The organism is Streptomyces curacoi, assembly GCF_001513975.1.
GTDB lineage: Bacteria > Actinomycetota > Actinomycetes > Streptomycetales > Streptomycetaceae > Streptomyces > Streptomyces curacoi.
On record NZ_KQ947991.1, the window covers coordinates 301,662 to 358,476 of the forward strand.

A 56,815-nucleotide genomic window follows, 5' to 3' on the forward strand; every position below is an offset into this window, starting at 1 on the left:
TCGAGGTGTGTCCGATCTTCACCCTTGCGCTCTCCCTCACGCCAGCTGAATACCCACCGAACATGATTGGAAAGCAGCCACAGGTAGGCTCAAGGCGTTCAACACCCGTCAGAGCTGGCCGGATTCCCGTGCGGGCTCGACGTAGGAAACGGCAGGAGAGATGAGCGTGGAGCAGACGGCCGGGGTCGATGGTGAGGCGCTGGAGGTCTGGATCGACCAGGATCTCTGCACCGGGGACGGTATCTGTGCCCAGTACGCGCCCGAGGTGTTCGAGCTGGACATCGATGGCCTGGCCTATGTGAAGAGCGGCGAGGACGAGCTTCTGCAGGCCAAGGGGGCCACAACGCCCGTGCCCCTGCCGCTTCTCACCGATGTGGTGGACTCGGCGAAGGAGTGCCCGGGCGAGTGCATCCATGTGCGTCGCGTTTCGGACAAGGTCGAAATCTTCGGTCCGGACGCCGAGTGACCTTGCGCTTACGGGGTGTTACGACTGTCTGATTTCTCACAGCCCTCGGTGGCGGCGGTCAGACGCTGTGGGCGCCGGCGGGAGTCGAGCGCACGAACGCGCCGTTCTTCCACTGCCACTTCGCGCTGTCCTTCACGTCCGGGCAGCACCGCGGTACGGCGTCCGACGAGTAGCCGAGCAGGTCGGCGTGGACGGCTCCGTCGCGGACGGTGAGGTCACTGACGGTGATGCTGTCCTTGGGGTCGACGAGGGTCGCGACGACGCGGGGCGCGGCCGTTGCCGTGTTCCGCGTGAGGACGTAGACGCCGTCGGGCGGGGTGCCCATGGGGGCGTCGCAGTGGACGACGGCCACTGTTTCGGGCCTGCCGTCGCCGTCCAGGTCTCCGGTGGCCTTTCTCACCACGACGGCTTTCACCGGGCCGCATTCGAGCGGGAAGTCGACGCCCGCGGGGTCGGGGGGTGCGAGGGCCACGGGGGCGTTCTTCGTCTCGGGGCCGGCCGCCTGGGCCGCCGTCGCCGAGTTGGGCTGCAGTACTGAGGAGAGGGCCACGACACCGGCGACCGCTGTGGCGGTGGCGAGCCAGTGGATCGGGCGGGTGTGCGTGTGTGCCAGTTCCGGGACGGCGGTTTGCTGCACTAGGAGCGTCTCCTGTGAGGACTGTGCCGGTGGGGGTGGCCAGCATGGTGCCATACGTCACAGTGCGGGGGAACGGCGGGGGTGTGGAGTTCCGGTGCCGGATGTCTGGCGGTTGGGGTGCGAGGGGGGCGTGCGGCGGTAGGACTTGCCGCTGGTGGGCGCCGTGCCAACGGAAAGGCGCTGTGGCCGAGTTCCGGAGGGTTTCCGGGAACTCGGCCACAGCGCTGATGCGTTGGACGCGGCACGGGGCCGCCTCAGCGGCGGGAGGCTCCGTCGGCGTTCGGGCCTTCGTAGTCCTCGCCGTAGGCGCCCTTGGCGGGGCGGCGGCGGCGCATGGGCGGCTCGACTCCGTCGGCGAGGCGACGGGCGGTGAGCAGGAAGCCGGTGTGGCCGATCATCCGGTGGTCCGGGCGGACGGCGAGGCCCTCGATGTGCCAGTTGCGGATCATCGTCTCCCAGGCGGTCGGCTCGTTGAAGCAGCCGATCTCGCGGATGGACTCGACGGTCCGGGCGAGCTGGGTGGTGGTGGCGACGTAGCAGCACACGATGCCGCCGGGGACGAGTGCCTTGGAGACGGCCTCCAGGCACTCCCAGGGGGCGAGCATGTCGAGGATGACGCGGTCGACGTCGGTGTCGCTCAGGTTGTCCTGGAGGTCGCCGACGGTGAGCTGCCAGGCGGGGTGCGGGCCGCCGAAGTAGCGCTCCACGTTCTGCTTGGCGATCTCGGCGAAGTCCTCGCGGCGCTCGTAGGAGTGCAGCATGCCCTGGTCGCCGATGGCGCGCAGCAGGAAGCTGCTGAGCGAGCCGGAGCCGACGCCGGCCTCGACGACGCGGGCGCCGGGGAAGATGTCGGCGAAGGCGAGGATCTGCCCCGCGTCCTTCGGGTAGACGACGGCTGCCCCGCGGGGCATGGACAGGACGTAGTCGGGGAGCAGGGGGCGCAGCGCGAGGTAGGCGACGTTCCCGGTGGTGCGGACAACGCTGCCCTCGGGAGCGCCGATCAGTTCGTCGTGCGGGAAGGAACCCTTGTGGGTGTGGAAGTTCTTCCCGGCCTCGAGCGTGAACGTGTAGTGGCGGCCCTTGGGGTCGGTCAGCTGAACCTGGTCCCCGACCTTGAAGGGCCCGCGCCTGCGGGCGGCACCGGTCGGTTCGGACATGTGAACAGCCTACCGGCGTTTTCGGGGGTCGCCGACCACGGGAATGTGCGCCGGGCACCGCGTGAGGAGAGCGGTGCTCAGCTGGGCCGGGCCATGGCCTTCACGAAGGCGCGTTCGACGTCGGCCGCGGACAGGACGCCGTAGATCTCGCCGGTCTCCTCGACCACGAGGTACTCGGTCGCGGGGGTGGCGCGGAGCGCGTCGAGGAGTTCCTCTCCGGCCAGTTCGGCGGAGACGCGCATGCCCTCGGTCAGTTCCTGGGCGAGGCTGCTGACGGCGACCCAGGGGCGGCGGTGTTCCGGTACACCGACGATGGCGGCCTCGCGGACCAGGGAGAGGGGGTTGCCGTCGGCGTCGACGACGACCAGGGCGCGGGCACCGGCGGTGTTGGCGCGGCGCAGGGCCTCGGAGAGGGGGGTGTCGCTCTCCACGGGGACGGCGCGGCGGGTGAGGGCACGGGCGCGCAGGTCGGGGAGGTGTTCGCGCAGCCGGGCCATGCGCAGGCTGTTGCCGGCGCCGGTCCAGATGATCGCGGCGAGGATCGCGGCGAGCAGGGCGTCCATGACGGTGTCCATGCCGATGTCGTCGACGGCCTCGGAGCCGAGCGCGCCGGACTGGGTGAGCCACGGGAGGCCGACGAGGACGGAGACGGCGAGGGCGCGGCCGACCCAGGCGGCGGCGATGGTGCCGCTCATGGGCTTGCCGGTGATCTTCCAGACGACCGCGCGGAGCATCCGGCCGCCGTCGAGGGGCAGGCCGGGGAGCAGGTTGAAGGCGGCCACGATGAGGTTGGAGATCATCAGGCCGGCCAGCAGGACGCCGGGGACGGTGCCGGGTTCGACGGTCTGCATGGCGGCGTAGAAGACGCCGGCGAGGACGAGGGAGAGCAGCGGTCCGACGAAGGCGAGGACGAATTCCCGTCCCGGTGTCTCGGTCTCCTTCTCGATCTCGGAGACACCACCGAAGAACTGCAGCTGGATGCGGCGTACGGGCAGCTTGAACCGGAGGGCGGCGACGGTGTGGGCGAGCTCGTGGACGAGGACGGAGGCGTAGAAGGCGACCGCGAAGAACAGGGAGACGAGGTAGCGGGCGGCGCCGAGCTCGGGCAGCACACGGTCGAGCTGTCCGCCGAACACCCAGGTGATGAGGGCGGCGACGAGGAACCAGCTGGGGGCGACGTACACGGGGACGCCGAAGGGCCGTCCCATGAGCAGGCCGCCACGTGGCTCCGGCGGCCGGGGCGGCTGTCCCCTGGTGCCGGAGTGCGCGAGGGTGCGGTGGGCTTCGGCGGTGTGCTGCGGGAGCGGACCGGGCAGGGGGGCGGGTCCGTGGACGTCCTGCGGCCTGCCCTCCGGCGTCGGTGCGGGGCGGTCGGAGTGGGGCGGGGCGGGGGCCGGAGTGGCCGCAGTGGGGCCGTCGGCATCGGGCCGGGGAGCGTCCGTCCGCCCGGTCGCCGCCCGGCTGTCGGGGGCGGGGTCCCGCGTGTCCTTCGCCGGGGCCGCGCGGTCCGCTGCGTCCGCTGTGCCGGCCTGTCGGCCGTCGGTCCGGGACGGGCGGGGCTGCTCCCCCTTCGCCTCCTGCCCATCCGCTCCGCGCTTCTCGGCGGTGTCCCCGGCCGGGCCCTCGTCGGGAAGGTGCAAGCGCCGTACCACCATGGTCGGTTCGTCGACCGGGGGCGTCGAGGGCTCGTCGCTGCCCGTGGCCTGTCGGGGTGGGCGTGCGGGACCGGTGGCCGGGGTCGCAGGTGTTGCGTGGCGCTCGGCCTTGTCCTCGTCGCCGGACCGCGGCTGCCCGCTCCCGCCGCTCTCGTCCACGGTGTCCCCTCGTTCTAAGCGTCTTCCGCGCCTGCCGGGCGGAAGGGTCTCGGGTCGATGGTATGCGGCCGTCGGGATGCGTTCCGCCCGGCACCCCCTCTGTTTCCCCCGTGGTCGCGGCTGTAACGGCCGCGGGCTGGGTCACTGTCAGTGGCGGGCCGTAAGGTCTGTGGGCATGGAGACGAGCACGGAGGGTACCGCGGCGGACTGCGGCAGTGACGTCGCGCCGGTGAGCGGGCCGGCGACGGACGAGTACCCGGCGGGGGCGGACAGTACGGTGGCGACGGCCGAGGCGGGTGAGGGCGCGGCCATGGCGGTCGACGGCGTCGCCCTCCCGGCCATACCGCCGGCCTCGCTGTCCCCCTCGCGTGCCAGTGACTTCATGCAGTGCCCGCTGCTCTACCGGTTCCGGGTGATCGACCGGCTGCCCGAGAAGCCGAGCGCGGCGGCGACCAAGGGCACGCTGGTGCACGCGGTGCTGGAGCGGCTCTTCGACGCCCCGGCGGCCGAGCGGACCGCGCCGCGGGCAAAGTCCCTCGTCCCCGGCCAGTGGGACCGGCTGCGGGAGAGCAGGCCGGAGGTCGTGGAGCTGTTCGAGGACGATCCCGACGGCCGGCGGCTGGCGACCTGGCTCGGGGAGGCGGAGCGGCTTGTCGAGCGGTGGTTCACGCTGGAGGATCCGACCCGGCTGGAGCCCGCCGAGCGGGAGCTGTTCGTCGAGGCGGAGCTGGAGTCGGGGCTGCGGCTGCGCGGGATCATCGACCGAGTCGACGTGGCGGCCACGGGTGAGGTGCGGATCGTCGACTACAAGACGGGCAAGGCGCCGCGGCCCGAGTACTCGGAGGGCGCGCTGTTCCAGATGAAGTTCTACGCGCTCGTCGTGTGGCGGCTGAAGAAGGTGATCCCGCGCCGGCTCCAGCTGGTCTACCTCGGCAGCGGTGATGTGCTGACGTACGACCCCGTCCTCGCGGACCTGGAGCGGGTCGAGCGCAAGCTGCTCGCGCTGTGGGAGGCGATCCGGCTGGCGACGGAGACGGGCGAGTGGCGTCCCCGGCCGACGAAGCTGTGCGGATGGTGCGACCACCAGGCCCACTGCCCGGAATTCGGCGGCACTCCCCCGCCGTATCCCCTGCCGGTGACGGTGGCCGACGCGGGTTCGGCCGGGGCGCCGGCTCCGGGCGCGGCCACTGGATGACAGCGGTCTCCGGAACATGTGGTCGTCGCCGGTGAGGGCGGCCGAGTCCGGTGGCGGCCCGCAGGGCAGAATGGGGCCGGACTAGCGAAGGAGACTTACGTGGCCATCCGCGTCCTACTGGTCGACGACCAGCCACTGCTGCGTACCGGCTTCCGGATGATCCTGGAGGCGGAGCAGGACATCGCGGTCGTGGGCGAGGCCGGTGACGGCCTACAGGCCCTCGACCAGGTGCGGGCCCTGCAGCCCGATGTGGTTCTGATGGACATCCGCATGCCGCGTATGGACGGCGTGGAGGCGACCCGGCAGATCACCGGGCCCGGGCGGGACGGCCCGGCGAAGGTGCTGGTGCTGACCACCTTCGATCTCGACGAGTATGTGGTGGAGGCACTGAAGGCGGGCGCCAGCGGCTTCCTGCTGAAGGACGCCCCGGCCAATGAGCTGGTGCAGGCGATCCGCGTGGTGGCGGCCGGTGAGGCGATGCTCGCGCCGAGCATCACACGCCGGCTGCTCGACAAGTACGCCACGCATCTGCCCTCCGGCGAGGAGCCGGTTCCGGACACCCTGCACACCCTGACCGACCGTGAGGTGGAGGTGCTGAAGCTGGTGGCGCGGGGCCTGTCCAACGCGGAGATCGCCGCGGATCTGTTCGTCAGCGAGACCACCGTGAAGACGCATGTCGGCCATGTGCTCACCAAGCTGGGGCTGCGCGACCGGGTGCAGGCCGCGGTGTACGCGTACGAGAGCGGTCTGGTGCGTCCCGGCGCACAGTGACGGCCCGCGTCGCGGAGCAGGACCTGCGGCGCGGAGCAGGACCTGCGTCACGGCACAGGAGCCGCGTCATCCGGCGTCACGACGAAGAGGGCGCCCCTTCCGAGAAGGGGCGCCCTTTGCGCATGTACGACGCGTGCGACCGTCCGTCAGCCCTTGCTGAGCTCCCAGAAGCGGAACACGGTGGAGGCGTCGAGGCAGTACTCCAGGCCGTAGACGTTGTCGTGGACGACCGCGTACTGCTTGGCCTGCCAGACAGGGAGGACGGGGAGCTCCTTGGCCACGATGTCCTGGAGCTGGCCGAAGTCGTCGTCCGTCGCGGAGCGGTCGCTCTCGGCGGCGGTGCGCGGGATGAGCGTGCCGGTGATCGCCCTGTTGCTGTAGTTGTTGCTCAGCACGTTGCCCTCGCCGAAGAAGGGGGCCGTGAAGTTGTCGGCGTCCGGGTAGTCCGGGATCCAGCCCTTCACGTACACGCCGTACTTCCCGGCGGCGATGTCCTTCTCGTACTGGTCGAACGCGACGGACTGCACGTCGGCGTCGAACAGGCCGCTGGCGTTGAGCTGCTGCGCGATCGCCTTCAGCTCCTGGTCGGTGGCGGGGCCGTAGCGCGACGGCGTGGACCACAGGGTCAGCTTGACCTTGCCGGTGATGCCCTCGCCCCGCAGCGCAGCGGCGGCCCTGGCCTTGGAGGGGCGGGCGCCGTAGGTGTCGAAGAAGGCCGTGTTGTGGCCGGCGATACCGGCCGGGATGATCGAGTACAGCGGGGTGGCCGTGCCCTGGTAGACGTCCTTGATGAGGGCGTCACGGTCGATGAGGTAGGCGATGGCCTTACGGACGCCGAGCTTGCCGGTGACCGGGTCGTCCATGTTGAAGACCAGGTGCTGGACCTCGGCGCTGGTGCCCTCGACGACCTCGACGCCCGAGTCGCCGCCGGACTTCTCGACGTCGGCGATGGCGCCCGCGGTGAGGCCTCGGTAGGCGATGTCGACCTCGCCCGCGAGCAGCGCCTTCTTCAGGGCCTCCTGGTCGCCGTGGAAGAACTTCAGCGTCACGCCGGAGTTCTGCACGTCGGCGCTGCCCTTGTAGTACTCGTTGACCGAGAAGACGGCCTCGTCGTCGCCGAACTCCTCCAGCTTGTAGGGGCCGGAGCCGACCGCCTCGCCGTCCTTGCGCAGGCCGTCCGCGTCGTACTGCTCCTCGTCGACGATGGAGCCGGCACCGGAGGCGATCTTGCTCGGGAAGGTGGCGTCGGGTGTGTTGAGCCGGAAGACGACCGTCTTCTCGTTCGGTGTCTCCACCTTGTCGAGGGTGGGGAACATGACCGCGGGGCCGTCGGGGTCGTTGATCTTCAGCATGCGGTCGAAGGAGAACTTGACGTCCTCGGAGGTGAGCGCGTCACCGTTGCTGAACTTCAGGCCGTCCCTGAGCGTGCACTTGTAGACCGTGGCCTCGGTGTCGGAGAAGGCGCATTGTTCGGCGGCCTCCGGCTGTGGTTCCGTGGCGCCCTTGGGGAAGCTGAGCAGCGACTGGAAGACGTTGTTGAACAACAGCCAGGAGCCGGGGTCGTAGCCGGAGGCGGGGTCGGTGGCCAGGACGTCGTCCGACATCCCCATGACCACCGAGGTGCCGGTTCCCCCGGCGTCCCCCGTCTCTGTTCCGCAGCCGGTCAGCAGGCCGGAGGCCAGCCCTGCCACGACGGGCAGAACTGGCCACTGGTTGCGCATGTTCACGTACGAGTGCCTTGTCGTCGGTTGTGAGAAGCCCGGGCCGCGTCCTGGATCCCGGGCGGCCCGGCGCCCTGGTCCTGGGCGCCGGGCGCGGAGAGACGTCAGCCGCTCACGCCGCGGCCGAGCTCCCACAGCTGAAGGGTCGAGGAGGAGTTGACGGCGTACGCCGTGCCCGTGACGTCGTCGTTGGCCGCGACGTACTGCTTGCCCTGCCACAGCGGCAGCACGGGCACGTCATTGGCGACGATGTCCTGAATGTCCATCAGGCTGTTGGACGCGGACAGCCGGTCGGCCGCGCGGCGGGACTCCGGGATGAGGGTGTTGCGGATGGTGCTGTTGGCGTACGGCGAGCCGAGGAAGTTGTCCTTGTCGAGGAACGGCGCGAGGTAGTTGTCGGCGTCCGGGAAGTCCGGGAACCAGCCCATGCCGTAGACCTCGTACTCGCCCTTCTGCTCGGCGGGGCGGAACGTCGCCCACGGGGTGCCCTGGATGTCGACGTCGAACAGGCCGCTGTCGTTGAGCTGCTTGCGCAGCAGCTCGAACTCCTTCTTGGTGGCCGGGCCGTAGTGGTCGGTGGTGTAGTGCAGCGTCAGCTTCACCGGGGTGGTGATGCCCGCCTTCTCCAGCAGCGCCTTGGCCTTGGGGACGCTGGGGTCGCCGTACTTGTTGAAGAACGCGTTGGAGTGGCCCGTGATGCTGGCCGGGACCAGCGAGTACAGCGGCTCGGCCTGGGAGCCGTAGACCTTGGAGACGAGTTCGCCGCGGTCGATGACCTGGGCCATGGCCTGGCGGACGGCCTTGGCGCGCACGGTCGGGTCGTTGGTGTTGAAGGCCAGGTAGCGGATCTCCAGGCCGGACATGTCGACGAGGTCGACGTTGTCGTCGGAGTCGGCCGAGATCTTCAGGATCTGCTCCGGCGACATGGTGCGGGTCATCAGGTCGATGTCGCCCTTGTCGAGGGCGGCGCCCATGGCGTCGGCGTCCGCGAAGCCGCGCAGTTCGACCTTGTCGTTGTTCACCTCCAGGCTCCCCTGGTAGTCGGGGTTCTTGGTGAACACGGCGGAGACCAGCTGGTCGTTCTTGACCTCGGCCTTGAGGGTGTACGGGCCGGAGCCGTCGACCTCGAAGCCGTCGCGCAGCTTGCCCTTGGCGTAGAGGTCCGGGTCGACGATGCCCGCGACCGGGGTGGACAGCTTGAACGGGAAGGTGGCGTCGGCGGTCTTGAGGTGGAAGATGACCTCGCGGTCGCCCTGGGTCTCGACGGTGTCGATGGTGGACAGCAGGGCGAAGACGCCGCTGTCGGCCTTGAGGGCGCGGGCGCGGTCGATGGAGTACTTCACGTCGGCCGCGGTGACGGGGTCGCCGTTCGCGAACTTCAGGCCCTCGCGCAGGGTGCAGGCGTAGCGCTCGTTGCCGCTGTCGGTGAAGCCGCAGCTCTGGGCGGCCTCGGGGACGGGGTCGCCCTCGCCGCGCGGCTGGATCATCAGGGTCTGCACGGTCTGGCGCAGGATGTTCCAGGTGCCGACGTCGTAGGCGTAGGCGGGGTCGAGCGGCGCGGGAGCGTCGTTCGAGGCAGTGAACGCGTCCGTGGTGCCGACGACGATCGCGTCGCCGCTGTCACTGCCGCTGTCGGTTCCGCCACAGGCGGCCAGAACCGGCGCGAGCAGACCGATGACGGCCGGCAGCACCAAAGTCTTGCGGTTCATGCTCGGGTTTCTCCAGCTGTCGACTCCGTGTACCCGGCATGCAGGGGTGGTGCGGCGGATCACGGGGGTAAGTGCGATGTTCTCGCGACGAGGTTAGTCCGCGTCCGCAGGAGGGTTCGAAGCCACCGGAGTTGAGCCCCCATCACGGAGCGGAACCGGCTGCGGACACAACGAAAACCTGACAGTGGAAGGATTCGTGCACCGTTCCATCAATCGGGACACAAGGGTGCCCCGCAAGCCCTCCGTCGGGGGCGGGCGGCACAGGGCGGGGTGCCTGTCGACCCGCCGCCGCGTGGTGAACGTCACAAACTGAACGGTCTTGCCAGGTGTCCGAATTCAGCCATCCGGCGCGGGGGAAATTCCCCGGTGGAATTCGCGCGCTATCGGCCTGGCACGCTGCGTGAACGTCAGGCGTATTTCGGTTGTCATGCCGCCATCAGCCCGCGCAGAAATGCCAGATCGACCTCTTCGAGAGAGGTCACCACGGTGCGCCGGGCGGCGGGGGTGATCGGTGCCACCGACGGCACGGCCACCACATGACAGCCCGCGGCCTCGGCCGCCGCGACCCCGGTCGCCGTGTCCTCGACGACCGCGCATCTGGCCGGGTCCGCGCCGAGGCCGGCCGCGGCGAACAGGTACGGGTCCGGGTGCGGCTTGGTGCGCGGCACCTCGTCGCCGGCCACGGTCAGCGCGAAGTGCTGGGGGCCGAGCGAGGTGAGCACCCGGTCGATGATGCGCCGGTGCGAGGCGGAGACCAGGGCCGTCGGGATCTCGTACTCGGCCAGCTCGGCCAGCAGCCGGGCGGCCCCCGGCATCAGCGGCAGGGTGCGGTCGATGCGGTCCTCGAAGCCCTGGTTGAGCAGCACCGTGAGCTCGGCGAGGGTGATGTCGGCGCCGGTGGCCTCGATGAGGAAGCCCGCGCTGCGGGTCATGGGGCCGCCGACCACGACATGGCGCCAGGAGTCGTCGAGGGTGTGGCCGAGGCCGGCGAAGATCTCGACCTCGACGTCCCACCAGAAGCCCTCGGTGTCCACCAGGGTGCCGTCCATGTCGAGGAGTACGGCCTGCAGGGCCGAGCCCTCTGCCGTACGGGTTACTGGCGCGGGGACCGTGCTGGTCATCCACGTACCTCCTTGAAGGGACGATCAGGCCGGTTCCCATGGAGGAACCGGCCTGCGGTGGACCGACCAGTGTACGACTCCCGCGACGGAAACGCCTGGTTTTGATCGGCGGCGCGCGGGCAACCTGGTTTTACCCCCTGACCTGGGCCAGGAGGCTCTCAGGGGTGTGCTCAAGCCCACATGGCCGACTGTCCCGGCGGGCGCCTCAGCGGGCGTTGAAGTACTTCGCCTCCGGGTGGTGGATCACGATCGCGTCCGTGGACTGCTCGGGGTGCAGCTGGAACTCCTCGGACAGGTGGACGCCGATGCGCTCCGGCCGGAGCAGGTCGGCGATCTTGGACCGGTCCTCCAGGTTCGGGCAGGCGCCGTAGCCCAGCGAGAAGCGGGCACCCCGGTACTTCAGCGCGAACATGTCCTCGATGTCGGCCGGGTCCTCACCGGCGAAGCCCAGCTCGGAACGCACGCGCGCGTGCCAGTACTCGGCGAGCGCCTCGGCCAACTGCACGGACAGTCCGTGCAGTTCGAGGTAGTCGCGGTAGGAGTTCGACTCGAACAGCCGCGCGGTCTCCTCGCCGATCCGCGAACCGACGGTGACCACCTGGAGGCCCACGACGTCCGTCTCGCCCGACTCCTGCGGACGGAAGAAGTCCGCGAGGCACAGACGGCGGCCGCGGCGCTGGCGCGGGAAGGTGAAGCGGGTGCGTTCGTTGCCGTGCTCGTCCAGGAGGATCAGGTCGTCGTCCTTGGAGACACAGGGGAAGTAGCCGTAGACCACGGCCGCTTCGAGGAGGTTCTCGGTCTGGAGCCGGTCGAGCAGACCGCGCAGCCGCGGCCGGCCCTCGGTCTCGACGAGTTCCTGGTACGACGGACCGTCTCCGGTGCGGGCCTCCTTCAGACCCCACTGGCCCTTGAAGAGGGCGCCCTCGTCGAGCCAGGACGCGTACTCCTTCAACTGGATGCCCTTGATGACCCGCGTGCCCCAGAACGGCGGCTCGGGCACCGGGTTGTCGGTGGCGACGTCGGAGCGGACGTGGCCTTCCTCGGGGCGCTCTTCGAGTACGGCCGTGGCGGCGGCGGTCCTGACCCGGCGCTGCTTGAGCTCGGGCAGCTTCGCGCCGGGCACTCCACGCTTGACGCCGATCAGGGCGTCCATCAGGCGCAGGCCCTCGAACGCGTCCCGGGCGTAGCGGACCTCGCCCTCGTAGAGCTCGTACAGGTCCTGCTCGACGTAGGCGCGGGTGAGGGCGGCGCCGCCGAGGATGACCGGGTAATTCGCCGCCAGGCCGCGCTGGTTGAGCTCTTCCAGGTTCTCCTTCATGATCACCGTGGACTTCACCAGCAGCCCGGACATGCCGATGACGTCGGCCCGGTGCTCCTCGGCGGCCTCCAGGATCGCCGAGACGGGCTGCTTGATGCCCAGGTTGACGACGTTGTAGCCGTTGTTGGACAGGATGATGTCCACCAGGTTCTTGCCGATGTCGTGCACGTCGCCGCGCACGGTCGCCAGCACGATGGTGCCCTTGCCCTCGGCGTCCGACTTCTCCATGTGCGGCTCGAGGTAGGCCACCGCGGCCTTCATCACCTCGGCGGACTGGAGCACGAACGGCAGCTGCATCTGGCCGGAGCCGAACAGCTCGCCGACGACCTTCATGCCGTCCAGCAGGGTCTCGTTGACGATGTCGAGGGCGGGGCGCTCCTGGAGGGCCTCGGCGAGGTCGGCCTCCAGGCCGTTGCGCTCGCCGTCGATGATGCGGCGCTTGAGGCGCTCCTCCAGCGGGAGGGCGGCCAGTTCCTCGGCCTTGCCCGCCTTCAGCGACTTGGCGGTGGCGCCCTCGAACAGGGCCATCAGCTTCTGCAGCGGGTCGTAGCCCTCGGCGCGGCGGTCGTAGATGAGGTCGAGGGCGGTCTGCACCTCTTCCTCGCTGAAGCGCGCGATCGGCAGGATCTTCGACGCGTGGACGATCGCCGAGTCCAGGCCCGCCTTGACGCACTCGTCGAGGAAGACAGAGTTCAGCAGAATGCGGGCGGCCGGGTTGAGGCCGAAGGAGATGTTGGACAGGCCGAGGGTGGTCTGCACGTCCGGGTGGCGGCGCTTGAGCTCGCGGATCGCCTCGATGGTGGCGATGCCGTCCTTCCGGGACTCCTCCTGGCCGGTGCAGATGGTGAAGGTCAGGCAGTCGACGAGGATGTCCGACTCGTGGATGCCCCAGTTCGTCGTCAGGTCCTCGATCAGCCGCTCGGCGATCTCGACCTTCTTCTCGGGGGTGCGAGCCTGGCCCTCCTCGTCGATGGTCAGCGCGATCAGCGCGGCGCCGTGCTCCTGGGCCAGCTTGGTGACCTTGGCGAAGCGGGACTCGGGGCCGTCGCCGTCCTCGTAGTTGACGGAGTTGATGACCGCGCGGCCGCCGAGCTTCTCCAGGCCCGCCCGGATGACGTCGACCTCCGTGGAGTCCAGCACGATGGGCAGCGTGGAGGCGGTGGCGAAGCGGCCGGCCAGTTCCTCCATGTCGGCGACGCCGTCGCGGCCGACGTAGTCCACACACAGGTCGAGCATGTGGGCGCCCTCGCGGATCTGCTCGCGGGCCATCTCCACACAGTCGTCCCAGCGGCCCTCCAGCATGGCCTCGCGGAACTTCTTCGAGCCGTTGGCGTTGGTGCGCTCGCCGATGGCCAGGTAGGAGGTGTCCTGGCGGAACGGGACCGTCTGGTAGAGGGAGGCGGCGCCCGGCTCGGGGCGCGGGGAGCGCTCGGCCGGGGTGAGGTCGCGGACGCGGTCGACGACCTGGCGCAGGTGCTCGGGGGTGGTGCCGCAGCAGCCGCCGATCAGGGAGAGGCCGTAGTCGAGGACGAAGTTCTCCTGCGCGTCGGCCAGGCCCTCGGGGCCGAGCGGGAAGTGCGCGCCGTCCTTCGTGAGGATGGGCAGGCCCGCGTTCGGCATGCACAGCAGCGGGATGCGGGAGTGCCGGGTGAGGTAGCGCAGGTGCTCGCTCATCTCGGCCGGGCCGGTGGAGCAGTTCAGGCCGATCATGTCGATGCCGAGCGGCTCCAGGGCCGTGAGGGCGGCGCCGATCTCGGAGCCCAGGAGCATGGTGCCGGTGGTCTCGAAGGCCATCGACACCAGCAGCGGCACCTCGGCACCGGTCGCCTCCATGGCGCGGCGGGCGCCCAGCACGGAGGCCTTGGTCTGGAGGAGGTCCTGGGTGGTCTCGACGATCAGGGCGTCGGCGCCGCCGGCGAGCAGGCCCTCGGCGTTGGCCTGGTAGCCGTCGCGGATCGTGCCGTAGCCGATGTGGCCGAGGGTGGGCAGCTTGGTGCCGGGGCCGACGGAGCCCAGGACCCAGCGCGGGCGGCCGTCGCGGCCGGCGTACTCGTCGGCCACCTCGCGGGCGATGCGGGCGCCGGCCTCGGACAGCTCGTGCACGCGGTCGGCGATCTCGTACTCCGCCATGGCCGTGTGGTTGGCCCCGAAGGTGTTGGTCTCGACGCAGTCGACGCCCACCGCGAAGTACGCGTCGTGGACGGAGCGGACGATGTCGGGGCGGGTCAGGTTCAGGATCTCGTTGCAGCCCTCTAGGTTCTCGAAGTCCTCAAGGGTGGGGTCCTGGTCCTGAAGCATGGTGCCCATGGCTCCGTCGGCGACCACCACACGGGTGGCGAGCGCCTCACGGAGAGCGGACACGCGGGTCCGGCTGTCGGCGGAAGGGGTCAGCGGCAACGAGGCCATGAAGGGGCTCCCTGGAATGCGACGGCTGTCGGCTTTGCGCCCTCCGTGGGAACTTCCACAGGGGGCGCACGCCGCCAGAGTAGCCGGGACGGCGGCCGAATGGTCAGGGCGTCCACGGGGCGGACGGGCAACGAGGGTGAACTCGCGCACCGGAAAGGTGTGACACAACAGAGGCGACCGGATGACGACCGACCATTAGCGGGAGGTCGGCATCGACTAGTAGTGTTCGACATTGCCGAACGGCGGCAGCGACGTCGCGAGGTCGACGCTCGAAGGGGACGGAGGCAGTACGGCGATGGCACGGAACATCCAGTCGCTCGAACGGGCGGCCGCGATGCTGCGGCTCCTCGCGGGCGGCGAGCGGCGGCTCGGCCTGTCGGACATCGCCTCCTCACTGGGCCTCGCCAAGGGCACCGCGCACGGGATCCTGCGCACGCTCCAGCAGGAGGGTTTCGTCGAGCAGGACGACGCCTCGGGGCGTTACCAGCTGGGCGCCGAGCTGCTGCGCCTGGGCACCACCTATCTGGACGTGCACGAACTGCGGGCGCGGGCTCTGGTGTGGACGGACGACCTGGCCCGGGCCAGCGGGGAGAGTGTCTACCTGGGCGTTCTGCACCAGCAGGGGGTGCTGATCGTGCACCACGTCTTCCGGCCCGACGACAGCCGGCAAGTGCTGGAGATAGGGGCCATGCAGCCGCTGCACTCCACCGCCCTGGGCAAGGTGCTGTCGGCGTACGACCCGGTCGCGCACAGCGAGGCCATCGAGGCCGACCGCAAGGCGTTCACGGACCGGACCGTGTGCGAGCTGGACGACTTCGAGCACGTCCTCGACATGACACGCGCGCGGGGCTACGCGGCGGACGTGGAGGAGACCTGGGAGGGCGTCGCCGCCATCGCCGCCCCCATCCACGACCGGCGGCGCATGCCGGTGGGCGCGGTCGGCATCACCGGCGCCGTGGAGCGGCTGTGCCGGGACGGCGAGCTGCGGTCCGAGCTGATCGCGGCGGTACGTGACTGCGCCCGCGCGGTGTCGCGGGATCTGGGCGCGGGCCGGTTCTGAGGGCCTGCGCACGACAGGAGTGACCGCCGGGACGTCGTAGGACGTTCCGGCCTTCGGCGTGCCCCGGCGCAGTGGCCGCCATGTCGATAAATCAACACAACCAATAACGATCGCGCATTCAACGACAGAGCTCTTGACGCATGTGTCACGCCGCAGCAAGACTCCCGTCCATCGGTCGGCATTGTCGAACACCTACCGGCAATACGCGCTAGAGTGTGACAACGCCAAGGGCCGCCACCGCTCTCACCCCCGAGGGCAACGCGAACCACCGGAGGGACCCGGGGTTCGGCTTCCCCTGGACGAAGGACAAAGGAGTCGCGGGTGTCCAGCTCCGACATCTTCATCGGCGAGACCATCGGTACCGCCATACTCATCCTGCTCGGCGGCGGCGTCTGCGCGGCCGTCACGCTGAAGGCCTCCAAGGCCCGCAACGCCGGCTGGCTCGCCATCACCTTCGGGTGGGGCTTCGCAGTGCTCACGGCGGTCTACACCTCGGCGCCGCTGTCCGGCGCCCACCTGAACCCGGCCGTGACGGTCGCCCTCGCGATCAAGGACAACGACTGGAGCAACGTTCCGACGTACTTCGCCGGACAGCTGCTCGGCGCCATGATCGGTGCGGCTCTGGTCTGGGTCGCCTACTACGGCCAGTTCCAGGCCCACCTGACGGACAAGGAGATCGTCGGCGGTCCGGGCGCGCAGGCCACGGCGGCCAAGGCCGTCGAGGCCCAGGAGAAGGGCGCCGGCCCGGTCCTGGGCATCTTCTCCACCGGCCCCGAGATCCGGAACGCGGTGCAGAACCTCCTCACGGAGATCATCGGCACCATCGTGCTGGTGCTCGCCGTGCTCACGCAGGGTCTGAACGACAGCGGCAAGGGCCTGGGCACCCTGGGCGCCCTGGTCACCGCGCTCGTCGTCGTCTCGATCGGTCTGTCCCTCGGTGGCCCGACCGGCTACGCGATCAACCCGGCCCGTGACCTCGGTCCGCGTATCGTGCACGCCCTTCTGCCCCTGCCCAACAAGGGCGGCTCCGACTGGGGCTACGCCTGGATCCCGGTGGTCGGCCCGCTGATCGGCGGCGCGATCGCGGCAGGCATCTACAACGTCGCATTCGCTTAGAGGCGTGGATCTCACCCGTTCGAGTGCAAAGCACCGAAACTCTCAGCACGCGCCGTACGTAAAGCCCCATAACCACGGAACTTCCAGGAGCACACAGTGACCGACGCCCACACCGCCGGCCCCTTCATCGCCGCCATCGACCAGGGCACCACCTCGTCCCGCTGCATCGTCTTCGACCGCGACGGCCGTATCGTCTCCGTCGACCAGAAGGAGCACGAGCAGATCTTCCCGAAGCCGGGCTGGGTCGAGCACAACGCCACCGAGATCTGGACCAACGTCCAGGAGGTCGTCGCCGGAGCCATCGAGAAGGCCGGCATCACCCGCGACGACATCAAGGCCATCGGCATCACCAACCAGCGCGAGACCACCGTGCTGTGGGACAGGAACACCGGTGAGCCCGTCCACAACGCCATCGTCTGGCAGGACACCCGCACCGACGCGCTCTGCCGGGAGCTGGGGCGCAATGTCGGCCAGGACCGCTTCCGCCGCGAGACCGGCCTTCCCCTCGCCTCCTACTTCGCCGGTCCCAAGGCCCGCTGGCTGCTGGACAACGTCGAGGGTCTCAAGGAGCGCGCCGAGGCCGGCGACATCCTCTTCGGCACCATGGACACCTGGGTCATCTGGAACCTGACCGGCGGTGTCGACGGCGGCAAGCACGTCACGGACGTCACCAACGCCTCCCGCACCATGCTGATGAACCTCCACACCACGGAGTGGGACGAGAAGATCTGCGAGTCCATCGGCGTGCCGATGCAGATCCTCCCCGAGATCCGCTCCTCCGCCGAGGTCTACGGCGAGATCACCGGCGGCAAGCTGGGCGACCTGCTCGGCGGCATCCCGGTCGCCTCCGCGCTGGGTGACCAGCAGGCGGCCCTGTTCGGCCAGACCTGCTTCGCCGAGGGCGAGACCAAGTCGACGTACGGCACCGGCACCTTCATGGTGATGAACACCGGCGACAAGATCATCAACTCCTACGCCGGTCTGCTGACCACCGTCGGCTACAAGATCGGCGAGCAGGACACGGTCTACGCCCTGGAGGGCTCGATCGCCGTCACCGGCTCGCTGGTGCAGTGGATGCGCGACCAGATGGGCCTCATCTCCACCGCCGCCGAGATCGAGACGCTGGCGCTCTCGGTCGAGGACAACGGCGGCGCCTACTTCGTGCCGGCCTTCTCCGGCCTGTTCGCCCCGCACTGGCGCTCCGACGCCCGCGGTGTGATCGCCGGCCTGACCCGGTACGTCACCAAGGCGCACCTCGCGCGTGCCGTCCTGGAGGCCACCGCCTGGCAGACGCGGGAGATCGCCGACGCCATGGTCAAGGACTCCGGCGTCGAGCTGGTGACCCTCAAGGTCGACGGTGGCATGACCGCCAACAATCTGCTGATGCAGACGCTCTCGGATGTCCTGGACGCCCCAGTGGTGCGCCCGATGGTCGCCGAGACCACCTGCCTCGGCGCCGCCTACGCCGCCGGTCTCGCCGTCGGCTTCTGGAACAGCACCGACGACCTGCGTGCCAACTGGCGCCGGGCCGCCGAGTGGACCCCCCGCATGGACGCGGAGACCCGCGACCGTGAGTACAAGAACTGGCTCAAGGCCGTCGACCGGACCATGGGCTGGCTCGAGGATGACGAGAGCTGACGAGAGCCGACCGAAGCTCTCCGACGCGAGCTCTGATGAGGAGTAAGAACCCGACATGACCAGTCAGTCCACCCTGCAGTCCGTGCCTGCCCTCGGCACCCGCCCGGCCTCCGGCTCCAACCCGAGCCGCGCCGAGACCCGGGAGCAGCTCGCCAAGGCGTCGTACGACCTCCTCGTGATCGGCGGCGGCATCCTGGGCATCTCCACCGCCTGGCACGCCGCGCAGTCCGGCCTCAGGGTGGCTCTGGTCGACGCCGGCGACTTCGCCGGCGCCACCTCCTCCGCCTCCTCCAAGCTGCTCCACGGCGGTCTGCGCTATCTGCAGACCGGCGCGGTGAAGCTGGTGGCGGAGAACCACTTCGAGCGCCGTGCGGTCTCCCGCCAGGTGGCCCCCCACCTGGCGAACCCGCTCACGTTCTACCTCCCCGTGTACAAGGGCGGGCCGCACGGCGCCGCGAAGCTCGGGGCGGGCGTCTTCGCCTACTCCGCGCTCTCCGCGTTCGGTGACGGCGTCGGCCACCTCCTGTCCCCCGCCAAGGCGGCGCAGGACGTGCCCGAGCTGCGCACCGAGAACCTCAAGGCCGTGGCCGTGTACGGCGACGACCAGATGAACGACGCGCGCATGGCGCTGATGACGGTCCGCGCGGCCGTCGAGGCGGGCGCGGTCGTGCTCAACCACGCCGAGGTCACCGGCCTGCGCTTCACCAAGGGCCGGGTGACGGGCGCGGACCTGAAGGACCGCCTGTCCGGTGACGAGTTCGGCGTCAGCGCCCGCCTCGTGCTGAACGCGACGGGCCCGTGGGTCGACCACCTGCGCAAGATGGAGGACCCCGATGCGGCGCCGTCGATCCGTCTGTCGAAGGGCGCGCATCTGGTCCTGAAGCGGACCTCGCCGTGGAAGGCGGCGCTGGCTACGCCGATCGACAAGTACCGCATCACCTTCGCCCTGCCCTGGGAGGACATGCTCCTGCTGGGCACCACGGACGAGGAGTTCGAGGGCGACCCGGCGGACGTCTCGGTCAACGACAAGGACATAGCCCAGATCCTGGACGAGGCCGCGTTCTCCATCCGGGACCAGCAGCTCGACCGGGACCTCATCACGTACGCCTTCGCGGGTCTGCGGGTGCTGCCGGGCGGCCCCGGTGACACCGCGAAGGCCAAGCGCGAGACGGTCGTGACCGAGGGCAAGGGCGGCATGCTGTCCGTGGCGGGCGGCAAGTGGACCACCTTCCGGCACATCGGCCGCACCATCATGAAGAAGCTGGAGTCCCTGCCGGGCGCCCCGCTGGGCGACGACTTCGAGCCGATCGCCTCGCTGCCGAAGAAGCTGCCGCTGCCGGGCATCGCCAACCCGCGCGCGGTCGCCCACCGCCTGCTGACCGACCGCCCGGCGCCGGGCCCGCGCATGGCGGCGGACACGGCGAAGCACCTGGCGACCCACTACGGCTCCCTGGCCTTCGACATCGCCCGTATCGCCAACGAGAACCCGGAGCTGGGCGAGCGCGTCCACCCGGACGCCCCGGAGATCTGGGCGCAGGTCGTCTACGCCCGGGACAACGAGTGGGCCGAGACGCCGGACGACGTGCTGCGCCGTCGTACGACGCTGACGATCCGGGGTCTGGCCACGGACGACGTCCGGGCGAAGGTCCAGGACCTGCTCGACAAGAAGTGACCTCGCACGGCGCCGAGGGAGGATTTCGCCGGATGAGCCTCCCCCGGTGCCAGGTCCGGCCACTCCCCTGACCAGGCCGGACCGCACGAGGGCGGCCCCTTCCGCACCGGGGCCGGCCACTACCGGAAGGGGCGGCTCCGCGCCGATTGGAGCCGCCCCTTTCGCGTGCCCTCGTTGCCGGTGCCGGGTGATGTCCATGGCCGCATGAACAACGATCACGCGAGCCCCGGTGAAGTCGAGGCGCTGCGACAGGCCTTCGGCGTCGGCGTCCGCCAACTCCCCTCGCGCCGCACGATCAGCTCCCGTCCCGACTGACGCAGCCCTGACGGGATGTACAGGCCCCATAATGTGGGCCTGAGACATCGGATGTCTCGCGCGACATCCTGAAACGACAGGGAGGGCGGCCATGGCAGTCACCGACGAGGCGATCGAGAAGATCAAGGGCATGATCGTCTCCGGCGCGCTGCGGCCCGGCGACCGGCTCCCCAGGGAGAGCGAGCTCGCCGCCGAGCTCGGGCTGTCCCGCAACTCGCTGCGGGAGGCCGTGCGTGCCCTGTCGCTGATCCGGATCCTGGACGTACGGCAGGGCGACGGCACGTACGTGACGAGCCTCGACCCGCAGCTGTTGCTGGAGGCGCTGAGCTTCGTCGTCGACTTCCACCGCGACGACACCGTGCTGGAGTTCCTCGCCGTACGCCGCATCCTGGAGCCCGCCGCCACGGCGATGGCCGCGTCGCGGATCAGCGAGCAGCAACTGGACGCGCTGGCCAAGCAGTTGGACAAGCTCGGCACCGATCCGTCGGTGGAGGAGCTCGTCGCCTGCGACCTGGAGTTCCACCGGGGCATCGTGCAGAGCTCGGGGAACTCGGTGCTGTGCTCGCTGCTCGACGGGCTGTCGGGGCCGACGACGCGGGCGCGGATCTGGCGCGGGCTGACGCAGGAGGACGCGGTGAGCCGCACCCTGCACGAGCACCGGGCGATCCTCGCGGCACTGCGGGACCGGGACGCGGAGGCGGCGCGGTCGTGGGCGACGGTGCACATCGCGAGTGTGGAGCAGTGGCTCAGGTCCAGCCTGTGAAGGCGGAGGCCGGCGTTGCTCCTGGACGGCAACGCCTCGGCGATCCGGTGGCACGCCATGCGCCCACGGTGGCCGGGAGTTGGCCGAAGCCGTCCAGCGACGGCAGCACCAGCCGCCGGTCCCGGCGGCTTTCCGACGGCGTTCCGGCGGCCTTCCGGCGGCCTTCCGGCGCGGGTGATACGCCCGTCCTGCCCCGCTGCTGGGCATTCGTCGGACATCGGATCTCTGGGGTGGGTGTTCCGGGGTGGCGAACGGGGCAGTGATCCGTTCACTCCCCCGTGCAAGGGGGCTGCGGGCGCCCCCGCCGCACGCCGTAAGGTTGGTTCGTCAAGCGAGGGCACGTCGGAAGGAGGCACTGGGTGATCGAGCTCGAGGGGGTTCCCGAGCTGATCGACCCGGTCATGGTGGCCGCGTTCGAGGGCTGGAACGATGCCGGCGACGCCGCCTCCACCGCGGTCGCGCATCTGGACAGGGAGTGGAAGGGCGAGGTGTTCGCGGCGCTGGACGCCGAGGACTACTACGACTTCCAGGTGAACCGCCCCACGGTGTGGATGGACGCGGGAGTAAGGAAGATCACTTGGCCGACGACAAGGTTGTCCGTCGTCCGCGTCGGCGGCGACAAGCCGCGTGATCTCGTCCTCGTCCGAGGTATCGAGCCGTCCATGCGGTGGCGCTCGTTCTGCAACGAGCTCCTCGGCTTCGCACACGAGCTGGGCGTGGAGCTGGTGGTCATCCTGGGCGCCCTGCTCGGCGACACCCCGCACACGCGTCCGGTCCCGATCAGCGGGACCACGTCCGACCCGGACCTGGCCCGCCGGATGGATCTGGAGGAGACCAAGTACGAGGGCCCGACGGGCATCGTCGGCGTTCTCCAGGAGGCCTGCACGCACGCCGGCGTACCGGCGGTGTCGCTGTGGGCGGCCGTACCGCACTACGTCTCGCAGCCGCCCAACCCGAAGGCGACGCTGGCCCTCCTCAACCGCCTTGAGGACCTGATCGACGTGCGCATCCCGCTGGGCGAGCTGCCCGAGGACGCGCGTGCCTGGCAGGTGGGCGTGGACCAGCTGGCCGCCGAGGACAGCGAGGTCGCGGAGTATGTGCAGACGCTGGAGGAGGCCCGGGACACCGCGGAGCTGCCGGAGGCGTCGGGCGAGGCGATCGCCCGCGAGTTCGAGCGGTATCTGCGCAGACGGGACGGCTCCGGCCCGTCGGCCGGCGGGCACGCCACGGCGGACGGCGGGGAGGCCGGGCCCTTCCTGCGGGACAACCCGAGCGGCGGCCGTACGAAGCCGCCCAAGCCCCCGAAGCCGGGCAGTACGGACGACGACGAGTCGTCGGAGGACTGAGCAGAGACTGAGCGGAGGGCGGTGCGCGAGCTGCGCACCGCCCTCCGTCGTCCCACGTCCGTCGTCCCACGTCCGTCGCCCCGCCTCCGTCGTCCCGCGCGCAGGGGTGGTCAGGCCGGCACGGAGATCACGTCGTACGTCGTCTGAGGCGTCGGTGTCGTGGTGAAGCGCGCGTTGGGCAGGTAGAGCCGGCCCCGGTACGCGGCCACCGTGGTCGGCACGTCGAACCGCGGGTCGGTGACACGGCGCCGGAAGACGCCGCTGCGGCCGTCGGCGGCCAGCTCGAACACGTCGATCGCGTTCTGTCGGTTCTGGACGACGTACAGGGTCCGCCCGAGCAGCAGCAAGCCGTCGCCGTTGGTGAGCGGGGCCGCGTCGCCGAGGTCGACGAGCCGGGTGACGCCGGTGCGCGGGTTCACCCGGTGCAGGCCACCGACCCCGGACTGTACGACGAGAAGGGCCGAGCCGTCGGGGGTGCGGGTGATGCCGTTGGCGTTCACGACCTCGCCGCTGACCTGGCTCCAGTCGCCGCTCAGGGTGATCTTCACGACCTCGTCCGCGTCCGGCAGCTCGCCGTTCCGGCCGAGGGGCAGGGCGTACAGCACGGGCTGGAAGGAGTCGGTGAACCAGGCCGTGCGCGGCGTCAGGAACACGTCGTTGGCGAAGGTCGGGGTCGCCGTGGTGAGGACGTAGGAGGCGAGGATCCTGCCGGTGCGGGCGTCCACGACACGGGCGCCCTGGCCGCGTCCGGCGACGAACAGGCGCCCCCGGTGGTCGAGTTTGAGGCCGACCGAGGGCGTGCCGGGCCCGGGCGAGAGGATGCCGCCCTCGCCGGTGCGCAGGTCGGCGCGGTAGATCGAGCCGTCGCCGAGCGAGCCGAGGTAGGCGTACGGTCCGCCGCCGATGGTGATGCCCTCCGGGCGGAAGCCGTCCGGGAGGTGGATCACGGTGGGCGGCGTCTTCGCGGTCCTTTCGGCCGCCGCGGCGGAGGTGCCGGCGGACCCGGCGAGTACGGCTCCGGCGGTGGCGGCGCCGGCCGCGAGGAATCTCCGGCGGTTGAGGTGAGGTGCGAAGGAGCGGTGTTCGGGGGCCACGGTGCGTCCTTCCGCGGACAGGACCAGGCCGGCAGATCCGGCCGACGGCTGGTCCAACGGTCAACTGACTCTTCCACCCCACCACACACCGACCACCTCCGCAGCAGGAGGCAGCCCCTCGACAGCGCCTGGACAGCATCTGGCCCGATTGTGGCGTGACAGCTGTTTCAGGCCGGATTGCACATGGTTGTACACGTTGCCCAATTCAACTTGTTCCAAACCGACTTGGCGAAATAAGTCTGGACGGACCGGGCCTGGCGTGCTTGGTTGTTCCCCCGAAGGCGCGCCGCACCACCCGCACTTGGTACCCGCAGGACCGAAGGGAGCGGCAGACGATGACCGAGCAGGCACAGCCGGCTCAGGGTCCGGGAGCGTCCGGGCCGGGGCCCGACGGAGCGGGATTCACCTATCGAGGAGCCGAGCAGGAACTGATCGTCGTCGCCCGTCCCGAGGCCCGGCTGCGCGCCAGGGCCGAGGGTGTCCGGTCGGCGGCGGGCGCCGACGTGTCGGCCCTGAACATGTTCCTCAGTGACGAACAACTCACGCTGGAGCCGCTGTTCGGCAGCGAGGAGCGCCTCCAGCAGGCCACCGGCGCCCAGGACGTGCCCGACCTCGCGCTGTTCTACCGGGTACGCGGCGGGGAGAGCCGTGCCGAGGAGCTGCGTGCGCGCATCGCCGCGTTGCCGGGGGTCGACACGGCGTATGTGAAGCCGGGCGCGGTGCCGGCCTCGTTCGGGCGGGTCGGGGAGGGCGGACGGCTGAAGGAGGGCGCCCCGGTCACCCCCGACTACAGCGGCCGGCAGGGCTATCTGCGCCCGGCGCCCGAGGGCGTGGACGCGCACTGGGCCTGGCAGCGGCCCGGCGGCACCGGTCAGGGCGTGACCGTGATCGACGTGGAGGGCTCCTGGCAGCTGGGCCATGAGGCCCTGGCCGCCAAGCTGGCCGGCGTCGTCGTCGGCACCCCGCTGACCGACCTCGCCTGGCGCAACCACGGCACCGCCGTGATCGGTGTGCTCGGTGGCGACCGGGGCGAGTACGGCGTCACCGGCATCGTCCCGGACACGGTGACCGCGGCCGCGTCCTTCCAGGGTGTCGGCACGGCGGCCGCGATCCACGCGGCGGCGGACCGGCTGGGCCCCGGCGACATCGTGCTGATCGAACTCCACCGCCCGGGGCCCCGGTTCGAGTACGCCGAGCGCGACGACCAGCGCGGCTGCATCCCGCTCGAATGGTGGCCGGACGACTTCGCCGCCGTCCGCCACGCCACCGCCAAGGGCGTCCTCGTGGTGGCCGCGGCGGGCAACGGCGCCGAGTCGCTCGACGACGCGGTCTACGAGCGCCGCCCGGACGGGTTCCCCGAGTGGTGGCGCAACCCGTTCAACCCGTCCAACCAGTCCTCCGGTGCCGTACTGGTCGGCGCGGGCGCCCCGCCGCCCGGCACGCACGGCCGCGACCATGGCCCGGACCGCTCACGCCTCGCGTTCTCCAACTACGGCGCCCGCGTGGACGCACAGGGCTGGGGGCGCGAGGTGACGACCACCGGCGGCTTCTGGGACCGGCCCGGCGATCTGCAGGGCGGGCCCGAGGAGATCGCCTGGTACACCGACACGTTCTCGGGGACGTCGTCCGCCGCCCCGATGGTGGTCGGCGCGCTGGCCGCGCTGCAGGGCATGCTCAAGGCGGCCGGCCAGCAGCCGATGTCCCCGGACCGGGCCCGCGCGGTGCTGCGCGCGACGGGTTCCCCGCAGCAGGACGCGCCGGGCCGGCCCGCCTCCCAGCGGATCGGCAACCGGCCCGACATCAAGGCGGCGGTCACCTCTTTGGTGCCGCAGGCGGTCGGCTCCGGCCGGGCCGAGCGGTACTGGGACGAGCTGCTGCCGTATCCACGCGAACTTCCGCCCAGGCTCCGGCTGTTCGTGGCCGGCGAGTGGCGCAACCTCGATCACCCGTCCCCGGAGATCCGCCAGGCGGTCCACGCCGCCTTCGCGGCGGGGCGGCCCGATGTCCGAGTGTGGTTCTCGGACGACGAGATCGTCGGCCTGGTGATCACCGGCTGACGCAGCCCATCACATCAAGGGAAGGTGACACCCGTATGAGCACCACCCCGCAGATGAGTCACATGGGACAACAACAGGGCCAGCAGTACCCCAGCACATCGCCCTACCAGCAGCAGCCGCACGGTCAGCAGTCGTTCGGACAGGAGCCGTTCGGGCAACAGCCGTTCGGGCAGGAGTCGTTCGGGCAGCAGCAGGGCTACGCCCAACAGGGCCTCGGCCAGCAGCAGCCGTACGGTATGAGCGGCTCGCTGGAGCAGCTCCAGCAGCTCGGCCGGCAGCAGCCGTTCCAGCAGCTGCTACAGCAGCTGGGCCAGCCTTTCGGCGGGCAGCGGCAGGACCCGCAGGCGCAGCAGGCCGAGCAGCAGATGCAGCAGCAGTTGCAGCAGGTCGCGCTGGCGGCGGTTCAGCAGGCCGTCCAGCACGTGCAGGCCCAGGCCCTCGCCTCCGGTGTGGCGAACGGCTTCGTCGACATCGTCCACCCGCTCCAGGGCCAGCCGCACCAGATCTTCCTGCGCATCAACAACCAGTTCCGGGTCCTCAACAACCCGAACCCACAGGTCCACCAGCAGATCCAGCAGGCCTTCGCGTTCGGCCACCAGGTGATCGGCGTCTGGGACACGCAGTCGCCCAGCGTGCTGCGCAGCGTACGGATCCAGCGGATCTGACCGGCATCTGAACCAAAGGGGCGCTTCCCACCGCGGGGAGGAAGCGCCCCTCTCTCATGTTCAGGTCGCGGTCGCTAGAGGGCGACACCCAGCAGGGCGTCCACGGCCCGCGACACGACACCGGGGGCGCCCGTGTCCGTACCGCCCGTCTGCTCCTGCGATGCGACCCAGCGGTCGACCGCGGCGAGCGCGGCCGGGGCGTCCAGGTCGTTAGCGAGGGCGTCGCGGATCTCCTCGACGAGCGTCTCGGCGGGCGGCCCGTCAGGCCGGGACACGGCGGCGCGCCAGCGGCCGAGGCGGGCGACGGCGTCCTGGAGCACCTGGTCGGTCCACTCCCAGTCGGCCCGGTAGTGGTGGGAGAGGAGGGCGAGCCGGATGGCGGCGGGGTCGACGCCCTCGCGCCGCAGCTGCGACACGAAGACCAGATTGCCCTTGGACTTGGACATCTTCTCGCCGTGCAGGGCGACCATGCCGGCGTGGACGTATGCCTTGGCCATGGGGAACTCGCCGGTCAGCACCTGGGCGTGCGAGGCGCCCATCTCGTGGTGCGGGAAGGCGAGGTCGGAGCCGCCGCCCTGGACGTCGAAGCCCATGCCGAGGTGGTCGAGGGCGATGGCGACGCACTCGATGTGCCAGCCGGGCCGGCCGCGCCCGAGCGAACCGCCGTCCCAGCTGGGTTCCCCGGGACGCGCGGCCATCCAGAGCATCGGGTCGAGAGGGTTCTTCTTGCCGGGCCGGTCGGGGTCGCCGCCGCGCTCCGCGGACAGCAGCCGCATGGCGGCGGCGTCGAGGTTGGAGACCTTGCCGAAGTTCGGGTCGGACTCGACGGAGAAGTAGATGTCCCCGTCGAGTTCGTACGCCGCGCCGGCGTCCCGCAGCCGCTCGACGAGCGGCACGATCCCGGGTATCGCCTCCACCGCGCCGATGTAGTGCTGCGGGGGCAGCATGCGCAGGGCGGTCATGTCCTCGCGGAAGAGGGCGGTCTCCTTCTCGGCGAGGGCGACCCAGTCGATGTCGTCCCGCGCCGCCCGCTCCAGCAGCGGATCGTCGACGTCGGTGACGTTCTGGACGTAGTGAACCTGCCGCTTGGTGTCGAGCCACACGCGCTGCACGAGGTCGAACGCGTTGTAGGTCGCCGCGTGCCCCAGGTGGGTGGCGTCGTACGGGGTGATGCCGCAGACGTAGATACGGGCGACGGGACCGGGGTCCAGGGTGACCAGACCCCCGGTCGCGGTGTCGTGGATCCTCAGGTCGCGGCCCTGACCGGGCAGGGCGGGGACCTCAGAAGCGGGCCAGGCATACATGTCATGAGCCTAACCGGACGGATGTTCCGGATACGAACCGGAGCGGGGTGGATGGCTGGGAAGGCGGTCTTGCGCAGCACCTGCCTTTGTGCCCGGCACCCCGCCGGCGCCGGCCCCCACGCGCCGGCACTCTCACACGGGCGGCCACGGAATCGCCGGCCACTCCCCGCTCGGTTCCGGATGCTTCCCGGACGCCAGTAGCGCCTCGACACGCGCGCGTGTGGCCTCCACCTCCGCTGCGGTGATCAGCCCGGCCAGCCGTACGGCCAGCGCACCGCCCTCCTTCAGCCCTTCCTTCAGGGTGCCGAGCACCTCGACGGCTTCCGTGGTGAGGGGCTCCCCCGCCCAGCCCCACAGCAGCGTCCGCAGCTTGTTCTCGACGTTGAAGGTGACCCCGTGGTCGATGCCGTACAGCCGGCCGCCCTCGGTGGGCAGCAGGTGCCCGCCCTTGCGGTCGGCGTTGTTGATCACGGCGTCCAGGACGGCGAGCCGCCGCAGCCGCTCGTCGTCGGCGTGCACCAGCAGCGCGGTGCGGCCCTCGCCGACCTCGGCGAAGCCGATGGCCTTCCAGCCGGGCTCGGGCTCCTCACCGTCGACCAGGGCGAGCAGCTCGGCCTCCGGTGCCACGTCGATCCACAGCTGGACCATGCCCTCGCCGTACGGCCCGTCCCGCAGCACGGTCGGCGGCACGAGCCCCCAGCCGGTCGCCTCGGAGACCTCGTAGGCGGCGACCTCGCGCTGGGCGAGCGTCCCGTCCGGGAAGTCCCACAGGGGCCGCTCACCGGCGACCGGTTTGTAGACGCAGGACGCCTCCTGCCCCTCGTACGCGACCGTGCAGAACAGCGCCGCGTTGGACGCCTCGCGGATGCGCCCGCGCACGGTCAGCTCGCCCTCGGTGAGCAGCTCCACCGAGGTCACGCTCCGCGGCGATATCCGTTCTGGCGCGGACATACATGTCCTTCCGGGTCGAGCGGGAGGCTGCACAGCGGGCACGGCGGCCGTCCGGCGTTGACGACGTCCAGGGCGCGCTTGGCGAAGGCTCTCGCCTGCGCGCCGGTGAGCCGGACCCGCAGCATCGGGGGTCCGTTCTCCTCGTCCTGGAGCAACCGCTCCTCGGCCTCGGCGAGGTCCTCCTCGGAGTCGGCGTCGAGCTCCACGAGGGCCTGCGCCTCGACGATCATGCGCTGCTCCTCGCCGTCCCAGGCAAGGGCCATGGTGCCGACGCGGAACTCCTCCTCGACGGGGGTCTCCAGCGGGGCGGTGTCGGCGATCTCGGCGGGCGCCACGGCGGGGACGGCGGCGCTGCCGCCACTACGCCGTACGACCTCGTCGAGCAGTTCGTCCATGCGCTCGGCGAGGGCGGCGACCTGGGTCTTCTCCAGGGCCACGCTGGTCACCCGGGAGCCGGCGGAGGCCTGGAGGAAGAACGTACGGCGTCCGGGCAGTCCGACCGTACCGGCCACGAAACGGTCCGGGGGGTCGTAGAGGAACACCTGACGGGACACGTCCTGTCTCCATTGGAATCGTGAGTGAGGCGAATCGTGAGTACGGCGAATGGTGACTACGGCGAAATCGTGAGTACGGCGCTACTTCGACCGCTTCACCCTACTGCGCCGGACGATCACGGTGCGCCCGCGCCGCCCCCGACCGTCGCGTCACCGGCCGGCGGTTCCTCGCGCGGGACGAGGGACGCGAAATCACCGGTGTCGCCGAGGCGTACGAGGAACGGCCTCAGACGGGTGTAACGGATCGCGGTGATGGAACACGGTTCGACGGAGATCCTCTGGAAGAGGTCGAGATGAAGACCGAGTGCGTCCGCTACAAGGGACTTGATGATGTCGCCGTGCGAGCACATCAGATACACGGCGTCGGCGCCGTGATCGCGCTCCACGCGCGCGTTCCACTCACGTACGGCCTCGGCGGCCCGGGTCTGCATGGCCCGCATCGACTCGCCGCCGGGGAACGCGGCCGCCGACGGATGGGCCTGCACCACCTCCATCAGCGGCTCGTCCTTGAGCTCGGCGAGCTTGCGGCCGGACCAGTCGCCGTAGTGGCACTCCCCGATCCGCTCGTCGGTGTGCGCGGTGAGTCCGGGCCGGGCGGCGAGCAGCGGCCGGACCGTCTCCTGACAGCGTTGCAGGGGGCTCGTGACGACCTCGGAGATCGGCAGCTCGGCGAGCCGCCCGGGCAGGGCGGCGGCCTGCTCGGCCCCGCGCTCGTCGAGTGCGACACCGGGCGTCCACCCGGCGAGCAGTCCCTCGGTGTTGGCGGTGGAACGTCCGTGCCGGACCAGGATCAGCGTGGGCATGCGGCCCAGCGTAGGCGTACGAAGGGGTGCGCCTGCGCGCGGACGGCGGGAGAATACGCTCCGTGATCGTCGACTGCGCCATATATCGCGACGGGCGCCGGACGGAAGGGCCGGCGGATCTCTCCGACGCCCTGGACCAGTGCCGCCTGCAGGACGACGCGTTCGTCTGGATCGGCCTGTACGAGCCCACGGAGAAGGAGTTCGACCAGGTCACGCAGGAGTTCGCGCTGCACCCGCTGGCCGTCGAGGACGCCCTGAAGGCACATCAGCGGCCCAAGCTCGAGGTGTACGACGACTCGCTGTTCATGGTGCTCAAGCCGGTCGGCTACGAGCCGAAGAGCGACATCGTCTCCTCCGGTGAGGTCATGGTCTTCATCGGCGACTCGTTCGTGGTGACCGTCCGGCACGGCGAGGAGGCGCCGCTGGGCATCGTCCGGCGCCGACTCGAACACGAGCCGGAGATGCTGCGGCACGGTCCCACGGCGGTGCTGTACACGATCGCCGACGCCGTGGTCGACCACTACGTGGACGTGGCGGGCGAGTTGGGCACGGATCTGGAGGAGCTGGAGACGGAGGTGTTCTCGCCGACCAGCGGGGGCTCACGGCACACGGCGTCCCGCATCTACGCCTTCAAGCGGCAGATCCTGGAGTTCCGCCGGGCCACCGGCCCGCTGGCCCAGCCCCTGGCCCGGCTCGCCGGCACGGGCATGATCGGCGCGCGCGTGCCCTTCGTGCACGACGAGGCGCAGCCCTTCTTCCGGGACGTGAGCGACCACCTCACGCGCGTGAACGAGTCCGTGGAGGGCCTGGACCGGCTGGTGTCCGACATCCTCTCGGCGCATCTGGCGCAGATGAGCGTCCGGCAGAACGACGACATGCGGAAGATCTCGGCGTGGGCGGCCATGGCCGCGGTCCCCACGATGATCGCGGGGATCTACGGCATGAACTTCGAGCACATGCCCGAGCTGCAGTGGGTCGGGTCGTATCCGGTGCTGATCGTGGTCATGGCCGCCCTGGAGGTGCTGCTGTACCGGCTGTTCAAGAGCCGGGGCTGGTTGTAGGGACCGTGCGTCAGGCGAACTCGGGGGCGGAGGCCGCCGGCCCGCCCAGCGCGTCGCGCCGCTCGGGCATCCGCAGGCTCACCATCCGCCGCCAGCCCGCGAGACGCTCCCAGGCGTACACGGCGTGGATGCCCGCGGCGAGCACGGCCGCCTTCGCCCTGGGCCAGCCGAGGACGCGCCCCATGTGGTCCATGACCGCGAGGCTGACGTCCCGGTAGATCCGGATCTCGGCGAGCGCGCACTCGCGCAGGGTCCGCTGGATGGCCCGGCCGTGTCCCTGGGCTGCGAAGCGCAGGAGTTCCTCGTGGCAGTAGGCGAGGTGGTTGTCCTCGTCGCCCGAGATCATCTTGACCGCGCGGCCGATGTCGGGGTGGTCGGCGAAGTGCCTGCGCAGCAGTTCCATCTGCTCGGAGGCCCGCTGTTCGGTGACCCGGCTGTGCGCGAGATACGTGACGATGTCCTGGACCGTCAGCGGTTCGTCGCTCTTGAGCTTCTCGTGGGCGAGGCCGATGCCGCGCTTCTCCAGCAGCATCGTGTAGTTGGTCTCGGGCGGGACGGGGAGGGGTTCGAGGCCGCGCTTCTTCAGCAGGGCGTTGAAGATCCGCCCGTGCTTGTCCTCGTCGGCCCCGTGCCGGGTGATCTTGGGTGCGAGAGCGCGCTCGCTCTCCGGGACGAGCGCGGCGATACGGGCGTTCTCCCAGCCTCCCTGGGACTCGCCGCCGGCCGCGATGGAGCAGAACAGGCGGAAGGACTCGTCGTTGTCGAGGATCTCCTGGAACAGACTCTTGGCCGAAAGCATCGTGGGCACCTCTCTGCCGGACGCAGGACTCCGCAGGATTCCGAAAAGAACGAGTCAAATGCGGCGCGAGGGGTGCTGCAACAGTTGTGTCGGACAACTCCGCCAAAAGGATGACCACCAGGTTCCGCCGAGGGCGTAACCGCCGGGGCACGCGCGCGTTGTTCTGCGTGACGGCCGTGGCGGGGAAGACCCCCGAGCCCCCACCACGGCCGCAGAAATTCCGCCCCCGCGCCGCCGTGTCACGCCAGTCCGGCGCGCTCCAGGGCCTCGGTGCCGGCGCGGAGCGAGGCGATCCGCTCGTCGAGCGTGAAGCCCGCGGGGGCGAGGCTGAGGGTGGTGACTCCGGCCGCAGCGTACTCCTTCATCCGGTCCGCGATGCGGTCCACCGAACCCAGCAGCGTCGTCTTGTCGATCAGCTCGTGCGGGATGGCGGCCGCGGCGCCCTGCTTGTCGCCGGACAGGTACTTCTCCTGCACCTCGGCGGCCGCGGCCTCGAACCCCATGCGCTGCGCGAGCTGGTTGTAGAAGTTCTGCTTGGCACTGCCCATGCCTCCGACGTACAGGGCGGTGTAGGGGCGGAAGGTGTCTGCGAGCGTGGTCACGTCCTTGTCCTCGCCGACGGCGAGGGGAAGGGTCGGGCAGACGTCGAACCCGTCCATGGTCTTGCCGGCCTTCTCACGGCCCGCGCGCAGGTGGCGGATCGTGGTGTCCTCCAGGTGCTCGGCGGAGGGGAAGATCACGAGGGCGCCGTCGGCGATCTCACCGGTCTGCTCCAGGTTCTTGGGGCCGATGGCGGCGATGTACAGCGGGATGTGCTCGCGCTGCGGGTGCACCGTCAGCTTGATGGGCTTGCCGGGGCCGCCGGGCAGGGGCAGCGTCCAGTGCTGTCCCTCGTACGTCAGCCGCTCGCGCGTCATGGCCTTGCGCACGATCTCGACGTACTCACGCGTGCGGGCCAGCGGCTTGTCGAACTTGACGCCGTACCAGCCCTCGGAGACCTGTGGACCGGAGACGCCGAGGCCGAGCCGGAAGCGCCCGCCGGAGAGCGAGTCCAGGGTCGCGGCCGTCATCGCGGTCATCGCCGGCTGGCGGGCCGGGATCTGGAAGATGGCGGAGCCGACGTCGATGCGCTCGGTCTGGGCGGCGACCCAGGAGAGCACGGTGGCCGCGTCCGAGCCGTACGCCTCGGCGGCCCAGCACACGGCGTATCCCAGCCGGTCGGCCTCCTGGGCGACGGCGAGATTGTCCGCGTCCATTCCGGCACCCCAGTAGCCGAGGTTGATCCCGAGCTGCATGGCGGATTCCCCTTACCGATCAGTAACGTCCCTTGTGGGCCCGACCATAGCGCGGGGGGCCTCCCGCCGGGAGGCCGGTGTGGCGGGCGTCGCCCGGGCGGCCCCCGGTATCCCCGGTGACCGTCCCGGAAACTGGTTATCCACAGGCCCCCACATGGCAGGTTCTGGCCAGTAATCTCGGCGTTCATGGAGCAGAGGCATCTCGGCCGCACCGGCCTGCGCGTGTCCCGCATCGGACTGGGCACCCTCACCTGGGGCAGGGACACCGACGAGCACGACGCCGCGGACCTCTTGAAGACCTTCTGGGAAGCGGGCGGCAGCCTCGTCGACACAGCGGACGTGTACGGCGACGGAGAGGCCGAGTACCTGCTCGGCCGGCTCATAGAAGGGCTGGTGCCGCGCCGCGACCTGGTCATCTCGACGAAGGCCGGCAGCGTCCCGGATCCCGACCGCCGCTTCGACGGCTCGCGCGGCCATCTGCTCTCCGCGCTGGACGCCTCGCTGGGCCGGCTCGGCACGGACTACGTCGACGTGTGGCACATCCACGCCTTCGACCCGTACACCCCGCTGGAGGAGACCCTCCAGGCCCTCGACCTCGCGGTCAGCAGTGGCCGGGCCCGCTATGCCGGCGTCTCCAACTTCTGCGGCTGGCAGCTCGCCAAGGCGGCGACCTGGCAGCTCGCGGCGCCCGGCACACGGACCCGGCTGGCGAGCACACAGCTGGAGTACTCACTGCTCCAGCGCGGCGTGGAACGCGAGGTGCTGCCGGCCGCGCTGGATCTGGGCGTCGGCCTGCTGCCGTCCTCGCCGCTGGGCCGTGGCGTGCTCACCGGCAAGTACCGCAACGCGACCCCGCCGGACTCCCGGGGCGCCTCCGAGCATCTGGCCCCCTTCGTCGCCCCGTACCTGGACGACACGGCGACCCGGATCGTGGACGCCGTGCAGACGGCGGCCGACGGGCTGGCCGTCACCCCGCTCCAGGTCGCCCTCGCCTGGGTCCGCGACCGGCCCGGCGTGACCGCGCCCGTCATCGGCCCGCGCAACGCACAGCAGCTCACGGCGGCGTTGTCAGTGGAGGCCCTTAGTCTTCCTGACGAGATCTGCCGGGCGCTCGACGACGTGTCGGCGCCTGTGCACCGCTATCCCGATCACGACTGGAGCACGCTGTGAGCACGGAGCCGCCCGAGACCACGGAGAACACCGAGCCGGGGACGCCGGGGGCCATGACGGAGGGCGGGGCGCCGACAGTCGGTACCAGGGGTGCCGGGGGTGCCGCGGGTGCCGGGAGTACCGGGGGTGCCGGGGTGGAGCCCACCGGGGGCGCGGGGGCCGACGGGGGCGATGCGGTGGCGCAGGGGGCCGACGCGGAGGGCGATGTGGTGGCGCAGGGGGCCGACGCGGAGGGCGATGTGGTGGCGCGGGCTGCCGGAGCCGGGGGCGGCGAAGGCCGGGAGGGCTCGGGCGTCGAGGTCGGTGGGGGCGAGAGCGCGGCTTCGGGAGCGGAGGGCGGCGTCGGGGACGGCGCGTCCCAGCCGTCCGAAGCCGGCGGCGGGGAAAGCGCGGCTCAGGACTCCCCGACCGATGACGACGACACCGCTTCCCAGCCGTCCCAAGCCGGCGGCGGCGAAAGCGCGGCTCAGGACTCCCCGACCGATGACGACGACACCGCGTCCCAGCCGTCCGAAGCCGGCGGCGGGCAAAGCGCGGCTCAGGACTCCGTGGCCGATGACAACGACACCGCGTCCCAGTTGTCCGAGGCCGAGGCGGAGCTTGTCGCTCAGCGGATCGAGCGGGAGCGGATCGCGCGGCGGAAGGCGGAGAAGAAGGCGCGCGTCGAGAGCGGGGCCAAGCTGAGCGGCAAGGCCGCGGATCTGCTCGCCGCCGTGCGGGCCGTGGAGAGCGGCGCCAAGCCCGCGGCCACCGTCTTCAGCGAGCCGGAGCCGCCACGCCGCCCCACCCCTGAGCCGGTACGCCGACCGCAGCCCGTGGCGGCCGAGGCACCCGTGGCCCCCGCGCCCGAGACCGTCGAGGCCGTGCGGCGGGTACTGACCGACGGCGGCGCCCCGGAGGCGCTCGCCCCGCAGGTCGCCGCGGCCCTCGGGGAGGGAGCGGGCGACCGGCTGCGGGCGGATCCCTGGCAGTTGCTGCGCGTCGGCGGCGTACGGCCGGAGCAGGCCGACGGGTTCGCGCGGGCGCTGCTCGGCGCGGAGTGCGGACCGGACGACGAGAGACGCGGCCGGGCGGTCACCGTCTGGCTGCTGGAGCAGGCGGCCCTGGCCGGGCACACGGCCCTGGAGATGCCGACGCTCACCGCCGCGCTGGCCCGGCGTGCTGTGCCGGACGCCGATACGGCCGTACAGAACGCCCTGGCCGAGGGCGATGCCCTGGCCTTCCAGGACGCTCTGGACGAGCCCGGCGCCCCGGCCCGGCGGGACGACGAGGCGGCGGAGGACGAGGAGCGGCCCGTGCGGGTCCTCGTCGGCCTGGAGCGGTACGCCCTCGCGGAGGAGAGCCTCGCCGACGGGCTGGCCCGTCTGATCAACTCCGTGCCCAAGCAGGACGGTTCGGCCGAGGACTGGGAGGGTGCCGCGGCCGGCGCGGGCTCCGCCGCCGAACTGATCCGCGCGGTCGCGAGCCACGGCCTGGTCCTCCACACGGGCGGGGAGGCGTCCCTGGCCGAGCCGGCGGCGCTGCTGCAGGCGGCGCGGACTCTCGGTCTGCGGGCCTGGGCCGCCACCCACAGTCCGCTCGGCCGTGGGCGCTTCTCGGCGCTGCTGGGCGGTTCCGGGGGACCGGGCAGCCCCACGCCGGGTGACTCGGGAGCCACTCCCGTCGTCACGCTGGCCGGTCTGATCTCCGGCGCCGAAGGGCCCGGGCGGGACACGGACGGGGCGCTCGACCTCGATCTGCTCGTGGTCCTCGACGCGCCGCAGCTGGACGTGGAGGCGGCGGCCCTGGTCACGGAGTCGCTGCCGGACGGGGCCCGGCTGGTGCTGGCCGGGGATCCGGCGGTGCTGTGGTCGGTGGGGCCCGGGCGGGTGTTCGCCGATCTGCTGGCGGCGCGGGTCTGCCCGCAGATCGCCTCGCGGCGCCCGGATCCCGGCCCGCTGGGCGAGTTGGTCTCCGGTGTCGGCGTCGGGGAGCTGAACCAGGTCGCGGCGCCCGGCAAGGAGGTCGTGATCGTGCCGGTGCGGGACGCGGGCGAGGCCGTGCACCGCACCGTGCAGCTGGTCGCGGACTCGGTGCCGCGGGCGATCGGCGTGCCGGCGGAGGAGACCCAGGTGATCACGACGGGCCACGGCGGGGCGGCCGGCACGCGCGCGCTCAACGCCGCGCTCAAGGAGCGGCTCAACCCCGGTCCCGGCCGCTTCGGCGGCTTCGACCCCGGTGACCGCATCGCCTACTCCCCCGCGCCGGGCCGTACGGTGCCGGGCCGGGTGGTGAAGGCCGACGCCGAGGGGCTGCATCTGTCCTGCGCGGGCGAGGCTGTCGTCGTACCGAAGGAACGGGTGGAGCAGTCCGTACGGCACGGCTGGGCCCTGACCGCACACCAGGCGGTGGGCGCCCGCTGGCCCGCGGTGGTCGTGGTGCTCCCCGGCGACGCGGCCAAGGCCCTGAGCCGCCCCTGGGTCTACACGGCCTTCAGCCGCGCCGACCGCCATCTCTCCGTGGTCCATGGCGCGGAACAGGCTCTCCCCCGCGCGGTCGCCGAAGTCCCGGCCAAGCCCCGGACGACCCGTCTGCCGGCGTTGCTGGCACCGCAGCTGACGACGACCGGCTGACCCCGGTCGGTCCAGAGGTGACCGCACCCGCAGTCGGGCCCGCACCCGCCGACGAACCGCAGGCCCCGTGAAGAACGGCGGCGGTCACGGAGGCATCTGCCCCCGTGACCGCCGCCCTCCGACAGCCGTCGCCTCCGCTCAGCGGTCCGAGTCGAGCGGCTCCAGGTCCTCGTCCTCGTCCAGCTCCGTGTCCAGGTCGTCCTCGACGTCGTCGTCCACGTCCTCGTCCACGTCGTCGACCACGTCCTCGTCCGCCTCGTCGGTGTCGTCCACGTCCTCGTCGAAGACCGCGCTGACGTCGAAGCGGCAGATCACCCGCTGGGGGTCGATCCCCTCGAAGGGCGCCTCCAGCCACTCGCCGGGGTCGGCCTGGTCGTCGGAGGCGGTCACCCAGAGCGTGGAGTCGCCCTCCTCCAGGCCGAACTCCTTGTGCCGGGAGGCGATCTCGTCCGGCTCGAACTCGCCGAACAGGATGCCCAGCGCCCCGTGCACCGTGCCGGAGGCCTCCGCGTCGCCCGTGCCGTCGTCGGGGTCCGCCGCCTCGACCCGCTGTGCCTGCGCCATCAGCCGCTGCGGCTCCACCACGGCGTAGTCGCGGCGGATCAGCACGCTCAGCGCGCTCGGTTCCTCGGGGCCCGTGTACGGCGGCAACGTGTCCTCCGCACCGGGGATCTCGAAGGGCGTGACCTCGTCGTAGCGGTCGTAGAGCAGCTCGTCGTAGATCTCGGCGGCCGCGGCCAGCTGGTTGAACGCCTCGTAGACGGCCGGGTCGTCCTCCCCCGACCGGCCTTCGACCGCGGCCAGGTGGCGGTCGAGCGCGGTCTTGACCGCCTCGGCGGCGGCGCGTACCTCGGCAGCGGTGGGCTGCACAGCATCAGACATAGTGCAGACGCTATCCGTACCTGGCCCCAGCCCGCACAATAGATGCGATGCCGGAATACGAATTTGTCGACGTGTACGTACCTCGCGGGGTCTCCCGCAAGGACGCCACACGTCTGCTGACGGACCATGCCGAGTACGGACACTGGGAGTTGGACCGCCTCAGCCTGCTGCGCGACGGCAGTCGCAAGGTGCGGCTGCGCCGCCGGATCATCCGCCAGGTGCGGGCCACGTGGTGAGCTGAGGCGACGGGAAGAGACGGAGAGGGCCCCGCGGAAGCGGGGCCCTCTCCGTTCCTGCGGAGTCCCTGCGGAATGTCTGCTACGCCGACGCCCGTGCCTTGCGGTAGAGCACCGCGCCGGCCAGCAGCGCGCCCGCGCCGACCGGCAGGACGAGGCCCATCGGCAGGTCGCTGCCGGTCTCGGCGAGCTGTGCGTCGCCCTGGGGCTGGGTGACGCCCTGGGCACCCGGGTGGTTCACGTGCGAGGAGCCGCCCGGCGTCTCGCCGCCCGTGCTGGGCGGCGTGCTCGGGGAGCCGGGGTGGGTGGGCTCGTCCGGGTTCTCCGGGCTGCCCGGGTTACCGGGGTTGTCCGGGTTTCCAGGATTGCCCGGGTTCCCCGGGTTCCCGGGGTTGCCCGGCTGCTCCGGAGACTCGGGCGGGGTCTCGTTGCCGGGCGGGTTGTGGCTCCCGCCACCGCCGCCGTTGGAGCAGTCGTTGCCCTCGGCGGAGTTGCCGATGCCGATGGCGTTGACGCTGTTGCCGCAGACGTTGACCGGCACGTGGACCGGCGCCTCGACGTGGTTGCCGGAGCCGACGCCGGGCGAGTCACTGGTGTGCCCGCCGGACGACGCCCCCGAGCCGCCCTGGGAGTCGTCGTGGTCGCCGGCGACGGCGCCGCCCTGGTTGGTGCAGCTGTTGCCGCTCGCCGGGTTGAGCACGCCGACGACGTCGACCGTGTTGCCGCAGACGTTGACCGGCATATGCACCGGCGCCTGCACCGTGTTGCCCGACAGCACGCCGGGTGAGTTCGAGGTGGAGCCGTCCGCACCCGAGCCGGTTGCGTGGGCGGCGCCGGTGGCGGCGGCGAGGACGCCGGTGGCGGCCGCCACGGTCATCAGGCCCTTGCGGGTGACCTGTCGCATTGCTGATTTACCTGCCTTCGACCTTGTTCCGAAAAGACGACGCCGGAATGACGCCGGAATGCCGAGGTCCGGACATTCCGGCGTTCCGAAAGGCCGGTCGGCCCCGGAGCGCGTGGCACGCGCGTCCGGGGCCGACGGGCTCAGCCCTTTTCACGGGGCGAGGCACAACGTCACTTGTTCATGCAGGTGTTGCCGAAGGCGGGGTTCAGCAGCCCGATCACGGAGACCGTGTTGCCGCAGATGTTCACGGGGGCGTGAACCGGAGCCTGAACGACGTTGCCCGACAGGACACCCGGGGAGTGCACCGCGGCACCCTGGGCACCAGAGTCGGCAACGGCCAGGCCCGCGCCCGCGAGAACCAGCCCACCGGTGGCAGCCGCAGCAGCGACGACCTTCTTGATCATTATTCCTCCTTGTTGGCAATGCGATCACAAGTAGCTGATCGCATCACCTGTAACGAGGAGGAACTAATAGGGCTACGACCTTATGAGCGCGTTCACTCTCCCCGGTCACGGACCGTACGTCTGCCCTAATGCTGAAGTGTCGTTTCAGTGGGCTTTTTCAGGACGCTTCGATGAACCGGTCGAGCACCCGCACGCCGAATTTCAGCCCGTCCACCGGTACCCGCTCGTCGACGCCGTGGAACATGCCCGCGAAGTCCAGCTCCGGCGGCAGCTTCAGCGGGGCGAAGCCGAAGCCCCGGATGCCCAGGTCGTCGAAGGACTTGGCGTCGGTGCCGCCGGAGAGCATGTACGGGATCGCCTTCGCCGCCGGGTCCTCGGCCACCAGCGCGGACTGCATCGCCGCCACCAGCGACCCGTCGAAGTCGGTCTCCACGGCCTTGTCGGCGTGCACGTCCTCGCGCCGCACGTTCGGCCCGAGGATCTTGTCGAGGTCGGCGAGGAACTCCTCCTCGTACCCGGGCAGGAAGCGGCCGTCGACGTGCGCGGTGGCCTCGCCCGGGATGACGTTGACCTTGTAACCGGCGTTCAGCTGGGTGGGGTTGGCCGTGTTGCTCAGGGTCGCGCCGATGAGCTTGGCGATGCCGCCGAGCTTGGCGAGGGTGCCCTCCATGTTCTCCGGGTCGAGCTCGGTGCCGAGGGCGTCGCCGAGCTCGTCGAGGAAGGCCCGGGTGGTCTTGGTGACCCGCACCGGGAACTTGTGCCGGCCGAGCCGCGCGACCGCCTCCGACAGCTCGGTGATCGCGTTGTCGCGATGGATCATCGACCCGTGCCCCGCCGTGCCGGCCACGGTCAGCTTCATCCAGTGCATGCCCTTCTCGGCCGTCTGGATCAGATAGAGCCGCCGCTGCTCGCTCACGGTGAACGAGAACCCGCCCACCTCGCTGATCGCCTCGGTGACCCCCTCGAAGAGGTCCGGGTGCTTGTCGACGAGGAACCGGGCGCCGAACTTGCCGCCGGCCTCCTCGTCGGCGAGGAACGCCAGCACGATGTCCCGCGGCGGCCTGCGCCCGCTGCGCAGCCGGTCGCGTACGACCGCCAGGGTCATCGCGTCCATGTCCTTCATGTCGACGGCCCCGCGCCCCCACACGCACCCGTCCGCGACCTCGCCGGAGAAGGGGTGGTGGGTCCAGTCGTCGGCGTTGGCCGGCACGACGTCGGTGTGGCCGTGGATCAGCAGCGCGGGCCGGGACGGGTCCTCCCCCGCGATCCGCGCCACCGTGGAGGCGCGCCCCGGGTGCGACTCGAAGATCTTCGGTTCGAGGCCCACCTCGGCGAGCTTCTCGGCCACGTACTCGGCCGCCTTGCGCTCACCGGGACCCGAGTGGTCGCCGTAGTTGCTGGTGTCGATCTGGATCAGCTCGCGGCAGAGGTCCACGACCTCGTCCTCGCCGGTGACGCCCCTGGCCGTGTCCGTCTCGCTCACGCTGCTTCCTCCCGCACTGTCGCTGCTGGTGGTCCCCCTCATCCTCCCCCTCCCCCCGGTCCCGCCCAAGACCGGCCGCGACCCGTCACACGCCGTTCACGCCACGAGGGGGGTGATCGGGCACCCCTCGAAAGCCTGGTAATGTTTCCTCTGTCGCCGCGGGGGAAACCCCGCACGACAGACACCTTGTCCGGGTGGCGGAATGGCAGACGCGCTAGCTTGAGGTGCTAGTGCCCTTTATCGGGCGTGGGGGTTCAAGTCCCCCCTCGGACACAGATCGAAGAGCCCCTCCTCGTGAGGGGCTCTTCGTCGTTCCGGGGTGGTCCTCAGTCGTCCGGGGTGTCGGCCGTCCACCTGCTCAGGTACTCCGCCTCGTGCGGGAGCAGCGAGTGCCGAGTGCGGCCGTCCATCATGTCGAGCAGTCGTGGGGCGTACTCGTACTCCTCACACCACTCACGCCGATCGAGAGCGACAGCCAGTTTCAGCAGCCTCGTCCTTCAGTTCCGTCAGCCGCTTGTCCCAGTAGGAAAGCTGAGCGTCTTCGCCGCAGGCGCTCACGATCGTGCGGACCACGTCCCGACTCGGAGCCGTGGCCCGCAGCCCGTTCAGCAGTTCGGACAGGCCGGAGGCGCCGAGCCCCAACTGCCTGGCGAGTGCCTTCCGGTTGACGTCTTGGGCCTCGACCATCTTCTTCAGCGGGCGCCAGATGGCGACCATCAGGTCGCTGCGGGACACGTCGTGCTCCCTAGGTCATACGGCTCATCGGAGTCGCTCTCCCGCCGCGAGTATTGAGCCTGGGTGGGCACGTTCGGCGCCGTTCGCCGAAACCTCGTTGAAGAACCCCTGTGACCTGGCCCTTTGTGTTCGTCTTCGGTTGTCTTCGGCATTCGGCCGGGGTGGTGGGCGACCGGGCGAAGGTGGTGTCAGCCGGCTGACAAGCACGAGTTCGAAAAGCCAGGAGGACACCATGCGGAAGGGCATCGGGCTGCGGAGCGCGGTGATCATGGGGGCCGCGATCACGGCCGGTACCGCGGCGGGGGGCGCGGTGGAGGCGCTCGGGCAGCCGGTGGGCGTGGGGCCGGTGATCACCGGGGCGGTGACGCTGTGGTTCGCGGAGAAGCTGGACCGGCTGATCGGGGAGGAGGGGGACGAGGGCCAGGGCCTGTCCGGAGGAGTGCGCGGAGCGGCATCCGTCGAGGGTGCCGCTCCGGGACAAGTAGCCGCACCGGCACAATGGGGGCCATGCCCAAGCGCGCCTCCCGTTCCACCCGTGCCACCCGTTCCACCGGCTCCGCCCCCGCGCCGAAGCCCGCGGTGGCCTGTCCCTGCGGGCTGCCCGAGGCGTACGCCGCGTGCTGCGGCCGGTATCACTCGGGCGCGGTCGCCGCGCCGACCGCCGAGGCGCTCATGCGGTCGCGGTACAGCGCGTTCGTCAAGGGGGATGTGGCGTACCTGCTGCGGACCTGGCATCCGCGGACGCGGCCGGCGCGGCTCGACCTCGATCCGGGGATGCGGTGGACCGGGCTGGAGGTCCTGGAGACGACGGACGGTTCGGGGTTCCACTCCACGGGGACGGTGACCTTCCGGGCCTCGTTCCGAGGTGGGTCGCTGCATGAGCGGAGCCGGTTCGAGCGGGTGGACGGGGCGTGGGTGTACGTCGACGGGGAGTTCCTGGACTGACGGAGTCGCCCGGCGCTCCAGCCTCTGCGCGCTCTCTCCGCGGCCCGGAGAAGACTCCTTCAGCGGCTCGGTGATCCGGTCGGCGTCCGTCCGCCCGTCCGCCGCGGTCATGGCGCCAGGATGTCCAGCTCCTGGAGGGCGCCGACCGTGATCTCGCGGGTCAGGTGTTCGGCTCGGGCCGCGTCGCCGGCGCGGACCGCCTCCGCGACCTGGACGTGCAGCGTCACCGCGGCCGGGTCGGGGTCCTCGAACATGACCTCGTGGTGGGTGCGGCCCGCGAGGACCTCGGCGACGACGTCGCCCAGGCGGGCGAACATCTCGTTGCCGGAGGCGGTGAGGACGACGCGGTGGAAGGCGATGTCGTGGACGAGGTAGCCCTCCAGTTGGTGGCCGCGTGAGTGGGCGACCATGCCGAGGGCGCACTCGGTGAGTTCGGCGCACTGGTCGGCGGTGGCGTTCTTGGCGGCCAGCCCTGCCGCCACCGGCTCGATCGCCGAGCGCAGCACGGTGAGTGAGCGCAGCTGTCCTGGGCGGTCGGCGCCGGCCAGGCGCCAGCGGATGACCTGCGGGTCGTAGACGTTCCACTCGGACTTGGGGCGGACCGTCACGCCCACGCGGCGGCGGGACTCGACCAGGTGCATGGACTCCAGAACCCGGACCGCCTCGCGCATCACCGAGCGCGAGACGTCGAAGCGCTGGGCCAGCTCGTCCGTGCGCAGGACGCTGCCCGGCGGGTACTCGCCCGCGGCGATCGCGGGGCCGAGGGATTCCAGTACATGGCCGTGCAGCCCCCGGCCCGTTGTGCTCATGCACTCAGCGTACGGGGCACGTCACGCCAACAAAAAGTCAGACTTATTCATCACAGGGTCTTGAATTCGTCGTACCTAATGGGTTTCAGTTGCGTCGACATCAGGTGTCGACGAGGACAGCAGTCAGTGAGGCAGCGATGAGTACCCCCCATGTCGTCGTGGTCATGGGCGTCGCGGGCACCGGGAAGACCACCATCGGTCCCCTGCTCGCGGCCCGGCTCGGCGTTCCGTACGCCGAGGGCGACGACTTCCACCCGCAGGCCAACATCACCAAGATGTCGGCCGGCACCCCGCTCGACGACGACGACAGGTGGCCCTGGCTCGACGCCATCGGCGCCTGGGCGCACGGGCGGGCCGGGCTGGGCGGGGTGGTCAGCTGCTCCGCGCTGAAGCGGTCGTACCGTGACCGGCTCCGGGCCGCCGCGCCCGGCGTCGTCTTCGTGCACCTCACGGGCGACCGCGCGCTCATCGAGAACCGGATGTCGCACCGGCAGGGGCACTTCATGCCCACGGCACTGCTCGACTCCCAGTTCGCCACGCTCCAGCCGCTGCAGCCGGACGAGGCGGGCGTCGCCGTGGACGTCGCGGGCAGCCCGGAGGAGATCACCGAACGGGCCGTCACGGCCCTGACCGGCCTTCCCGACTCGGCCTGACGACACCCCCGCACCCCCCCACCACCCGGGTAACGCCACCCCCCGCCGCAGCACCCCTCTCCCCGACCCCCGTACTGCAAGGGAACCCCCGTGACCAGACTCAGCGTCGAGATGCTGGCAGCGGACACCGTCGAGCCCATCACCTCGGCCGGCCACGCTCAGCTGGGCATCGCCGTCCTGGCGGGCATCGCCGTCATCGTCCTGCTGATCACCAAGTTCAAGCTCCACGCGTTCCTGTCGCTGACCCTCGGAACGCTCGTACTCGGCGCGATCGCCGGGGCACCGCTCGACAAGGCCATCGCCAGCTTCACCACCGGACTCGGCACCACGGTCGCCGGCGTGGGCGTGCTGATCGCGCTCGGCGCGATCCTCGGCAAGATGCTCGCCGACTCCGGCGGCGCGGACCAGATCGTCGACACGATCCTCGCGAAGGCGGGCGGGCGTTCGATGCCGTGGGCGATGGTGCTGATCGCCTCCGTCATCGGCCTGCCGCTGTTCTTCGAGGTCGGCGTCGTACTGCTGATCCCGGTCGTGCTGATGGTCGCCAAGCGCGGCAACTACTCCCTGATGCGCATCGGCATCCCGGCCCTGGCCGGTCTGTCCGTGATGCACGGCCTGGTCCCCCCGCACCCCGGCCCGCTGGTCGCGATCGACGCGGTCGGCGCCGACCTGGGTGTCACGCTGGCGCTCGGCGTCCTCGTCGCCATACCGACGGTGATCATCGCCGGTCCGCTGTTCTCGCGGTACGCGGCCCGGTGGGTGGACGTCCCGGCTCCGGAGCGCATGATCCCCCAGCGCGCCTCCGAGGAACTGAAGCAGCGGCTGCCCGGCTTCGGGCCCACGCTGGTGACGATCCTCCTGCCCGTCGTCCTGATGCTCTCCAAGGCGCTGGTCGACATCGTGATCGACGACCCCGAGAACACCGTCCAGCGCGTCTTCGACGTCATCGGCTCCCCGATGATCGCCCTGCTCGCCGCCGTGCTGCTCGGCATCTTCACGCTGCTCGGGCCCGCCGGGTTCGGCAAGGAGCGCATCTCGCCGCTCGTCGAGAAGGGGCTCGCGCCCATCGCGGGCATCCTGCTGATCGTCGGCGCGGGCGGTGGCTTCAAGCAGACCCTGATCGACACCGGCGTGGGCCAGATGGTCCTCGACATCTCCGAGGACTGGTCGATCCCCGCGCTGCTGCTGGCCTGGCTGATCGCGGTGGCGATCCGGCTGGCGACCGGTTCGGCGACGGTGGCGACGGTCTCGGCCGCCGGCCTCGTGGCCCCGCTGGCCGCCGACATGTCGACGACCCACGCCGCGCTCCTGGTCCTCGCGATCGGCGCCGGCTCGCTCTTCTTCAGCCATGTCAACGACGCCGGTTTCTGGCTGGTGAAGGAGTACTTCGGGCTGAACGTCGGCCAGACCATCAAGACCTGGTCCGTCATGGAGACGATCATCTCGGTCGTCGCGGGTGCCGTGGTCCTGTTGCTCTCGCTGATCATCTAGGAGTACGACGATGACGGCTCACCCTCTCTTCGACATCAGCGGCCGCACGGCCCTGGTCACCGGCTCCAGCCGGGGCATCGGCCTGGCACTCGCCCGAGGTCTGGCCGAGGCCGGCTGCACGGTGGTCCTCAACGGACGCGACGGCGGACGCCTCGCGAAGGCGGCCGGGGAACTGCCCGGCGACGTCCACACGGCCGTGTTCGACGTGACCGACGGTCCGTCGGTGGCCGCCGGGATCGCGGATGTCGAGGAGCGGGTGGGCCCGCTCGACATCCTGGTCAACAACGCGGGCATGCAACTGCGCGCGCCCCTGCTGGAGTTCACGGACTCCGACTGGCACCGGATCCTGGACACCAACCTCACCAGCGCGTTCCTGGTCGGCCGGGAGGCCGCCCGGCGGATGACGCGGCGTGGCCACGGAAAGATCGTCAACATCTGCTCGCTGCAGAGCGAGGTGGTCCGCCCGGGCATCGCGCCCTACGCGGCCACCAAGGGCGCGCTGAAGATGCTCACCAAGGGCATGTGCGCCGACTGGGGACCGTACGGCGTCCAGGTCAACGGCCTGGGCCCCGGCTACATCGACACCGAGCTCACCCGACCGCTCGTCGAGGACGAGGAGTTCAGCGCCTGGGTGCGGCGGCGCACCCCGGCCGGGCGCTGGGGGCGTACCGGGGACCTGGTGGGCGGGGTGCTGTTCCTCGCCTCGCCGGCCGCGGACTTCGTCAGCGGGCAGGTGCTGTACGTCGACGGCGGCATGACGAGCGTGCTCTGAGGAGGTCCGGCGAATGCTGGGTTGTGTGATCCACGGTCAGGGCGACCTACGGGTCGACGAGTTGCCGACGCCGGTGCCGGGCCCCGGGCAGGCGCTGGTGGCCGTGCGGTACGGCGGGATCTGCGGCTCCGACCTGCACTACTGGCGGCACGGCGGGGTCGGGGACTTCCGGCTCAGGGAGCCGATGGTGCTCGGGCACGAGGTGGTCGGGACGGTCGTCGCGTACGGTGCCGGCGGGGCGGGTCCCGCTCCCGGTACGGCCGTCGCGGTGCACCCCGCCACCCCCTGCGGGGTCTGCCCGGAGTGCGCGGACGGGCGGCGCAACGTCTGCCGGGACACCCGCTACCTCGGCAGTGCGGCCCGCTTTCCGCATGTGCAGGGCGGGTTCGCCGCCCGCGTGGCCGTCCCCGCGGAACAGCTGAGGCCGCTCCCGGCCGGGCTGGACCTGCGGCGGGCGGCCCTCGCCGAGCCGCTGTCCGTCGCGCTGCACGCGGTGCGGCGGGCCGGTGAGGTGGCCGGGAGGCACCTCCTCGTCGCCGGTGCCGGGCCCATCGGGTGTCTGGTGGTCGCGGCGGCGAAGGCGGCAGGCGCGGCACACGTCACCGTGACCGACCTGCTGCCGGCGGCGCTGGAGTACGCGCGGACCGCCGGCGCCGACACCCTCGTACGGGCCGATGACCCGGACGATGCCGGGTGGCCCCCGGAGGTGGACGTGGCGATCGAGGCTTCGGGGGTCGCCGCCGGGCTGGACACGTGTCTGCGGCTGGTGCGGCGCGGCGGCGTCGTGGTGCAGTTGGGAATGCTGCCGCCGGGGCCAAGTCCGTTCGCGGGGAACCTCGTCGTGAGCCGGGAGATCGAGCTGCGGGGGGCGTTCCGGTTCGACACGGAGTTCGACGCAGCGCTGGAACTGCTCGCGGCTGAGGCGTCGTTGGGCGGTCTGGTCAGCGCGGTGGTGCCGGTGCGGGAGGCGGAGTCGGCGTTGGCGCTCGCCGCCGATCGGAGCCGGTCGTGCAAGGTGTTGCTGGACTTCGGGGCCTGAACAGCCGGTGTTCCGGTGGGCTTTCGTGCCCGCGATCGTGGTTCCCGGCAGCTGAACCGACCCTGACGATCACATGAAGCGGCTTCCCCCGAGGCGCCGCCGGCCCGATGATGAGGAGACCCCCGGTGGCTGCCGCAGCCGTCGGGGGCGAGAACATCGGGGGGCGTCATGGCGGTTTCCCTCGGGATGCGTATCTCGGGGCTGCTCGTCGTCGGGGCGGTGGCGGTGGCCGCCGCGGCCTTCACCAGTGACGGCGCAGGCACGACGGACGGACGGGGTGGGGGCAGCACGATCGTCACCGCCGGGCCCTCCGAGGGCACCCGGAGGCTGCCGACCGGTCCGCCGGAGCGCTCCGCCCCGGTGGCACGTCAGTCGCCCGACGGGCAGGCGAGCGCTCTGCTGCCGACGGTCACTCCCGGCGGAGTCCCGAGCGGAGCGGTGAGCGAGCCTCCGAGTGCCGCGCCCGCCCCCTCCCCCAGCCGCAGCGACCCCGTGGTCCTGCAGGCTCCCCCCTGGCTCCCGCCGGGTCCGGGCTCGCCCGACTCCGACGGCACACCGGACCCGGCGAGCGTCTACGACCTGCTCCGCGCGCCCTCCCAGTGCCGGTCCGCGCTGGAGAAGATCCCGCAGCGGCCGGCGGACGAGGAGTGGCAGTTGCTGCGCGGGCTGGCCGGCGCCTGTCTGGCCGTGCAGGGCCGGGGCGGCGGCTGGGAGACGGCGGCCGGAGTCCATGCCGCCCTCGCCGGGCGCGTCGACACCTGCAAGGGGCGCGCCGCGTACACCGTGCTCGGCGGGCTGCTGGACTTCCACCGGCGCCATCCGAGCGGCACGGTGCGGCTCACGGCCACCACGGACGGCGCCCCGGCGTGCGGCTACCGGATCGCCGGGGTGGACACGGGCGGTGACGCCGAGGCGCGGCCCGGCGACACGGTCGGGATCGAGCTGGCGGACACCTACTTCGACCACGCCGAACTGCTGCGCGACGCGAGCGTGAGCATCGGCGGACAGCAGGTGCCCGGGGTGCCGGTCCTGAAGTCGGAGTCGGGCGACCGGCTGGTGCTGTCCGTCGTCATACCGGCTCTGGAGCCGGGCCCGGCCGACGTGACCGTCCGGCACGCAGGCGTCGAGAGCCGAATGCCGGCCGCCTTCACCGTCAGCGCGCCGGACGTGGTGCAGGAGCCGGACCCGGGCGCGAGCCCAAACGCCCCGGACTCGACGCCCCTTGCCGGGGAGCCCCTGTCATGGACGCCACACCGAATGCTCCCGCTCGGCCCACTCCCGGCTCACCGAGCCGGTTCGCATACCCCGCCGGGCCTCGGGATCCCCCAGCGCCATGCCGATATGGCCGGCGAGGACGATCCCGATGGTGAGGGCCAGCCAGTCGTGGACGAAGGTGGCACTCGTACGCCACACCAGGGGGGTGAGATGCGTGAACCACATCATCAGACCGGTGCCGAGCATCACCAGCGTCGCCCCGGCGATCCAGGCGGCGTAGATCTTCTGCCCGGCGTTGAACTTCCCCGCCGGACGGGCGGCGGCCCGCTTGTCACGGCGCAGGGCGGCGCGCAGCCACACGCGGTCGTGCGGGCCGAAGCGGTTGAGGAAGCGCAGGTCGGCGCGGAACGCGCGGGAGGCGAGGCCGGCCAGGACGGGCACGGGCAGGGCGAGGCCGGCCCACTCGTGGAGGCGGACCACCAGCTCGCGGCGGCCGACGAGTTCGGCGAGCTGCGGGACGTACAGGCAGGCCGCCGTCACCACGCACACGCCCATCAGCGCGGCCGTCGTACGGTGCACCCAGCGCTCGGCCCGGCTGAAGCGCCGCACGCGCACGGCGCCGGTGGGTGCGTCAAGTCGTAGGCTCATCGTCCCGTCCGTTCGAACGGCCGACCCAGGCGTCGACGTCGTAGCCGCGTTCCTCCCAGTAGCCGGGCTTCACCTTCTTGGTGACGGTGATGCCGGAGAGCCACTTGGCGGACTTGTAGAAGTACATGGGCGCCACATAGAGGCGGACCGGGCCGCCGTGGGCGTGGCCGAGGTCCTTGTCCTGCATGCGCAGGGCGACCAGGACGTCCGCGCGGCGGGCCTGGTCCAGGGTGAGGCTCTCGGTGTACGTGCCGTCGAAGCAGGTGAAGCGCACCGCCCCGGCCTCTCGGCGTACTCCCGCGGCGTCGAGCAGCCGGGACAGGCGCACCCCTTCGAAGGGCGTGTCGGGCACCCGCCAGCCGGTGACGCACTGGACGTCGCGCACCAGCCGGGTCTGCGGCAGGGCGCGCAGCTCGGGCAGGGTGTACGTCCTGGGGTGGTCGACCAGGCCGTCGACCGTGAGGCGATAGGTGGTGGCGTCCTTGCGGGGTACGGAGGAGGCGACCGAGTAGTAGCGGAAGCCGCCGCCGTTGGGCAGCAGGTCCGTCAGACCGGTGGGGTCCTTGTCGGAGGCGCTCGCGAGGAAGGACTCCAGGCCGCGTTGCAGGGTGGGCGCGGTGACCACGCCGAGGGCGCCCAGGCCGAGGGTGCCGAGGAGGACGCGGCGGCCGATGGGTTTGCCCCGCTGCTCATCGGGTTGTTCGGAGTTCACCTACTCATTCGAGCACCCGCGTCCCTCGCGGGGCCAGGGATCGCGGGTGCCCGTCAGAGTTCGGTAACCACTTCTCACCCGCTTCTCAGGAGTCCCCGCGAGCCGCCTTCTCCAGCTGGAACGCCTCGTTGCCGAGCCCGATGCGGGCGTGGGTCTCGGGGGCACGGGAGCGCAGGAGGAGTCCCTGGACCAGGCCGGCGGCCAGGGCGAGGGCGATGACGGCGGGCAGCGCCCAGCTCAGGGACGAGCCCGGGCCCGCCCCGATCAGCACGTCGAAGTCCTTGACGGTGTAGACGACGATGAAGAGCAGCGCGAGGACGGCGAGCCCGGAGGCGGCCAGCCGCCAGAACTGGGCGGCGACGGCCCCGCGGCGGACGAAGAAGACGACCACGGAGACCGAGGCGGCGGCCATCAGGGCGGTGACGCCCAGCGCGCCGAGGCTGCCCATCCAGGTGAACAGGTGCAGGACCGGTGCGGTCGGGTCGCCGACGGGCTTGTCGTCGGTGAGCGCGAAGAGGGCGACGACCACCAGCGAGATCACGGTCTGCAGCAGCGAACCGGTGCCGGGGGCGCCGCTCGCACCGCTGGTGCGGCCGAAGACGGCGGGCAGCAGGCCCTCGCGGCCCATGGCGAAGGCGTAGCGCGCGACGACGTTGTGGAAGCTGAGCATCGCCGCGAACATGCCGGTCACGAACAGCACGTGCAGGACATCGGTGAAGCCGGCCCCGAGCAGGTCCTCGGAGAGGAAGAACAGCAGCCCGGCGCTCTGCTCCTGCGCGGTGCCGACGATGGCCGACGGCCCGGTGGCGACGGTGTACGCCCAGCAGCTGATCGTGTAGAAGACGGCGATGCCGCCGATGGCCAGGAACATCACGCGGGGCACCAGGACGTGCGGGCGGCTGGTCTCCTCGGCGTAGACGGGGGCCTGCTCGAAGCCGAGGAAGGCGGCGACGCAGAAGCAGAGGGCGGTGCCGATGCCCGCGCCGGTGAGCGTGTCCGGGTCGAAGGCGTGCAGCGACAGACCCTCCTTGCCGGGGTCGGCGAGCGCGGCGACGTCGAAGATGACGACCAGGGCGACCTCGATGACCAGCAGAACGCCGAGCACGCGCGCGTTGAGGTCGATCTTCAGCCAGCCGAGCGCGCCGACGGCGAGCACGGCCAGCAGCGCCGGTATCCACCAGGCGACCTCGGTGTCCAGGTAGGTGGCGAACAGTCCGGAGACCTCGAAGCCGAAGATGCCGTAGATGCCGACCTGGAGGGCGTTGTAGGCGACGAGCGCGACCATCGCGGCGCCGGAGCCGGCGGTGCCGCCGAGGCCGCGGGCGATGTAGGCGTAGAAGGCGCCGGCGTTGTGGACATGCCGGCTCATCTCGGCGTATCCGACGCTGAAGAGCGCGAGGACGAGGCCGAGGATCACGAAGAGCAACGGCTGCCCGAGGATGCCCATCACCCCGAAGGTCGTGGGCATGACACCCGCGACGACCATCAGGGGCGCGGTGGCGGCGAGGACGGACAGGAGCAGGCCCGCCGTGCCCAGCCGGTCGGCGCGCAGGGCTCGGTCCTGCCCCTTGAACGTACTGATGCCGCCGCCGTCCGCGGTGGCTCGGCTCGTGCTGGAACTGCCCGTCGTCATCGGTGGGACCGTCCTTCGTCGGGTCGGGGGCGCTTGGTGTGCGGTCGGGTCAGGTGCGTTCACGCCATGCCGAGGGCGGTGTCGCGCGCGGCACGGAAGGCGGGGTACGGATCGCGGTCCGGGTACGACCAGGGCGAGGGGGTGGCGTGCTCGCCGATGCGGTGGAACAGGGCGGCCGCCTCCGCGCCCCGGCCCTCGCAGACCTTGGCGTGGGCGAGGAAGTTCAGGTCGATCAGCCGGCGCGGATGGCCTTCCTGCTCCCATTCCAGCCACCAGTCGAAGGCCGCTCTCATCACCTGCCGGGCCCGGCGGCCGGTCCAGTGCGCGGAGGCGGCCGCGTCGCGGGGCTCGTGTCCCGCCGCCGCGAGGACGCGGTAGCGCTCGGCGTGGGCGATGACCGGGAGGATGGCGAGCGGGGAGTCGGCGGGCGCCCGCTCGGCGGCCTCGTTGGCGAAGTCGTAGACCTCGTGCAGCGGGTCGGGGCCGGCGCCGACGCGGTGCTCGGCGAGCCGGGCGACCATCAGATGGTGGGCGTGGTGATGGTCGGCGTACCGGGCGCGGACCTCGTCGAAGAGGCGTCTCACCTCGCCCTCGGCACCCAGGGCGCTCTCCAGCATGAGCAGGCCGAGCCATGGGGTGGGGTCGGCGGGCGCGAGCGCGGCGGCGGTGTGGCAGGCCTCGCGGGCGCGGACCGGTTTCTGCTTGCCGCGCAGGGCACGCCGGACCTGGGCGAGGGCGAGCAGGACGGCGGCGTCGACCGAGTCGGGCTCGGCGAGCAGCCAGTCGCGGGTCCAGGCGACGCAGTACGGCTCCTGGGCGAGGACGGTGACGCGGTGTCCTCGGCGGTCCCAGTCGTCGCCGGTGCGGGCGAGCAGCGAACGGGCCGTCTGCCACCTGCCCTGGGCCAACGCGCTGCGGGCTGCGGCGAGCTCGGCGTCGTCGAGGGCCGCGTCGAAGGCGTGGGCCGCGCGCTTTCGGGCGCGGCCGAAGGGTGGCGGGGGTGGGGGCACCGTCTTGGGTTCTGTTGGGGGCAGAATGTGGACTGTCATCGAATGATCACGCACAGCAAACCCGCAGCCAACGGTTCGCGTCAAGGGCTGCCGTCGCGTTACACGCGTCAAGTTCCGTTACCAGTGGGACTGTTGAGACGTAAATCTTGCCCGCAATGTCGGATTTGTTCCAAGTGTGTGGCGTACGTCATGGCGGGCTCCGCGCGCACACCGCACGATTGCAGGACGCGCATGCCGGGATCGAGGCCGCTACAGTCGGCCCTCACGCACCCCCGTCCCCCTCCCCCGGCAGGATGATCGAGGTACGCAGCGTGTCGCTTCAGATTCTCCTACTCGCCGTGAGCGCTGCGTGCTGCCTGGGACTGGGCTTCGTCCTGCAGCAGAACGCGGCCCAGCGGGCGCCGCTGAACGACTTCCTCTCGCCCCGGATCCTGCTCGACCTGATGAAGGTGCCGCGCTGGCTCGGCGGCATCGGGCTCATGGTGGTCGGCATGGCGCTGGGCGCGATGGCCCTGGGGCAGGGCGAGATCTCCCTGGTGGAGCCCCTGCTGGCGACGAACCTGCTGTTCGCGCTCATGTTCTCGCGCCGGCAGACCAAGCAGCCGCTGGGCCGCCAGGGCTGGGCCGGCCTCGCGCTGCTCGCGGGCGGGGTGACGGTGTTCATCGTCGCCGGAGAGCCGCGCGGCGGAACGGCGACCGACGACCCGCTGCGGCACTGGCTGATCATCGGCGTCATGCTCGGGCTGGCCCTGCTGTTCACGACGTACGCCAAGCGCTCGCGCCTCAGCTCGGGTCCGGCGCTGCTGGCGACGGCCGCCGGTCTGCTGTACGGCGTGCAGGACGCGCTGACCCGGGTGACCGGCCAGCGTTTCGCCGAGGGCGGCCTCGCGGAAGTGCTGACCGGCTGGCAGCCGTACGCCATGGTGGCGCTCGGCCTCACCGGCCTCGTCCTGGTCCAGAGCGCGTTCGAGACCGCGTCCCTGCGCATGTCCCTGCCCGCGCTGACCGCGGCCCAGCCGCTGGCCGGCATCGCCTGCGGCGTGGGCTTCCTCGGCGACCGGCTGCGCACCGACGCGGGTGCGCTGGCCTGGGAGGCGGCGGGGCTCGCCGGCATCGTGGTGGGCATCATCCTGCTCGGCACTCACTCGGCGATGCCCTGCGGGGTCACTCAGCCGCAGCGGGCGGCGGCTCTCCAGACCCCCTGACCGGTACGGGCGCCCCCCTGCTTGGATGGCCCCATGAACGCTGCTGACGAGATCCTCGACATCGTCGACGAGCACGACCAGGTCATCGGACAGTCCCCGCGCGGCGATGCCTACGCCAAGGGGCTGCGTCACCGCTGCGTCTTCATCGAGGCCCGGGACGCGCGGGGCCGCCTCTTCGTGCACCGCCGCACGCCGACCAAGCTGGTGTTCCCCTCCCGGTACGACATGTTCGTCGGAGGAGTGGTCGGCGCGGGCGAGTCCTACGACGACGCCGCCCTGCGCGAGGCCGAGGAGGAACTCGGCGTGAGCGGCCTCCCCCGCCCCACGTATCTCTTCAAGTTCCTGTACGACGACGGCGCCGGGCAGACCTGGTGGTCGGCGGTGTACGAGGTGCGCTGCGAACTGCCCGTGAGCCCGCAGGCGGAGGAGGTCGCCTGGCACGGCTTCCTGGCGCCGGAGGAGCTGGAGCGACGGCTGACCGAGTGGGCGTGGGTGCCGGACGGGCTGGCGGCGTACGAGCGGCTGAGGACGCACCGGGCGACCGGCTGAGCCACCCTCTCTCGGACTGTCCGGCAGTCCGGGAACGCCCCCGACGCCCTCCCGGATAGGGTCGTGCATGTGATCGAGTTCGTACGAAACGTCCGGCTGTGGTTCGCGCCGCAGCAGATCCGACAGGAGGGCGGCACCCCCGACTACCGGTTCTCGCTGGCGAACGAGCGCACCTTCCTGGCCTGGCTGCGTACCGCGCTCGCGCTCATCGGCGGCGGCTTCGCGGTGGACCAGTTCCTGCCGGACCTGCGCTGGGGCTGGCGCGTGGGGCTGGCGCTCGCGCTGCTCGCGGCGGGCGTGCTGTGCTCCCTGCGCGCGGTCAATCACTGGGTGCGCTGCGAGCGGGCGATGCGCCGGGGCGAGGACCTGCCGGTGTCACGGTTCCCGGCCGTGCTGAGCCTCGTGGTCGCGGTCGTGGCCGTCGCGATGGTGGTCGTCGTGCTCGTCGGGTGGGAGGGGTGAGCGGCGGGACGGTCGCCGAGCCGGTGCGGGACCCGGGGCTGCAGCCCGAGCGGACGCGGCTGGCGTGGCGGCGCACGACGCTGTCCGGCGCCGCTGCCGCCGTACTCGGCATGAAGACCGCGCTGCACGGCGGGGTCTCGGTGGCCGGGACCGTCGCCTGCGCGCTGTGTTTCGCGCTGTGGCTGGCCTTCCTGCTCCTCGCCCACCGCCGCATCCGCGCCCTCGCCTCGACGGCGGAGCCCGCCGCGCTCACCCCCCGGCACGCCACGGCCACGGCCCTGCTCACCGTGGCTTTGGCGGTGTGCGCCGCCGCCCTTGTCTTCTGAGGGCGACAGAGCCGTGTGTTCTGAGGGCGACAGGCCGTGTCTTCTGAGGGCCACAGGGCCGTTGCGACGTCCCGGCCATCGGCCGCAGGGGCGCTTCTTCTCGATCACGCCGTCCAGGCCCGGCTCGACCCGGCCGGATTCCCCCGCAGGTCTGTCTAGTCCGCCCCCTGCCACAGCCCCTCCGGCGCCACCGCCTCCTCCACCTCCCATTCCACCGTCACCACGATCTTGCCCCGGGTGCGGCCCTCCTGGTTCAGCCGGTGTGCGTCCGCCGCCCGTTCCAGCGGGAACGTCTCCGAGACATGCACGGACACCGCCCCCTCCTCCGCCAGCTCGGACACCCGCAGCAGGTCCTCCGCGTCCGGGCGGACGAAGTAGTAGCGGCCGCCGTAGTCGAAGACGTCCGGGTCGGCGATCGACACCAGGCGGCCCTCGGGGGCCAGGACGTTGACCGAGGCCTTCAGCGCCTCGCCGCCCACCGTGTCGAACGCCGCGTCCACGCCCTCGGGCGCAAGCTCCCGCACCCGCTCGACCAGGCCGTCGCCGTACTCGACCGGCTCACCGCCGAGACCCCGTACGAAGTCGTGGTTGTGCGCGCTCGCCGTACCGATCACCTGGGCCCCCAGATGGCGGGCGAGCTGGACGGCGATCGAGCCCACGCCGCCGGCCGCTGCGTGCACGAGGACCGTCTCGTCCCGCTTCAGCTGGAGCACCTTGACCAGCACCTGATACGCCGTCAGCGCCACCAGCGGCAGACCGGCGGCCTCCTCCCAGGTGAGGTTGCGGGGCTTGCGGGCGAGGGTGCGAAGGGGCGCCGCGACGTACTCCGCGAAGGTGCCCCGGGAGAGGAAGTCCTCGCGTACGTAGCCGATGACCTCGTCGCCGACGGCGAACTCCGTGACGGACACGCCCGGTTGGACCACGACACCGGAGACGTCCCAGCCGGGGACCACCGGGAAGGCCGACTCCAGCATCTGGCCCATATGGCCCTCACGGCACTTCCAGTCGACCGGATTGACCGCCGCTGCCCGCACCTTGACCAGCACCGAGTCGGGGCCGACCTTCGGGTCGCGCACTTCCCCGTATGCGAGCACCTCGGGTCCGCCGTAGCGTGAGTAACTGATCGCCTTCATGGGTTCGACCCTCCGGGGTACCCGCACGCCACGCAAGCCGAATGAGCCGATATGCGCATTTCGCGTGGCAGCCTGTCCGACGTCATCACCCGCACCTCCGAAGGTGAGCACCATGACCACGCAGCACCTGGAACACGCCTCCCACACGCACGCCCACGGCCCCGACTGCGGGCACACCGCGGTGCCGCACGGCGACCACACCGACTACGCGCACGACGGCCACCTCCACCGCGAGCACGGCGGCCACTGGGACGAGTGCGAGGCGGACGGACACACCGCGCACGAGGGCCACAGCCATCAGCACGGCGCCGACTGCGGCCACGACAGCGTGCTGCACGGCGACCACGTCGACTACCTCCACGACGGCCACCGGCACGCCGCTCACAACGGCCACTGGGACGACCACTGAGCCCACCGCGCGGCTCCAGCCCCCTCCACCCCTGTCCGAGAAGACACCACCGACAGCTCCCCGGCGCTCCACGCGGGGAGCTGTCGGCCTATCGTGGCCCCGATCACGTTCGAGTCCCGCACTGGACTACATACCGACTGGTCGGCATCATGAGTCGGGTACCGTTCACCAGCCCCTAGGAGCGATGTATGAGCCCCGACCATCCGCCCGGACTCGACCTCGACCGGCTGCGCGGCCTGCTCGAGCGGGAACGGCCCGGCCTGGCGCACGGTCCGCTGACCGGACGGCTGATCGAGGGCGGACGGTCGAACCTCACCTACGCGGTCACCGACGGCACGTCGAAGTGGGTCGTACGCAGGCCCCCGCTCGGCCATGTCCTGGCCACCGCGCACGACATGAAGCGGGAGCACCGGGTCATCAGCGCGCTGCACCCGACGAACGTGCCGGTGCCGCGGCCGGTGCTGCTGTGCGAGGACGAGGAGGTGCTCGGGGCGCCCTTCTACGTGATGGAGTTCGTCGAGGGCACCCCGTACCGCACCGCCGACCAGCTCGCCCCGCTCGGCCCGGAGC

General features: G+C 71.2%; 51 protein-coding genes and 1 tRNA gene (1 of these 52 running past the window's edge). 27 read left to right on the forward strand and 25 right to left on the reverse strand.

Going from position 1 to position 56,815, the window contains the following annotated elements:
* Positions 1–160: 160 nt before the first annotated feature.
* Positions 161–466, forward strand: coding sequence for a ferredoxin (locus tag AQI70_RS27275; protein ID WP_062154613.1), 306 nt, complete (start codon positions 161–163; stop codon positions 464–466).
* 58 nt (positions 467–524) lie between these two features.
* Here the strand turns inward: AQI70_RS27275 and AQI70_RS27280 are convergent, their stop codons facing one another.
* The 3 genes from AQI70_RS27280 to AQI70_RS27290 form a co-directional block, all read right to left on the reverse strand.
* Positions 525–1,103 (reverse strand): hypothetical protein, encoded by a 579-nt coding sequence (locus AQI70_RS27280; protein WP_062154614.1) that lies wholly within the window; start codon positions 1,101–1,103, stop codon positions 525–527.
* Between the two features lie 254 nt (positions 1,104–1,357).
* Entirely contained in the window at positions 1,358–2,260 is a 903-nt protein-coding gene (locus AQI70_RS27285; RefSeq protein WP_004002523.1) for a tRNA (adenine-N1)-methyltransferase, read from the reverse strand.
* Positions 2,261–2,337: 77 nt separating this feature from the next.
* A complete protein-coding gene (locus AQI70_RS27290) occupies positions 2,338–4,074 on the reverse strand; it encodes a site-2 protease family protein (protein ID WP_062154616.1) in 1,737 nt (578 codons plus the stop codon).
* A gap of 175 nt (positions 4,075–4,249) precedes the next feature.
* On the opposite strand from AQI70_RS27290, the gene AQI70_RS27295 reads away from it, so the two are divergent.
* Both AQI70_RS27295 and AQI70_RS27300 read left to right on the forward strand, forming a co-directional pair.
* On the forward strand, positions 4,250–5,269 hold the full coding sequence (locus AQI70_RS27295; protein ID WP_062154618.1) for a RecB family exonuclease: 1,020 nt from the start codon (positions 4,250–4,252) through the stop codon (positions 5,267–5,269).
* 99 nt (positions 5,270–5,368) lie between these two features.
* Positions 5,369–6,040, forward strand: a complete 672-nt coding sequence (locus tag AQI70_RS27300; RefSeq protein ID WP_004002520.1) for a response regulator — start codon at positions 5,369–5,371, stop codon at positions 6,038–6,040.
* Positions 6,041–6,186: 146 nt separating this feature from the next.
* Here the strand turns inward: AQI70_RS27300 and AQI70_RS27305 are convergent, their stop codons facing one another.
* The 4 genes from AQI70_RS27305 to metH all read right to left on the reverse strand — a co-directional run bounded on the left by AQI70_RS27305 (position 6,187) and on the right by metH (position 14,315).
* Positions 6,187–7,767 carry an ABC transporter substrate-binding protein gene (locus AQI70_RS27305; protein WP_062154620.1) on the reverse strand — a complete coding sequence of 527 codons (1,581 nt, stop codon included), beginning with the start codon at positions 7,765–7,767 and terminating at the stop codon, positions 6,187–6,189.
* A 98-nt stretch (positions 7,768–7,865) separates the two neighbouring features.
* Positions 7,866–9,470: an ABC transporter substrate-binding protein gene (locus AQI70_RS27310; protein WP_062154622.1), complete on the reverse strand. Its 1,605-nt coding sequence runs from the start codon at positions 9,468–9,470 to the stop codon at positions 7,866–7,868.
* Positions 9,471–9,895: 425 nt separating this feature from the next.
* A complete protein-coding gene (locus AQI70_RS27315; protein ID WP_062154624.1) occupies positions 9,896–10,591 on the reverse strand; it encodes an HAD family hydrolase in 696 nt (231 codons plus the stop codon).
* Between the two features lie 205 nt (positions 10,592–10,796).
* Positions 10,797–14,315 (reverse strand): methionine synthase, encoded by a 3,519-nt coding sequence (gene metH, locus AQI70_RS27320; RefSeq protein ID WP_062154626.1) that lies wholly within the window; start codon positions 14,313–14,315, stop codon positions 10,797–10,799.
* A gap of 295 nt (positions 14,316–14,610) precedes the next feature.
* On the opposite strand from metH, the gene AQI70_RS27325 reads away from it, so the two are divergent.
* From AQI70_RS27325 to AQI70_RS27350, 6 genes are all read left to right on the forward strand, one after another.
* Entirely contained in the window at positions 14,611–15,375 is a 765-nt protein-coding gene (locus AQI70_RS27325; protein WP_004002513.1) for an IclR family transcriptional regulator, read from the forward strand.
* 321 nt (positions 15,376–15,696) lie between these two features.
* On the forward strand, positions 15,697–16,491 hold the full coding sequence (locus AQI70_RS27330) for an MIP/aquaporin family protein (protein ID WP_062154627.1): 795 nt from the start codon (positions 15,697–15,699) through the stop codon (positions 16,489–16,491).
* A 96-nt stretch (positions 16,492–16,587) separates the two neighbouring features.
* Positions 16,588–18,129: a glycerol kinase GlpK gene (glpK, locus tag AQI70_RS27335; RefSeq protein ID WP_062154628.1), complete on the forward strand. Its 1,542-nt coding sequence runs from the start codon at positions 16,588–16,590 to the stop codon at positions 18,127–18,129.
* A gap of 55 nt (positions 18,130–18,184) precedes the next feature.
* Complete coding sequence (locus tag AQI70_RS27340; RefSeq protein ID WP_062154629.1) at positions 18,185–19,801, forward strand: glycerol-3-phosphate dehydrogenase/oxidase; 1,617 nt, start codon at positions 18,185–18,187, stop codon at positions 19,799–19,801.
* Positions 19,802–20,207: 406 nt separating this feature from the next.
* Positions 20,208–20,879: a FadR/GntR family transcriptional regulator gene (locus AQI70_RS27345; protein WP_062154630.1), complete on the forward strand. Its 672-nt coding sequence runs from the start codon at positions 20,208–20,210 to the stop codon at positions 20,877–20,879.
* A gap of 359 nt (positions 20,880–21,238) precedes the next feature.
* Positions 21,239–22,225: a PAC2 family protein gene (locus tag AQI70_RS27350; protein ID WP_062154632.1), complete on the forward strand. Its 987-nt coding sequence runs from the start codon at positions 21,239–21,241 to the stop codon at positions 22,223–22,225.
* Between the two features lie 110 nt (positions 22,226–22,335).
* Here AQI70_RS27350 and AQI70_RS27355 read toward each other — a convergent pair whose 3' ends face one another.
* On the reverse strand, positions 22,336–23,319 hold the full coding sequence (locus tag AQI70_RS27355; RefSeq protein ID WP_062154634.1) for an SMP-30/gluconolactonase/LRE family protein: 984 nt from the start codon (positions 23,317–23,319) through the stop codon (positions 22,336–22,338).
* A 335-nt stretch (positions 23,320–23,654) separates the two neighbouring features.
* On the opposite strand from AQI70_RS27355, the gene AQI70_RS27360 reads away from it, so the two are divergent.
* A complete protein-coding gene (locus AQI70_RS27360; protein ID WP_062154636.1) occupies positions 23,655–25,376 on the forward strand; it encodes a S8 family peptidase in 1,722 nt (573 codons plus the stop codon).
* A 35-nt stretch (positions 25,377–25,411) separates the two neighbouring features.
* A complete protein-coding gene (locus AQI70_RS27365) occupies positions 25,412–26,041 on the forward strand; it encodes a hypothetical protein (RefSeq protein ID WP_062154638.1) in 630 nt (209 codons plus the stop codon).
* 74 nt (positions 26,042–26,115) lie between these two features.
* On the opposite strand, the gene mshC is transcribed toward AQI70_RS27365, so the two are convergent.
* From mshC to AQI70_RS27385, 4 genes are all read right to left on the reverse strand, one after another.
* The gene (gene mshC / locus AQI70_RS27370; protein WP_062154640.1) at positions 26,116–27,345 is read right to left on the reverse strand and encodes a cysteine--1-D-myo-inosityl 2-amino-2-deoxy-alpha-D-glucopyranoside ligase; all 1,230 of its coding nucleotides are present in this window, start codon (positions 27,343–27,345) and stop codon (positions 26,116–26,118) included.
* 132 nt (positions 27,346–27,477) lie between these two features.
* On the reverse strand, positions 27,478–28,296 hold the full coding sequence (locus tag AQI70_RS27375; RefSeq protein WP_107117091.1) for an SCO1664 family protein: 819 nt from the start codon (positions 28,294–28,296) through the stop codon (positions 27,478–27,480).
* On the reverse strand, positions 28,260–28,850 hold the full coding sequence (locus tag AQI70_RS27380; RefSeq protein ID WP_004002500.1) for a DUF3090 domain-containing protein: 591 nt from the start codon (positions 28,848–28,850) through the stop codon (positions 28,260–28,262). Before AQI70_RS27380 ends, AQI70_RS27375 begins: the two co-directional genes overlap by 37 nt.
* A 116-nt stretch (positions 28,851–28,966) precedes the next feature.
* Complete coding sequence (locus AQI70_RS27385; RefSeq protein ID WP_062154644.1) at positions 28,967–29,653, reverse strand: histidine phosphatase family protein; 687 nt, start codon at positions 29,651–29,653, stop codon at positions 28,967–28,969.
* 62 nt (positions 29,654–29,715) lie between these two features.
* Between AQI70_RS27385 and corA the strand changes: the two genes are divergently transcribed.
* The gene (corA, locus tag AQI70_RS27390) at positions 29,716–30,714 is read left to right on the forward strand and encodes a magnesium/cobalt transporter CorA (RefSeq protein WP_062154646.1); all 999 of its coding nucleotides are present in this window, start codon (positions 29,716–29,718) and stop codon (positions 30,712–30,714) included.
* 10 nt (positions 30,715–30,724) lie between these two features.
* On the opposite strand, the gene AQI70_RS27395 is transcribed toward corA, so the two are convergent.
* Both AQI70_RS27395 and AQI70_RS27400 read right to left on the reverse strand, forming a co-directional pair.
* The gene (locus AQI70_RS27395) at positions 30,725–31,513 is read right to left on the reverse strand and encodes a hypothetical protein (protein ID WP_062154648.1); all 789 of its coding nucleotides are present in this window, start codon (positions 31,511–31,513) and stop codon (positions 30,725–30,727) included.
* Between the two features lie 239 nt (positions 31,514–31,752).
* Positions 31,753–32,808, reverse strand: coding sequence for an LLM class F420-dependent oxidoreductase (locus AQI70_RS27400; RefSeq protein WP_004002496.1), 1,056 nt, complete (start codon positions 32,806–32,808; stop codon positions 31,753–31,755).
* 186 nt (positions 32,809–32,994) lie between these two features.
* Here AQI70_RS27400 and AQI70_RS27405 point away from each other — a divergent pair, with 186 nt between their 5' ends.
* The gene (locus tag AQI70_RS27405) at positions 32,995–33,978 is read left to right on the forward strand and encodes an aldo/keto reductase (RefSeq protein ID WP_062154650.1); all 984 of its coding nucleotides are present in this window, start codon (positions 32,995–32,997) and stop codon (positions 33,976–33,978) included.
* Positions 33,975–36,590 carry a helix-hairpin-helix domain-containing protein gene (locus tag AQI70_RS27410; RefSeq protein WP_062154652.1) on the forward strand — a complete coding sequence of 872 codons (2,616 nt, stop codon included), beginning with the start codon at positions 33,975–33,977 and terminating at the stop codon, positions 36,588–36,590. Before AQI70_RS27405 ends, AQI70_RS27410 begins: the two co-directional genes overlap by 4 nt.
* A 138-nt stretch (positions 36,591–36,728) precedes the next feature.
* Here AQI70_RS27410 and AQI70_RS38750 read toward each other — a convergent pair whose 3' ends face one another.
* Positions 36,729–37,472, reverse strand: a complete 744-nt coding sequence (locus AQI70_RS38750) for a hypothetical protein (protein ID WP_062154653.1) — start codon at positions 37,470–37,472, stop codon at positions 36,729–36,731.
* Between the two features lie 47 nt (positions 37,473–37,519).
* Between AQI70_RS38750 and AQI70_RS27420 the strand changes: the two genes are divergently transcribed.
* Complete coding sequence (locus tag AQI70_RS27420) at positions 37,520–37,708, forward strand: DUF5703 family protein (protein ID WP_030053310.1); 189 nt, start codon at positions 37,520–37,522, stop codon at positions 37,706–37,708.
* An 82-nt stretch (positions 37,709–37,790) separates the two neighbouring features.
* Here AQI70_RS27420 and AQI70_RS27425 read toward each other — a convergent pair whose 3' ends face one another.
* The 3 genes from AQI70_RS27425 to AQI70_RS27435 all read right to left on the reverse strand — a co-directional run bounded on the left by AQI70_RS27425 (position 37,791) and on the right by AQI70_RS27435 (position 40,499).
* The gene (locus AQI70_RS27425; protein ID WP_062154655.1) at positions 37,791–38,612 is read right to left on the reverse strand and encodes a chaplin; all 822 of its coding nucleotides are present in this window, start codon (positions 38,610–38,612) and stop codon (positions 37,791–37,793) included.
* A 170-nt stretch (positions 38,613–38,782) separates the two neighbouring features.
* The gene (gene chpH / locus AQI70_RS27430; RefSeq protein WP_062154657.1) at positions 38,783–39,016 is read right to left on the reverse strand and encodes a chaplin ChpH; all 234 of its coding nucleotides are present in this window, start codon (positions 39,014–39,016) and stop codon (positions 38,783–38,785) included.
* Between the two features lie 157 nt (positions 39,017–39,173).
* A complete protein-coding gene (locus AQI70_RS27435; RefSeq protein WP_062154659.1) occupies positions 39,174–40,499 on the reverse strand; it encodes a M20/M25/M40 family metallo-hydrolase in 1,326 nt (441 codons plus the stop codon).
* A gap of 188 nt (positions 40,500–40,687) precedes the next feature.
* Between AQI70_RS27435 and AQI70_RS27440 the strand changes: the two genes are divergently transcribed.
* Positions 40,688–40,772, forward strand: a tRNA-Leu gene (locus tag AQI70_RS27440).
* A 180-nt stretch (positions 40,773–40,952) separates the two neighbouring features.
* On the opposite strand, the gene AQI70_RS27445 is transcribed toward AQI70_RS27440, so the two are convergent.
* Positions 40,953–41,234 carry a helix-turn-helix domain-containing protein gene (locus tag AQI70_RS27445; protein ID WP_062154661.1) on the reverse strand — a complete coding sequence of 94 codons (282 nt, stop codon included), beginning with the start codon at positions 41,232–41,234 and terminating at the stop codon, positions 40,953–40,955.
* Between the two features lie 507 nt (positions 41,235–41,741).
* Between AQI70_RS27445 and AQI70_RS27450 the strand changes: the two genes are divergently transcribed.
* Positions 41,742–42,179 (forward strand): YchJ family protein, encoded by a 438-nt coding sequence (locus AQI70_RS27450; RefSeq protein ID WP_159042705.1) that lies wholly within the window; start codon positions 41,742–41,744, stop codon positions 42,177–42,179.
* A 107-nt stretch (positions 42,180–42,286) separates the two neighbouring features.
* On the opposite strand, the gene AQI70_RS27455 is transcribed toward AQI70_RS27450, so the two are convergent.
* Positions 42,287–42,988 (reverse strand): FadR/GntR family transcriptional regulator, encoded by a 702-nt coding sequence (locus tag AQI70_RS27455; RefSeq protein ID WP_062154663.1) that lies wholly within the window; start codon positions 42,986–42,988, stop codon positions 42,287–42,289.
* 137 nt (positions 42,989–43,125) lie between these two features.
* Here AQI70_RS27455 and AQI70_RS27460 point away from each other — a divergent pair, with 137 nt between their 5' ends.
* The 4 genes from AQI70_RS27460 (at position 43,126) to AQI70_RS27475 (ending at position 46,943) form a co-directional block, all read left to right on the forward strand.
* Positions 43,126–43,641 (forward strand): gluconokinase, encoded by a 516-nt coding sequence (locus tag AQI70_RS27460; RefSeq protein WP_062154665.1) that lies wholly within the window; start codon positions 43,126–43,128, stop codon positions 43,639–43,641.
* A 90-nt stretch (positions 43,642–43,731) separates the two neighbouring features.
* Positions 43,732–45,132 carry a GntP family permease gene (locus AQI70_RS27465; protein WP_062154668.1) on the forward strand — a complete coding sequence of 467 codons (1,401 nt, stop codon included), beginning with the start codon at positions 43,732–43,734 and terminating at the stop codon, positions 45,130–45,132.
* A gap of 10 nt (positions 45,133–45,142) precedes the next feature.
* On the forward strand, positions 45,143–45,904 hold the full coding sequence (locus AQI70_RS27470; RefSeq protein WP_062154670.1) for an SDR family oxidoreductase: 762 nt from the start codon (positions 45,143–45,145) through the stop codon (positions 45,902–45,904).
* A gap of 13 nt (positions 45,905–45,917) precedes the next feature.
* Positions 45,918–46,943 carry an L-idonate 5-dehydrogenase gene (locus AQI70_RS27475; RefSeq protein WP_062154672.1) on the forward strand — a complete coding sequence of 342 codons (1,026 nt, stop codon included), beginning with the start codon at positions 45,918–45,920 and terminating at the stop codon, positions 46,941–46,943.
* 1,239 nt (positions 46,944–48,182) lie between these two features.
* On the opposite strand, the gene AQI70_RS37800 is transcribed toward AQI70_RS27475, so the two are convergent.
* The 4 genes from AQI70_RS37800 to AQI70_RS27495 all read right to left on the reverse strand — a co-directional run bounded on the left by AQI70_RS37800 (position 48,183) and on the right by AQI70_RS27495 (position 52,161).
* The gene (locus AQI70_RS37800) at positions 48,183–48,806 is read right to left on the reverse strand and encodes a cytochrome b/b6 domain-containing protein (protein ID WP_079051502.1); all 624 of its coding nucleotides are present in this window, start codon (positions 48,804–48,806) and stop codon (positions 48,183–48,185) included.
* Positions 48,790–49,518 (reverse strand): molybdopterin-dependent oxidoreductase, encoded by a 729-nt coding sequence (locus tag AQI70_RS27485; RefSeq protein ID WP_062154676.1) that lies wholly within the window; start codon positions 49,516–49,518, stop codon positions 48,790–48,792. The genes AQI70_RS37800 and AQI70_RS27485 overlap by 17 nt, the downstream gene beginning before the upstream one ends.
* A gap of 85 nt (positions 49,519–49,603) precedes the next feature.
* Entirely contained in the window at positions 49,604–51,151 is a 1,548-nt protein-coding gene (locus tag AQI70_RS27490) for an APC family permease (protein WP_062154678.1), read from the reverse strand.
* 59 nt (positions 51,152–51,210) lie between these two features.
* Positions 51,211–52,161, reverse strand: a complete 951-nt coding sequence (locus AQI70_RS27495; RefSeq protein ID WP_062154680.1) for a tetratricopeptide repeat protein — start codon at positions 52,159–52,161, stop codon at positions 51,211–51,213.
* Between the two features lie 293 nt (positions 52,162–52,454).
* Here AQI70_RS27495 and AQI70_RS27500 point away from each other — a divergent pair, with 293 nt between their 5' ends.
* From AQI70_RS27500 to AQI70_RS27515, 4 genes are all read left to right on the forward strand, one after another.
* The gene (locus AQI70_RS27500; RefSeq protein WP_425264642.1) at positions 52,455–53,366 is read left to right on the forward strand and encodes a DMT family transporter; all 912 of its coding nucleotides are present in this window, start codon (positions 52,455–52,457) and stop codon (positions 53,364–53,366) included.
* 33 nt (positions 53,367–53,399) lie between these two features.
* Positions 53,400–53,915, forward strand: coding sequence for an NUDIX hydrolase (locus AQI70_RS27505; protein ID WP_062154683.1), 516 nt, complete (start codon positions 53,400–53,402; stop codon positions 53,913–53,915).
* Positions 53,916–53,984: 69 nt separating this feature from the next.
* On the forward strand, positions 53,985–54,377 hold the full coding sequence (locus tag AQI70_RS27510; protein WP_062154965.1) for a YidH family protein: 393 nt from the start codon (positions 53,985–53,987) through the stop codon (positions 54,375–54,377).
* Positions 54,374–54,703, forward strand: coding sequence for a DUF202 domain-containing protein (locus tag AQI70_RS27515; RefSeq protein WP_062154685.1), 330 nt, complete (start codon positions 54,374–54,376; stop codon positions 54,701–54,703). Before AQI70_RS27510 ends, AQI70_RS27515 begins: the two co-directional genes overlap by 4 nt.
* A gap of 155 nt (positions 54,704–54,858) precedes the next feature.
* On the opposite strand, the gene AQI70_RS27520 is transcribed toward AQI70_RS27515, so the two are convergent.
* Entirely contained in the window at positions 54,859–55,836 is a 978-nt protein-coding gene (locus AQI70_RS27520; protein WP_062154697.1) for an NADP-dependent oxidoreductase, read from the reverse strand.
* A gap of 112 nt (positions 55,837–55,948) precedes the next feature.
* On the opposite strand from AQI70_RS27520, the gene AQI70_RS27525 reads away from it, so the two are divergent.
* Complete coding sequence (locus AQI70_RS27525) at positions 55,949–56,245, forward strand: hypothetical protein (protein WP_062154699.1); 297 nt, start codon at positions 55,949–55,951, stop codon at positions 56,243–56,245.
* 188 nt (positions 56,246–56,433) lie between these two features.
* Positions 56,434–56,815 carry the start of a phosphotransferase family protein gene (locus AQI70_RS27530; protein WP_062154701.1) on the forward strand. 653 nt of this gene lie beyond the right edge of the window, so 382 of the gene's 1,035 nt are visible here — the first part of the coding sequence; its start codon is at positions 56,434–56,436; its stop codon lies off the right edge, out of view.

Excerpts from the sequence above, each read along its gene's own strand:
- AQI70_RS27275 (WP_062154613.1), top strand. The coding sequence starts at position 161 with ATGAGCGTGGAGCAGACGGCCGGGGTCGATGGTGAGGCGCTGGAGGTC.
- AQI70_RS27285 (WP_004002523.1), bottom strand. The coding sequence starts at position 2,260 with ATGTCCGAACCGACCGGTGCCGCCCGCAGGCGCGGGCCCTTCAAGGTC.
- AQI70_RS27295 (WP_062154618.1), top strand. The coding sequence starts at position 4,250 with ATGGAGACGAGCACGGAGGGTACCGCGGCGGACTGCGGCAGTGACGTC.
- AQI70_RS27310 (WP_062154622.1), bottom strand. The coding sequence starts at position 9,470 with ATGAACCGCAAGACTTTGGTGCTGCCGGCCGTCATCGGTCTGCTCGCG.
- AQI70_RS27315 (WP_062154624.1), bottom strand. The coding sequence starts at position 10,591 with ATGACCAGCACGGTCCCCGCGCCAGTAACCCGTACGGCAGAGGGCTCG.
- metH (WP_062154626.1), bottom strand. The coding sequence starts at position 14,315 with ATGGCCTCGTTGCCGCTGACCCCTTCCGCCGACAGCCGGACCCGCGTG.
- AQI70_RS27325 (WP_004002513.1), top strand. The coding sequence starts at position 14,611 with ATGGCACGGAACATCCAGTCGCTCGAACGGGCGGCCGCGATGCTGCGG.
- AQI70_RS27340 (WP_062154629.1), top strand. The coding sequence starts at position 18,185 with ATGACCAGTCAGTCCACCCTGCAGTCCGTGCCTGCCCTCGGCACCCGC.
- AQI70_RS27345 (WP_062154630.1), top strand. The coding sequence starts at position 20,208 with ATGGCAGTCACCGACGAGGCGATCGAGAAGATCAAGGGCATGATCGTC.
- AQI70_RS27360 (WP_062154636.1), top strand. The coding sequence starts at position 23,655 with ATGACCGAGCAGGCACAGCCGGCTCAGGGTCCGGGAGCGTCCGGGCCG.
- AQI70_RS27365 (WP_062154638.1), top strand. The coding sequence starts at position 25,412 with ATGAGCACCACCCCGCAGATGAGTCACATGGGACAACAACAGGGCCAG.
- mshC (WP_062154640.1), bottom strand. The coding sequence starts at position 27,345 with ATGTATGCCTGGCCCGCTTCTGAGGTCCCCGCCCTGCCCGGTCAGGGC.
- AQI70_RS27375 (WP_107117091.1), bottom strand. The coding sequence starts at position 28,296 with ATGTCCGCGCCAGAACGGATATCGCCGCGGAGCGTGACCTCGGTGGAG.
- AQI70_RS27385 (WP_062154644.1), bottom strand. The coding sequence starts at position 29,653 with ATGCCCACGCTGATCCTGGTCCGGCACGGACGTTCCACCGCCAACACC.
- AQI70_RS27395 (WP_062154648.1), bottom strand. The coding sequence starts at position 31,513 with ATGCTTTCGGCCAAGAGTCTGTTCCAGGAGATCCTCGACAACGACGAG.
- AQI70_RS27400 (WP_004002496.1), bottom strand. The coding sequence starts at position 32,808 with ATGCAGCTCGGGATCAACCTCGGCTACTGGGGTGCCGGAATGGACGCG.
- AQI70_RS27405 (WP_062154650.1), top strand. The coding sequence starts at position 32,995 with ATGGAGCAGAGGCATCTCGGCCGCACCGGCCTGCGCGTGTCCCGCATC.
- AQI70_RS38750 (WP_062154653.1), bottom strand. The coding sequence starts at position 37,472 with ATGTCTGATGCTGTGCAGCCCACCGCTGCCGAGGTACGCGCCGCCGCC.
- AQI70_RS27420 (WP_030053310.1), top strand. The coding sequence starts at position 37,520 with ATGCCGGAATACGAATTTGTCGACGTGTACGTACCTCGCGGGGTCTCC.
- AQI70_RS27425 (WP_062154655.1), bottom strand. The coding sequence starts at position 38,612 with ATGCGACAGGTCACCCGCAAGGGCCTGATGACCGTGGCGGCCGCCACC.
- chpH (WP_062154657.1), bottom strand. The coding sequence starts at position 39,016 with ATGATCAAGAAGGTCGTCGCTGCTGCGGCTGCCACCGGTGGGCTGGTT.
- AQI70_RS27450 (WP_159042705.1), top strand. The coding sequence starts at position 41,742 with ATGCCCAAGCGCGCCTCCCGTTCCACCCGTGCCACCCGTTCCACCGGC.
- AQI70_RS27455 (WP_062154663.1), bottom strand. The coding sequence starts at position 42,988 with ATGAGCACAACGGGCCGGGGGCTGCACGGCCATGTACTGGAATCCCTC.
- AQI70_RS27460 (WP_062154665.1), top strand. The coding sequence starts at position 43,126 with ATGAGTACCCCCCATGTCGTCGTGGTCATGGGCGTCGCGGGCACCGGG.
- AQI70_RS27470 (WP_062154670.1), top strand. The coding sequence starts at position 45,143 with ATGACGGCTCACCCTCTCTTCGACATCAGCGGCCGCACGGCCCTGGTC.
- AQI70_RS27475 (WP_062154672.1), top strand. The coding sequence starts at position 45,918 with ATGCTGGGTTGTGTGATCCACGGTCAGGGCGACCTACGGGTCGACGAG.
- AQI70_RS37800 (WP_079051502.1), bottom strand. The coding sequence starts at position 48,806 with ATGAGCCTACGACTTGACGCACCCACCGGCGCCGTGCGCGTGCGGCGC.
- AQI70_RS27490 (WP_062154678.1), bottom strand. The coding sequence starts at position 51,151 with ATGACGACGGGCAGTTCCAGCACGAGCCGAGCCACCGCGGACGGCGGC.
- AQI70_RS27500 (WP_425264642.1), top strand. The coding sequence starts at position 52,455 with ATGATCGAGGTACGCAGCGTGTCGCTTCAGATTCTCCTACTCGCCGTG.
- AQI70_RS27505 (WP_062154683.1), top strand. The coding sequence starts at position 53,400 with ATGAACGCTGCTGACGAGATCCTCGACATCGTCGACGAGCACGACCAG.
- AQI70_RS27520 (WP_062154697.1), bottom strand. The coding sequence starts at position 55,836 with ATGAAGGCGATCAGTTACTCACGCTACGGCGGACCCGAGGTGCTCGCA.
- AQI70_RS27525 (WP_062154699.1), top strand. The coding sequence starts at position 55,949 with ATGACCACGCAGCACCTGGAACACGCCTCCCACACGCACGCCCACGGC.